Origin of the sequence: uncultured Dokdonia sp., from assembly GCF_947492535.1 — a bacterium.
GTDB lineage: Bacteria > Bacteroidota > Bacteroidia > Flavobacteriales > Flavobacteriaceae > Dokdonia.
The window spans coordinates 57,672-115,342 of sequence record NZ_CANLNH010000006.1 but is presented as its reverse complement, the minus strand read 5'-3'; the positions used below and the strand labels follow the sequence as shown (position 1 = coordinate 115,342).

The 57,671-nt window shown below is 32.9% G+C and carries 60 protein-coding genes, 1 other RNA gene and 1 pseudogene (2 of these 62 cut by a window edge); 24 read left to right on the top strand and 38 right to left on the bottom strand.

The window, feature by feature from the left end:
- The 20 genes from Q1A60_RS10010 to Q1A60_RS09915 form a co-directional block, all read right to left on the bottom strand.
- Positions 1-21, bottom strand: partial view of an oligosaccharide flippase family protein gene (locus Q1A60_RS10010; RefSeq protein WP_299764742.1) — the 5' end (the start) only. It extends 1,251 nt beyond the left edge of the window; 21 of the gene's 1,272 nt are visible here — the first part of the coding sequence; its start codon is at positions 19-21; the stop codon falls past the left edge of the window.
- The gene (locus Q1A60_RS10005; RefSeq protein ID WP_299764744.1) at positions 5-1,102 is read right to left on the bottom strand and encodes a hypothetical protein; all 1,098 of its coding nucleotides are present in this window, start codon (positions 1,100-1,102) and stop codon (positions 5-7) included. Before Q1A60_RS10005 ends, Q1A60_RS10010 begins: the two co-directional genes overlap by 17 nt.
- A complete protein-coding gene (locus Q1A60_RS10000; RefSeq protein ID WP_299764746.1) occupies positions 1,099-2,331 on the bottom strand; it encodes a hypothetical protein in 1,233 nt (410 codons plus the stop codon). The genes Q1A60_RS10005 and Q1A60_RS10000 overlap by 4 nt, the downstream gene beginning before the upstream one ends.
- A gap of 21 nt (positions 2,332-2,352) precedes the next feature.
- A complete protein-coding gene (locus Q1A60_RS09995) occupies positions 2,353-3,438 on the bottom strand; it encodes a nucleotidyltransferase family protein (protein WP_300007632.1) in 1,086 nt (361 codons plus the stop codon).
- Positions 3,439-3,534: 96 nt separating this feature from the next.
- The gene (locus Q1A60_RS09990; protein ID WP_299764750.1) at positions 3,535-4,155 is read right to left on the bottom strand and encodes an acetyltransferase; all 621 of its coding nucleotides are present in this window, start codon (positions 4,153-4,155) and stop codon (positions 3,535-3,537) included.
- Between the two features lie 4 nt (positions 4,156-4,159).
- On the bottom strand, positions 4,160-5,299 hold the full coding sequence (locus Q1A60_RS09985) for a LegC family aminotransferase (RefSeq protein WP_299764752.1): 1,140 nt from the start codon (positions 5,297-5,299) through the stop codon (positions 4,160-4,162).
- A gap of 3 nt (positions 5,300-5,302) precedes the next feature.
- Positions 5,303-6,493: a UDP-N-acetylglucosamine 4,6-dehydratase gene (locus Q1A60_RS09980; protein ID WP_300007630.1), complete on the bottom strand. Its 1,191-nt coding sequence runs from the start codon at positions 6,491-6,493 to the stop codon at positions 5,303-5,305.
- Positions 6,490-7,698 carry a UDP-N-acetyl-D-mannosamine dehydrogenase gene (gene wecC, locus Q1A60_RS09975; RefSeq protein WP_299764756.1) on the bottom strand — a complete coding sequence of 403 codons (1,209 nt, stop codon included), beginning with the start codon at positions 7,696-7,698 and terminating at the stop codon, positions 6,490-6,492. The genes Q1A60_RS09980 and wecC overlap by 4 nt, the downstream gene beginning before the upstream one ends.
- 4 nt (positions 7,699-7,702) lie before the next feature.
- Entirely contained in the window at positions 7,703-8,821 is a 1,119-nt protein-coding gene (gene wecB / locus Q1A60_RS09970) for a UDP-N-acetylglucosamine 2-epimerase (non-hydrolyzing) (protein WP_299764758.1), read from the bottom strand.
- Between the two features lie 170 nt (positions 8,822-8,991).
- Positions 8,992-10,113 (bottom strand): hypothetical protein, encoded by a 1,122-nt coding sequence (locus Q1A60_RS09965; protein ID WP_299764760.1) that lies wholly within the window; start codon positions 10,111-10,113, stop codon positions 8,992-8,994.
- Positions 10,106-11,311 carry a hypothetical protein gene (locus Q1A60_RS09960; protein ID WP_299764762.1) on the bottom strand — a complete coding sequence of 402 codons (1,206 nt, stop codon included), beginning with the start codon at positions 11,309-11,311 and terminating at the stop codon, positions 10,106-10,108. Before Q1A60_RS09960 ends, Q1A60_RS09965 begins: the two co-directional genes overlap by 8 nt.
- On the bottom strand, positions 11,311-11,838 hold the full coding sequence (locus Q1A60_RS09955) for an acyltransferase (protein ID WP_299764764.1): 528 nt from the start codon (positions 11,836-11,838) through the stop codon (positions 11,311-11,313). The genes Q1A60_RS09960 and Q1A60_RS09955 overlap by 1 nt, the downstream gene beginning before the upstream one ends.
- A 117-nt stretch (positions 11,839-11,955) precedes the next feature.
- Complete coding sequence (locus Q1A60_RS09950; RefSeq protein ID WP_299764766.1) at positions 11,956-12,876, bottom strand: hypothetical protein; 921 nt, start codon at positions 12,874-12,876, stop codon at positions 11,956-11,958.
- Between the two features lie 2 nt (positions 12,877-12,878).
- Positions 12,879-14,321 carry an MBOAT family O-acyltransferase gene (locus Q1A60_RS09945; RefSeq protein ID WP_299764769.1) on the bottom strand — a complete coding sequence of 481 codons (1,443 nt, stop codon included), beginning with the start codon at positions 14,319-14,321 and terminating at the stop codon, positions 12,879-12,881.
- Between the two features lie 11 nt (positions 14,322-14,332).
- Positions 14,333-15,193, bottom strand: a complete 861-nt coding sequence (rfbD, locus tag Q1A60_RS09940) for a dTDP-4-dehydrorhamnose reductase (protein ID WP_299764771.1) — start codon at positions 15,191-15,193, stop codon at positions 14,333-14,335.
- Positions 15,194-15,197: 4 nt separating this feature from the next.
- On the bottom strand, positions 15,198-15,749 hold the full coding sequence (gene rfbC, locus Q1A60_RS09935) for a dTDP-4-dehydrorhamnose 3,5-epimerase (protein WP_299764774.1): 552 nt from the start codon (positions 15,747-15,749) through the stop codon (positions 15,198-15,200).
- Complete coding sequence (gene rfbA / locus Q1A60_RS09930) at positions 15,750-16,604, bottom strand: glucose-1-phosphate thymidylyltransferase RfbA (RefSeq protein WP_299764776.1); 855 nt, start codon at positions 16,602-16,604, stop codon at positions 15,750-15,752.
- On the bottom strand, positions 16,601-17,647 hold the full coding sequence (gene rfbB / locus Q1A60_RS09925; RefSeq protein WP_299764982.1) for a dTDP-glucose 4,6-dehydratase: 1,047 nt from the start codon (positions 17,645-17,647) through the stop codon (positions 16,601-16,603). The genes rfbA and rfbB overlap by 4 nt, the downstream gene beginning before the upstream one ends.
- Positions 17,647-18,924: a nucleotide sugar dehydrogenase gene (locus Q1A60_RS09920; protein ID WP_299764778.1), complete on the bottom strand. Its 1,278-nt coding sequence runs from the start codon at positions 18,922-18,924 to the stop codon at positions 17,647-17,649. The genes rfbB and Q1A60_RS09920 overlap by 1 nt, the downstream gene beginning before the upstream one ends.
- Positions 18,925-18,929: 5 nt before the next feature.
- Complete coding sequence (locus Q1A60_RS09915) at positions 18,930-19,928, bottom strand: SDR family oxidoreductase (protein WP_299764780.1); 999 nt, start codon at positions 19,926-19,928, stop codon at positions 18,930-18,932.
- 184 nt (positions 19,929-20,112) lie between these two features.
- On the opposite strand from Q1A60_RS09915, the gene Q1A60_RS09910 reads away from it, so the two are divergent.
- Together Q1A60_RS09910 and Q1A60_RS09905 are read left to right on the top strand one after the other, a co-directional pair.
- On the top strand, positions 20,113-20,994 hold the full coding sequence (locus Q1A60_RS09910) for a hypothetical protein (protein ID WP_299764782.1): 882 nt from the start codon (positions 20,113-20,115) through the stop codon (positions 20,992-20,994).
- Positions 20,995-21,048: 54 nt separating this feature from the next.
- The gene (locus tag Q1A60_RS09905; protein ID WP_299764784.1) at positions 21,049-21,552 is read left to right on the top strand and encodes a hypothetical protein; all 504 of its coding nucleotides are present in this window, start codon (positions 21,049-21,051) and stop codon (positions 21,550-21,552) included.
- Here the strand turns inward: Q1A60_RS09905 and Q1A60_RS09900 are convergent, their stop codons facing one another.
- The 4 genes from Q1A60_RS09900 to Q1A60_RS09885 form a co-directional block, all read right to left on the bottom strand.
- Positions 21,553-22,107: a 1-acyl-sn-glycerol-3-phosphate acyltransferase gene (locus tag Q1A60_RS09900; RefSeq protein WP_299764786.1), complete on the bottom strand. Its 555-nt coding sequence runs from the start codon at positions 22,105-22,107 to the stop codon at positions 21,553-21,555.
- A gap of 6 nt (positions 22,108-22,113) precedes the next feature.
- Positions 22,114-22,857: a 3-deoxy-manno-octulosonate cytidylyltransferase gene (gene kdsB / locus Q1A60_RS09895; RefSeq protein ID WP_299764788.1), complete on the bottom strand. Its 744-nt coding sequence runs from the start codon at positions 22,855-22,857 to the stop codon at positions 22,114-22,116.
- 77 nt (positions 22,858-22,934) lie between these two features.
- Complete coding sequence (locus Q1A60_RS09890) at positions 22,935-23,495, bottom strand: DUF4126 domain-containing protein (protein ID WP_299764790.1); 561 nt, start codon at positions 23,493-23,495, stop codon at positions 22,935-22,937.
- Between the two features lie 39 nt (positions 23,496-23,534).
- Complete coding sequence (locus Q1A60_RS09885; protein ID WP_299764792.1) at positions 23,535-24,968, bottom strand: AAA family ATPase; 1,434 nt, start codon at positions 24,966-24,968, stop codon at positions 23,535-23,537.
- Positions 24,969-25,083: 115 nt separating this feature from the next.
- Here Q1A60_RS09885 and Q1A60_RS09880 point away from each other — a divergent pair, with 115 nt between their 5' ends.
- The 3 genes from Q1A60_RS09880 to Q1A60_RS09870 are packed head-to-tail and all read left to right on the top strand — an operon-like array spanning position 25,084 to position 27,081.
- Positions 25,084-25,737, top strand: coding sequence for a hypothetical protein (locus Q1A60_RS09880; RefSeq protein ID WP_299764794.1), 654 nt, complete (start codon positions 25,084-25,086; stop codon positions 25,735-25,737).
- A complete protein-coding gene (locus tag Q1A60_RS09875; protein ID WP_299764796.1) occupies positions 25,688-26,521 on the top strand; it encodes a DUF3822 family protein in 834 nt (277 codons plus the stop codon). Before Q1A60_RS09880 ends, Q1A60_RS09875 begins: the two co-directional genes overlap by 50 nt.
- Positions 26,518-27,081 (top strand): RsmD family RNA methyltransferase, encoded by a 564-nt coding sequence (locus Q1A60_RS09870; protein ID WP_299764798.1) that lies wholly within the window; start codon positions 26,518-26,520, stop codon positions 27,079-27,081. Before Q1A60_RS09875 ends, Q1A60_RS09870 begins: the two co-directional genes overlap by 4 nt.
- A 116-nt stretch (positions 27,082-27,197) precedes the next feature.
- Here Q1A60_RS09870 and Q1A60_RS09865 read toward each other — a convergent pair whose 3' ends face one another.
- Positions 27,198-27,452, bottom strand: coding sequence for a hypothetical protein (locus tag Q1A60_RS09865; RefSeq protein WP_299764800.1), 255 nt, complete (start codon positions 27,450-27,452; stop codon positions 27,198-27,200).
- Positions 27,453-27,740: 288 nt separating this feature from the next.
- Here Q1A60_RS09865 and Q1A60_RS09860 point away from each other — a divergent pair, with 288 nt between their 5' ends.
- The 3 genes from Q1A60_RS09860 (at position 27,741) to Q1A60_RS09850 (ending at position 29,984) form a co-directional block, all read left to right on the top strand.
- Positions 27,741-28,493 carry a DUF6794 domain-containing protein gene (locus Q1A60_RS09860; protein WP_299764802.1) on the top strand — a complete coding sequence of 251 codons (753 nt, stop codon included), beginning with the start codon at positions 27,741-27,743 and terminating at the stop codon, positions 28,491-28,493.
- 154 nt (positions 28,494-28,647) lie between these two features.
- Positions 28,648-29,208, top strand: coding sequence for a DUF6090 family protein (locus tag Q1A60_RS09855; RefSeq protein WP_299764804.1), 561 nt, complete (start codon positions 28,648-28,650; stop codon positions 29,206-29,208).
- A gap of 149 nt (positions 29,209-29,357) precedes the next feature.
- A complete protein-coding gene (locus tag Q1A60_RS09850; protein WP_299764806.1) occupies positions 29,358-29,984 on the top strand; it encodes a hypothetical protein in 627 nt (208 codons plus the stop codon).
- A 49-nt stretch (positions 29,985-30,033) separates the two neighbouring features.
- Here Q1A60_RS09850 and rnpB read toward each other — a convergent pair.
- The 5 genes and pseudogenes from rnpB to Q1A60_RS09825 all read right to left on the bottom strand — a co-directional run bounded on the left by rnpB (position 30,034) and on the right by Q1A60_RS09825 (position 33,014).
- Positions 30,034-30,342: RNase P RNA component class A (rnpB, locus tag Q1A60_RS09845), an RNA gene on the bottom strand.
- 79 nt (positions 30,343-30,421) lie between these two features.
- A pseudogene (locus tag Q1A60_RS09840) lies at positions 30,422-30,640 on the bottom strand (2TM domain-containing protein); the annotation flags it as partial.
- 80 nt (positions 30,641-30,720) lie between these two features.
- Positions 30,721-31,020 (bottom strand): 2TM domain-containing protein, encoded by a 300-nt coding sequence (locus Q1A60_RS09835; protein ID WP_299764808.1) that lies wholly within the window; start codon positions 31,018-31,020, stop codon positions 30,721-30,723.
- 19 nt (positions 31,021-31,039) lie between these two features.
- The gene (locus Q1A60_RS09830) at positions 31,040-32,368 is read right to left on the bottom strand and encodes a histidine kinase (protein WP_299764810.1); all 1,329 of its coding nucleotides are present in this window, start codon (positions 32,366-32,368) and stop codon (positions 31,040-31,042) included.
- Between the two features lie 13 nt (positions 32,369-32,381).
- Positions 32,382-33,014 (bottom strand): hypothetical protein, encoded by a 633-nt coding sequence (locus Q1A60_RS09825; RefSeq protein WP_299764812.1) that lies wholly within the window; start codon positions 33,012-33,014, stop codon positions 32,382-32,384.
- Between the two features lie 288 nt (positions 33,015-33,302).
- Here Q1A60_RS09825 and Q1A60_RS09820 point away from each other — a divergent pair, with 288 nt between their 5' ends.
- Entirely contained in the window at positions 33,303-34,292 is a 990-nt protein-coding gene (locus Q1A60_RS09820) for a VPGUxxT family thioredoxin-like (seleno)protein, type 2 (RefSeq protein WP_299764814.1), read from the top strand.
- A 141-nt stretch (positions 34,293-34,433) separates the two neighbouring features.
- Here Q1A60_RS09820 and Q1A60_RS09815 read toward each other — a convergent pair whose 3' ends face one another.
- The gene (locus Q1A60_RS09815; RefSeq protein WP_299764817.1) at positions 34,434-35,093 is read right to left on the bottom strand and encodes a DUF2306 domain-containing protein; all 660 of its coding nucleotides are present in this window, start codon (positions 35,091-35,093) and stop codon (positions 34,434-34,436) included.
- A 142-nt stretch (positions 35,094-35,235) separates the two neighbouring features.
- A complete protein-coding gene (locus Q1A60_RS09810) occupies positions 35,236-35,670 on the bottom strand; it encodes a DUF2141 domain-containing protein (protein ID WP_299764819.1) in 435 nt (144 codons plus the stop codon).
- Between the two features lie 180 nt (positions 35,671-35,850).
- Between Q1A60_RS09810 and Q1A60_RS09805 the strand changes: the two genes are divergently transcribed.
- The 5 genes from Q1A60_RS09805 to Q1A60_RS09785 all read left to right on the top strand — a co-directional run bounded on the left by Q1A60_RS09805 (position 35,851) and on the right by Q1A60_RS09785 (position 41,291).
- On the top strand, positions 35,851-36,234 hold the full coding sequence (locus Q1A60_RS09805; protein ID WP_299764821.1) for a hypothetical protein: 384 nt from the start codon (positions 35,851-35,853) through the stop codon (positions 36,232-36,234).
- Between the two features lie 71 nt (positions 36,235-36,305).
- Positions 36,306-36,482: a hypothetical protein gene (locus tag Q1A60_RS09800; protein WP_299764823.1), complete on the top strand. Its 177-nt coding sequence runs from the start codon at positions 36,306-36,308 to the stop codon at positions 36,480-36,482.
- Positions 36,483-36,932: 450 nt separating this feature from the next.
- A complete protein-coding gene (locus Q1A60_RS09795) occupies positions 36,933-38,594 on the top strand; it encodes a SulP family inorganic anion transporter (RefSeq protein ID WP_299764825.1) in 1,662 nt (553 codons plus the stop codon).
- A gap of 431 nt (positions 38,595-39,025) precedes the next feature.
- Positions 39,026-40,726: a T9SS type A sorting domain-containing protein gene (locus Q1A60_RS09790; RefSeq protein ID WP_299764827.1), complete on the top strand. Its 1,701-nt coding sequence runs from the start codon at positions 39,026-39,028 to the stop codon at positions 40,724-40,726.
- A 193-nt stretch (positions 40,727-40,919) separates the two neighbouring features.
- Positions 40,920-41,291 carry a DoxX family protein gene (locus Q1A60_RS09785; RefSeq protein WP_299764829.1) on the top strand — a complete coding sequence of 124 codons (372 nt, stop codon included), beginning with the start codon at positions 40,920-40,922 and terminating at the stop codon, positions 41,289-41,291.
- A 294-nt stretch (positions 41,292-41,585) separates the two neighbouring features.
- Here the strand turns inward: Q1A60_RS09785 and Q1A60_RS09780 are convergent, their stop codons facing one another.
- The 4 genes from Q1A60_RS09780 to Q1A60_RS09765 are packed head-to-tail and all read right to left on the bottom strand — an operon-like array spanning position 41,586 to position 43,634.
- Positions 41,586-42,137 (bottom strand): DUF4252 domain-containing protein, encoded by a 552-nt coding sequence (locus tag Q1A60_RS09780; RefSeq protein ID WP_299764831.1) that lies wholly within the window; start codon positions 42,135-42,137, stop codon positions 41,586-41,588.
- Between the two features lie 3 nt (positions 42,138-42,140).
- Entirely contained in the window at positions 42,141-42,677 is a 537-nt protein-coding gene (locus Q1A60_RS09775; protein WP_299764834.1) for a DUF4252 domain-containing protein, read from the bottom strand.
- 11 nt (positions 42,678-42,688) lie between these two features.
- Positions 42,689-43,138 carry a hypothetical protein gene (locus Q1A60_RS09770; protein ID WP_299764836.1) on the bottom strand — a complete coding sequence of 150 codons (450 nt, stop codon included), beginning with the start codon at positions 43,136-43,138 and terminating at the stop codon, positions 42,689-42,691.
- Entirely contained in the window at positions 43,125-43,634 is a 510-nt protein-coding gene (locus Q1A60_RS09765; protein ID WP_299764838.1) for a sigma-70 family RNA polymerase sigma factor, read from the bottom strand. Before Q1A60_RS09765 ends, Q1A60_RS09770 begins: the two co-directional genes overlap by 14 nt.
- Before the next feature lie 144 nt (positions 43,635-43,778).
- On the opposite strand from Q1A60_RS09765, the gene Q1A60_RS09760 reads away from it, so the two are divergent.
- The 9 genes from Q1A60_RS09760 to Q1A60_RS09720 all read left to right on the top strand — a co-directional run bounded on the left by Q1A60_RS09760 (position 43,779) and on the right by Q1A60_RS09720 (position 52,631).
- A complete protein-coding gene (locus Q1A60_RS09760) occupies positions 43,779-45,035 on the top strand; it encodes a hypothetical protein (RefSeq protein WP_299764840.1) in 1,257 nt (418 codons plus the stop codon).
- Positions 45,036-45,149: 114 nt separating this feature from the next.
- On the top strand, positions 45,150-45,470 hold the full coding sequence (locus tag Q1A60_RS09755) for a heavy metal-binding domain-containing protein (protein WP_299764842.1): 321 nt from the start codon (positions 45,150-45,152) through the stop codon (positions 45,468-45,470).
- A gap of 1 nt (position 45,471) precedes the next feature.
- On the top strand, positions 45,472-45,918 hold the full coding sequence (locus Q1A60_RS09750; protein WP_299764844.1) for a GNAT family N-acetyltransferase: 447 nt from the start codon (positions 45,472-45,474) through the stop codon (positions 45,916-45,918).
- A gap of 9 nt (positions 45,919-45,927) precedes the next feature.
- Positions 45,928-46,983: an NAD(P)/FAD-dependent oxidoreductase gene (locus Q1A60_RS09745; protein ID WP_299764846.1), complete on the top strand. Its 1,056-nt coding sequence runs from the start codon at positions 45,928-45,930 to the stop codon at positions 46,981-46,983.
- A gap of 79 nt (positions 46,984-47,062) precedes the next feature.
- Positions 47,063-49,030, top strand: a complete 1,968-nt coding sequence (locus Q1A60_RS09740; protein ID WP_299764848.1) for an endonuclease — start codon at positions 47,063-47,065, stop codon at positions 49,028-49,030.
- A gap of 165 nt (positions 49,031-49,195) precedes the next feature.
- Positions 49,196-50,896: a glycoside hydrolase family 9 protein gene (locus Q1A60_RS09735; RefSeq protein ID WP_299764850.1), complete on the top strand. Its 1,701-nt coding sequence runs from the start codon at positions 49,196-49,198 to the stop codon at positions 50,894-50,896.
- A gap of 4 nt (positions 50,897-50,900) precedes the next feature.
- Positions 50,901-51,530, top strand: coding sequence for a class I SAM-dependent methyltransferase (locus Q1A60_RS09730; protein WP_299764852.1), 630 nt, complete (start codon positions 50,901-50,903; stop codon positions 51,528-51,530).
- Positions 51,531-51,595: 65 nt separating this feature from the next.
- Positions 51,596-52,024 carry a hypothetical protein gene (locus Q1A60_RS09725; RefSeq protein ID WP_299764856.1) on the top strand — a complete coding sequence of 143 codons (429 nt, stop codon included), beginning with the start codon at positions 51,596-51,598 and terminating at the stop codon, positions 52,022-52,024.
- A 49-nt stretch (positions 52,025-52,073) separates the two neighbouring features.
- Positions 52,074-52,631, top strand: coding sequence for a hypothetical protein (locus Q1A60_RS09720; RefSeq protein WP_299764858.1), 558 nt, complete (start codon positions 52,074-52,076; stop codon positions 52,629-52,631).
- 266 nt (positions 52,632-52,897) lie between these two features.
- On the opposite strand, the gene Q1A60_RS09715 is transcribed toward Q1A60_RS09720, so the two are convergent.
- Complete coding sequence (locus Q1A60_RS09715; RefSeq protein WP_299764860.1) at positions 52,898-53,710, bottom strand: hypothetical protein; 813 nt, start codon at positions 53,708-53,710, stop codon at positions 52,898-52,900.
- Between the two features lie 148 nt (positions 53,711-53,858).
- Here Q1A60_RS09715 and Q1A60_RS09710 point away from each other — a divergent pair, with 148 nt between their 5' ends.
- Positions 53,859-54,401: a hypothetical protein gene (locus tag Q1A60_RS09710; protein WP_299764862.1), complete on the top strand. Its 543-nt coding sequence runs from the start codon at positions 53,859-53,861 to the stop codon at positions 54,399-54,401.
- Positions 54,402-54,405: 4 nt separating this feature from the next.
- Here the strand turns inward: Q1A60_RS09710 and Q1A60_RS09705 are convergent, their stop codons facing one another.
- Positions 54,406-57,671, bottom strand: the 3' portion of a protein-coding gene (locus Q1A60_RS09705) for a metallophosphoesterase (RefSeq protein WP_299764863.1). The gene runs 433 nt beyond the window's last position; 3,266 of the gene's 3,699 nt are visible here — the last part of the coding sequence; the start codon falls outside the window, past its right edge; it ends in the stop codon at positions 54,406-54,408.

The window sequence follows — 57,671 nt, the reverse complement described above, 5'->3', positions numbered from 1 at the left end:
AATATTATAAATCTTTTTCAAGTTTTTTTAAATTTGAATTAAAATTTGTTTCAAATCGATACTTTTCTAAAATGCTTTTCTTTATATCGCTTTTTTCCTTTATATCCGTACGCATTTTTCCTGTGATCATTCCTTCCATTCTAATAGCAATGTCCTTGGTTTTCAGAGGTGTTAATACTAATTTAAATCCAAAATAATGCTCAAGATAACGATAAGGTTCAATATCACTTATTATGATATCTTTTTCATTTATTAGCGGTTCAAAAACTGTATTTGATATTTGATCATATTCAGCGATTTGTAAGCCACAGTCCATTTTCCCCCATAAAAGATTGAACTCTTCTGTTGAATAAAACTTATCCTTTTTGAGTAATATTACATAAGAGCTCAAATCATATTTATCTATAAGATTTAATACATTTTTTTTAAATGCTATATCTACTACATTACCTTCCCAGAAATAAATTTTAAAATTTAACTTATTTTTTTCCTTAAGGATGTTGGCCGCCTCTATTACAAGGTCATGTCTACTAGATTTTGTAAAAGATTTTGGGTAGTAAAAATTATATGTATTATTGTCAATTTTATCGAGGATCTTTTTTAAATCACGATCAGGACTATCAATATCTAAAAAGTAATCATTGACCATTCCCAAAGCATTCACTTGTACTTTATTTTTAATTTTTCCTTTAAAAATATTAGCTGTACCAAACCAATTACAATTAATAATAGTGAAATTACTTACCATTATTTTTTTGAATATACCCATAAAACTTTTCTGCATTATTGATCTAGGTAAATCTTCACTCCAGATATGGAGTATTGCATGAGATTTCTTTTTCTTAAATAGTAAAATAAAATATAATAGATACATTAATCTACCCCCTCCCATTAACCATATTACATCATAAGATTTAATATGTTTCAGTAGATAATTAATCCTTTTTGGTGTAGAAAAAAAGTTTATCTTTTCATACTTCTCTATTAAGAAATCATTTGTATGATAATAAAAATCAAGACTGTGAGATATATCTGTTTCAAAATAATCCAAAAAAGGTTTTATATTATGTCCATACCCTGGACCTATCATTGCAATTTTCATAATAAGGATTGTGATTGGATGTCTTTAAGTTTATCAGTTTTATTATGATAGTCTATGATTAATAATAATGTAAATAAGACAAGATTTTGAACATAAAAAAAGAAAGAAGATGGTATTGCAAAAATATAACCTACAACTATAAGAGTGCATATAGTTAAACTAATAAAATCTCTTTTCTTATTAAGGAATAACGTTTTAATTAAATATCTTAATGTAAACAAAACAAAAAACATCAAAAAGATCAGGCCGTAAAACAAAAGTATAAATACAAATTCGTTATCTGTCTGATGAGCAATTTCTCCAAAAAATTCTTTTCCCCAACCTATCAATAAATAGCCAGGTTCTTTTGTAAGTGCAACATCCACTAATTCTCCCCAATTATCCACTCGTGCTGTAAAAGAACGATTACTGGTTCCCTCTGTAAACACTAAGCTTACTCTTTCTAAATTTGCGCTATTCTTTTTTGCATAATAACCACCTATGCCTATAAATAAAAACAATATGGCAACTAATGAAAATCCCTGTTTAATACTAGTTACTTTTTTGCTATAAAAATAAATAAGGAAAATAAAAGAAATTATCATACAAACAACACCTGTTCTAGAAAGTGAAGAAGCTATAATAAACATTGTCATTAAAATAAAAACAATATTTTTCTTTGTCATTTGATTTTTGTTAAATAAGTAATTCGATAGAAATAATACAAACATAAAAACTCCAAAAATAGCATGCTGTCCTGGACCAGGAGTCAGTCCTTTACTCCTATAAGAAGAATGCCAGTGCTGGGTAGCCCAATAGTTAGTCTTTACAAATTGGTAAATAGAAGAGCTAGATGTTTGTAGATAAAAGAACTCTAATAAAGACACAAAGAAATCAATGCTCACTATGATACTAAGAGGCATAAGTAAATCTTTGATTTTAAAATCTTTAAAAAATGGTAACATGAGAACCATATAAGTAGGAAGTAATAATCTTCCTAATTCTGTAAAATCTTTATAATTTGCAGGTACAATAGTAAAGAAACGAAACATTGTAAAGAATGAAACAAACATGAAACCAAATAGAAAAACTCTAGCTATAAAATTAGACTTAACAATTTTTAAATTAAAAAAAAATAAAATTGCATAAATTAAAATTGAAGAAAAGTAAACTCTATAATCATTTGCCTGAGGCAAAAGAAAAATAAGGAGTATAAACAACTGAACTTTTCTAATTTTTAAAGATTTCATTTTATAGAAATTATAATTCAATTAAAAGCTAAATCCCTCAAAACCAAGTTTCGTAGAAGTCTTGTTATACTCATCCCATTGACCTACATCCATCCAAGACCCTTCACTAATTGGAAAAACACCAACTTTTCTCTTTTCTTCTAGTAGTTTTTCTATAAGGTGAGTTATATGAAAAAATTTATTCTCAGGTATCTCGTTAATAAGATGTGGTTCTACTATATAAAATCCTGTGTTAATTTGAAAATTAAGCTCTGGTTTTTCTTGTAGTGCTTCTAAAACTCCATCACTAGAGGTCTCTAAAGTACCGTAAGCAATTGGATAATTTTTTATAGCAGAAACCATTGTCAATTCATTATTATTTTCTTTATGATATTTATATATAGCGTCATAATCATCATTAATTAAGATATCACAATTAGAAACAAAAAAAGGTGAATTAATTTTTCCTTTCAAAAGATGAAGACTCCCCGCTGTTCCTAATGGTTTTGTTTCTCTAAAAAGTTCTATCTCATATGATTTATCTTTTATGTCGTTAAAATAAAATTGTATCATATCTGCTTTATAGTTTACTGATACAAAAAAATTATTACAACCTACATTTTGAAAGCGATCAATTATATGTTCTATCATACTACTTTCTCCTAAAGGAATAAGAGGTTTAGGTATAACATGTGTTAAGGGTCTCATTCGAGTACCGTAACCGCCAGCCATAATAACAACTGGTAAGTTTAGATTAATATCTTCTGTAAGATTATTATTTATAAACAAATCTTCCCAAAAGTATACATCATCAAGATGGTTATTTACTCCTACTGCAGGAAGAATTTCCATCCTAAAAGATTTCATTAGTTTTTTAACTTCTTCTAAAGGTGTATTTAAACTCACCACCTTAGTATTAGTTCTTAAGACCTGAGAAACAGGAATATTTAAATCTTTTTTATTAAGAATTGCTCTTTGGATGTCACCTATACTAAGGATATTTAGAAAAAAGTCATCTTGAAATACCAAAAGTGACTTTCTATCGACATCATCCATATGCTTCATGGCATTAATCAAAGTAACTGAGCTATCAATACTAATAGATTTTATTCTTTTATCCTTCATCATTTAGGTTTAAATTACTTTAATAATAGCAACTAATGAATTATTATTTTCTTTATGGGATTACATTTAATTGAGTATTATCACCAATTATAGCTTCTCTTATAACTTCCTAGAAGGGTTACCTACAACCTTTGTATTACTTGGAACATCTTTTAACACAACAGTTCCAGAGCCTATTATTACATTATCTCCTATAATAACTCCTGGATTTATAACTGAATTAGCTCCTATAAAAGACTCATTACCAACAGTTACGGCACCCGTTAAGACAGCATTTGGAGCTATATGACTATAATCCCCTATAACTACTTCATGTTCAAGTACAGCACCTGTATTAATAATACACCCTTTTCCTATTGTAGAATACGCATTTACAATAGCACCAGGAGCAATATATGTAGAGTTACCAATTTCTATTCTTGATGATAAAATAGCTGAATTGTCGAATATTACTGTTTGAGATAATTGATTATCATCAAAGGTACTTATAATTTTTTTTCTTAAAATATTGTCACCTATTGTTGGAAAAACAAAAGCTGATGCTACAATAGATTTTAAATCTACATCTTTTTCATAACCTAAATATGGAATGCTAAAAAAATCAGAAGTAGGATTCTTAATCTTATCAAAATATCCTAAAACGTTAAATGATTCTTTTTTAAGCGTATCAAGAACGACATAAGAATGTCCTGAGTAACCAAAAATATAGATGTCCTTCATTATTTTATAATATCACTCCACTAGGGATATTAACAATTCTTTCTTCTAAAAACAAAGCATTCTCTTGTTTATCTCGTTGACAATTTTCATACATAGGTAGTTTAAACATAAGTTGCCAAATAGGCCTTGTCATAACTCCTTTTGAATTTGTGAATTTCAAAAACTCATCTCTTTCTTTTTTATTATCTAAAAGAACACTCATCAACCAATAATTCCATTTGGTATCTTCTGGTATTTCTACAATTTGTAGTCCAAAATCAACAAGGTTATTTTTATAAACGTCATATAAATTTCTTTTCTTAGTAAGAATTTCTTGAAATTTTTCCAGTTGGGCACAGACTAAAGCTGCATTTATGTTAGGCATTCTATAGTTATAACCTAGTTCATTATGAACGTATTCCCAAGGGTGAGGTTCTTTTGCTGTAGTAGTAAGATGTTTCGCTTTCTGAGATAATTCTATATCATTACTTACAATAGCACCACCACCTCCTGCTGTAATTATTTTATTCCCATTAAAACTAAATCCAGATACTAAGCCAAAACTACCAGATGATTTTCCCTTATAGGAGCTACCTAATGATTCTGCCGCATCTTCAACAACTGGAATATTATAAAGATTACAAATATTTACAATTTCATCTATTCTACACATAAAACCAAATGTATGCATAGGCATACAAGCCGCTATACGTTTTCCTGAAAATTTATTAAAAGTCCCTGTAGGTTTTACTTCGGCAAATTCTTCTAAAAATGATTTAAGAGCTACTGGTGAAAGCCCCATAGTGTCTCTATCTACATCTACAAAAACAGGAGCTGCACCTGCATAAACGATAGCATTTGTGGTTGCAACAAAGGTTAGTGCTTGTGTTATTACTTCATCACCTGCAGAAACTCCAGATAATCTTAAGCTTACATGCAAAGCAGAAGTTCCATTTACTACTGCTGTAGCTTTTTTAGTCTGTGTAAATTCAGCAAATTCTTCTTCGAAACGATTTACATATGGTCCAACAGAGGACACAAATGTGGAATCTATACAATCATTAAGATATATTTTTTCATTACCAATAAAGACTGGAGGATGAAGAGGTATAAAATCTTTACTTTTAAAATTTTCTTGTATAAAGTCAATAAATTTCTCATCCATAAACTACATCTTACTATCTAAAAACTTTCCTAAATCTTTATGTCCAAAATTTGGAATTAATTTATGAAACAAATTAACAATTTCTACTCTTGTCCACCTACCCTCTTCTTTCATATGATTAATTTTTTCATCAAAAAGATCAATCAAATGCTCATCATATATTGCTTCATTTTTTATAACTCCAAGCTTTGAAAAACGTTCTAAATCAAGAACCTCTTCATCTGTAAAAAATTCTTCGAAGCTTTTCTCTCCCGTAGTATCACTTTTAGAAAAATAACAAGGCCATTTTTTTTCTTCTGGAAGGCTAGACATTAAAGCACGAGCCTCATCTTCATTCTTACATAAAAAAGGCTCATATCCTAATTGAGTAAGATATTTCACCGCAATGTCTGCAAATGAAATTAAGTGTAAATTATCATCAAGCTTTGGAAAAAAGATATCTCTATTTTCTCCAAATATACAAGACATAAGACATAGTTCTCCTGATTCTTTAGGGACTACAAAATATCGTTTGACATCTAAAGGAGCTACTATTGGTTGTTTTTTCTTAATCCGTTGATCAAAACCATGAAGTAATGATCCATCAGAAAAAGCTACGTTTGCAAATCTTGCTGTAGATATCTTTATATCATTACTATACTTCATCAAATACATTTCCATAATACGCTTAGAACCACCCATCATATTAACTGGATTTGCGGCCTTATCTGTAGAAACGCAAAAGTATTTTTTTACATTTTTAGCAATGGATTGTTTAAGAGTCTTCTCTGTATTAAAAATGTTTACATTAATCATCCGCATTAATGTAAAAGGATCTTTCTCACTTCTCACATGTTTTAATGCAGAAAGATTTAAGACATAATCATAGTTCCCATCTTGATTTATAAATGTATCATATTCTCTTGATCCAATGTCTAAAGAAAATGTCTGAAAATCGCCTTCAATATATCCTAAAGAACTACGAATATCTCTAACTAACTCTACAAGGTTATTTTCACTTATATCTACAACATGTATTTTTTTAGGATTGCGCTTAAAAATTTCTTTAGTAACTGCTTGTCCTATTGTCCCTGCGCCTCCAAGAACTAAAAATGAACTTTTACTTACTATTTCTTTTAGAATTTGTTGATGATTTTGAATGTCTTCAACAAACAATTCTTCTTTTCTGCCAATTAAATTAAGTATATCCATCATTTTATAACTCCAGCAAAATCTAAAATAATTTTATTAGAATCCTTTGGTAAGGATTTAAATTCATCATGCGCTACTAAATATACAACGATATCTGCTTTCGCGAAAGCATTATTATGATCTGTTAGCTTAAATACTTTATGTTCTTTAATATTTGGTTCTACGATATAAAACTCTTCATCATTTGCATCTTGTAAAACTTTTTGAGCAATATATTTTGCAGGGGACTCTCTTAAATCATCAATATTAGGCTTAAAAGCTAAGCCCATGATTGCTATTTTAGGTTTTCTTCCATGATCTAATTGGAATTGTAATTTGGCATTTTTCACTTGTTCTGCACACCAGAAAGATTTGTAATTATTGATCTCTCTTGCTTTACCAATAATTTGAGACTCCATAGGAAAATCTGCTACAATAAAATAAGGATCTACGGCAATACAATGTCCTCCTACACCACAACCTGGTTGTAATATATTAACACGAGGGTGCTTGTTTGCAAGATTAATAAGATCCCAAACATTAATATCTGCTTTTGCGCAAATAAGAGATAACTCATTTGCAAACGCAATTTGCACATCTCTAGAAGAGTTTTCTACTAGTTTACACATCTCTGCAGTTCTAGCATTTGTAGGATGTAATTCCCCTTTTACATAGCTACTATAAAAAGCAATTGCTTTTTCTGTACTAGCAGCATTCACACCTCCAATAACACGATCATTATGTACAAGCTCATACATTACATTACCTGGTAAAACACGCTCTGGGCAATAGGCAATAAATAATGAATCTTTTAACTCTGGACGTTCTGTATAGATCAAATCCATCATTTTCTCTGTAGTTCCTACAGGCGAAGTAGATTCTATGATATACAAATCTCCTTTTTTCAATAAAGGTAATATCCCTCTAGTAGCTGCTTCTACAAATGATATATCAGGTTCATTCTTATCTTTAAAAGGAGTTGGAACTACAATTAAATAATTATTAGCTTCAACTGCTTTTACGTCTGCTTTAAGAAATCCTCCTTTTACAGCTTTTGCTACAGCCTCATCTAATTCTGGTTCAACAATGTGTATCTCACCTCTATTTATTGTTTCTACAACATTTGGATTGATATCTACCCCATGAACGTTTACTCCATTTGAAGCGATTAAAGCTGCTGTTGGAAGACCTATATATCCTAGGCCAATCATTACTACTTCTGGTTGCATGTAATTATTTTTGATTTTTAATAAATTCTACGACACGTTCACAAGCCTTACCATCTCCATACGGATTATGTAATTTACTCATTTTAGTAAAGCGATCTGGATTATTAAGTAAATCTAAAGTTTCTGAAACAATTAAATCTTTATCTGTTCCGACTAAAATTACCGTTCCAGCATCTACTGCTTCTGGTCGTTCTGTAGTATCTCTCATAACAAGTACCGGTTTTCCTAAACTAGGAGCCTCCTCTTGTACACCACCACTATCTGTAATGATGAGTTTTGATCTGTTCATTAGCCATATGAAATCTTGGTAAGCCAAGGGATCTATAAGCATGATATTATTTACGTTTGCAAGAATGCGCTTTACAGGCTCTTGCACTTTAGGATTAAGATGTACAGGATAAATAATAAGATGATTAGGCTTTTGAATAGCAATCTCTTTTAAAGCTTCACAAATTCTAACAAATCCATCGCCATGGTTTTCTCTACGGTGCCCCGTAACTAGAAGCACTTCTTTATCTCCTATTTTTACATCAAGATCTTTAATAAGATCACTAGGATCATTATTAACTTTATTAACGCTTTCTAACAATGCATCAATTACCGTGTTCCCAGTAACTACGATTTGATGTGATGGTATATTTTCTTTAAGTAAATTACCTTCAGAAGTAACAGTTGGAGCAAAGTGAAAATCTGCTATACGTCCAGTTACTTGTCTGTTTATTTCTTCAGGAAATGGAGACCATTTATCATTTGTACGAAGCCCAGCCTCTATGTGACATACTTTAGATTGATTATAGAAACCTGCAATACTCGTAGCCATTGTTGTCGAAGTATCCCCATGCACAAATACATAATCTGGATCAAAAGATTCCAGAACTGGTTTCATTCCAGTAATAATATCTGCTGTAAGTGAATAAAGGTTTTGACCTGGTTTCATTAGATTAAGATCAAAATCAGGAACGATATCAAAAAAATCTAAAACTTGATCCAGCATTTCTCTATGCTGTGCTGTTACACATACTTTAGTATTAAATATTGCTGGATTTTTTTGAAATGCCTTTACAAGTGGCGCCATTTTTATGGCTTCAGGGCGTGTGCCAAAAACTATTAGAACTTTTTTCAAATCTATTAAAATTGGTTATTTACAAGCTAAAATAAGGGGGTGCAAATATATAGCTTTTCAATTTTAAAAACTAATTTTTAAAAACGAGTGTAAACGCAACTTTACCACACACACAAAACCCTATAAACCAAATGCTTAAATTAAAATCACCACAATTAAGTTACAGAAATTTAATTTGTATTAAATATTTTTTTAATGCTAATATCAAAATATGGAATATCTTCTCCATTTCTTAAAGCTTTTTTCTTAATAGAAGCGAGTATATCTTTATTTACAGACAACATTTTAACCTCTTCTAAAAGCCCTTCAACATCATCATATGCTAGTCCAATAGCAACTTCCTGATCTATGAGTTTTTGAGCACTCATAATCTCTTTATTGACAATAATACCTATCCCTGTTTTTAAAGCATCTCCCCATTTATTAGAGGCTGCATATCTATTAATCTCAGAAATAGGGTCATAATAAGTAAACACAAAATCTGATGCATAATACGAAGCTAATGCCTCTTCATTAGATACTTCTCCCAGATATTGTACATTTTCCTTATTTGAGAGCACAATAGCCTCTTCGCAGTCTAACTTACCTGACATAATAAAACCTACATCATATTCTTTTAAAGAATCACATAATTCTAAAACAATAGCAATACCCCTACTTTTTGAAAGCCAACCATTAATATTAATTGTTAATGAGAACTTCTTCCATTCCTTATTATCATATATATATTTAGCTTCCTTTAACACTTTTTCACTTGGGACATTTTCAACTAAGAAGAATTTTTTAGAGTTGAAGTTATAACGTTCAAAAGAGGGTATGATATGTTTATAAACAAGCTTCGAAGTGAAAAACTCTAATGTTTTGACGATGAATCGAAGCATCTTATTTTTGATCAACATAGAAAAACGATCTGCGTCATCAAAACATAATGTATAGCCTTTAATCACACTAGGCAACAGTAAAGGAAATGCACTCTCAAACCCTAAAGCCCACACTACATCATTTTTTTTTATTTTAAATCCATAAAAAAAAACATTAATCATCCATAATGCATATAAATAACTTCTACCGCTACCGTAGCCACCTCCTTTTAGAAGGATTTTTTTTTTAATTGGGAAATCTAGTCTATGTTCTATACATTCTCCAGAAAGACGCTCCCATGCAATATGCGTAATTTGAGGACATTTGGTTTCAAATAAAAAGAGTGCTAATTTATAAAGCCTTGTTCTTAAGGATAAAGAAGATAGCGGTGCAACAATTATAACATTTGATTTTAATGTAGTATCAGACAACTGCTTTCTTATTTAGAATACGTTTTATATATATATTTGAAACAACAAATCTTGATATCCAGTTTATCAATGATAAAACTGAAATAATTTGCGCTGTAAATATACCTGAAAATAAAAACAATGCAACTACAATAGAAATCAAATATAAGGCAGTAAATATTCCGAAATATCTAGCAACTCCTAATAATTCAGATTTATTGGCATATAAACCTACATAAACAGAATTTGTAACGTAAATACCTCTAATAAAACTTACGCCAGATAAAGTTAAAATCAAGGAAAAATCAAAATCAAGTATATCTATATCTAGGTAATATTTAAGAAATAAAACCCCTACTACAGAAGATATCAACGTATTAAAAATAGAAAAAAGGAGCACTCTGTTAAATAACAACTTATAACTTTTATAAGATTTTGAATTTGATTCTCTAATAATTTTTGGACCTAAATAAAAACCTAAAAAGCCATTTAAACTTAATGCAATCGGAGTAATAACAGCAAAATATTTAAACAAATGTGCAGAAGCAACTTCATCTCCGTAGAGATTAATTAAAAATTGTTCTCCATAAATTGCTAACAATAAAGTAATAGAAGTGATTAAAAATGCTCTAGACAGCCCCTCTGCTTCATTAACCGAGATATTATTAGTAAGGTTTTTATTATTTTTTGAGATATATCCTTTAAAAAAAAAGATGAAAACTATTGTTAGACTAAAGGCAATAATAAAGCATAAAAATATATCATGAACGAAGTTACTCAGTAATAAAAGTAGAATAAAAAATTTCCAAAAGTTTTTTGAAAATTGAGATTTCCATAAATTATTATTTGCTCTAGACGCTGCTGTATTATAATTCATAAGTCCATACAGTACAATACCTAAGAAAATTAAAAAAGCATTTCCCCAAGAATAATCTTTTACAAAAAAGATTATCAATGTACTACACAACGAGACAACTAAAGCTCTTGTAAAAAATCTCTTAAAGTGAATTTTAATTAATTTAGGATCTCTTAATAAAACTTGATCATATCCTAAAAGTGTGAATGAACCAATTAAAATAATAGTAGACTTATAAAATGACCAATTTGCAACACTAGAAATATTGTACTTTTTTATGATTACAATTTCAATTATGAGAAATGACAGTAAACCAATACCATATATGCCAAATGAAACTAATAAATCTATCTTCTTTTTCATTAATCTAGAATCCTTCGATTTATCGTTTTTTGAGCTGGATTCCCAGTATATACACCATACGGTTCTGTATTTTTTGTAAGTATTGCACCTGCTCCAATGATCGATCCTTCAGCTATATGAGTCACAGAAGGTAATATAATTGAACCCGCACCTATCCATACATAATCATCAACTTCTAGTGATGAAAAAATAATAGGGTTCAGTTTCCAGTTTTTATGGCCGTCATGAATTTGATGATTATGGGTAAAAATCTTAACACCTTCAGAAATAGCAATTTTATCGCCCATTATAATACCTCCTGAATAATCAATATATGTATCTGCTCCTATATTTACTTCTCCTTTACAAAGAAAATGAGCATCTTTATTTGAATGTGCCACCGAAATGATTACTTTTTCACCGACATATAGTTCTGGAGAACGATAATATGTTTGATATAAAAACCACTTAACCCTCCTAAAACCTCTTACATTAAATAATGGAGAGTTTCTAACTAATAGAATTAATAATTTGATGATTTTCCTCAAGTTTATAAGCTATTTTCAGGTGTTGAATATAATCATATTATCTTTTAAAGATATAGTCTTTAAATAGATAATAGTGTAAGAATATACTTCTAAATTTTAATATTTGTAGCATGTTGGTTATTGTGATAATTTCAATTCTTCTATAAGCTTATTATTAAAAATCTTTGCTCCTTTTTGATTAAGGTGATGTCTATCATAGAAATAAGTAGTGTCAAGAGATATTATTTTATTAAAATCATGATATCCTCCATAGATATTCATTAAAGATTCAAAATCTAACTGTTTAGAAATGCTAGTATATAAAGGTTTAGTAATTGGTACATACACTAAATGATACGTAATACCTTTGTCTTTTAATAGCGTAATTATGTCATCAAACGCTTTTAGCTGTATTTTTTTAAATTCAAAATCTGTGATAATGTACTGATTCCCTCGATAGATAGTATCATTACTTTCTACATAACCACCTGGAATATATACTTTATTACCGAATGTACTCTCTTCTTTATATGTCGATTTTTTCTTAAAAATATCTTCAAGACTAGAATATATCAATGCATTACTCACATTTACATCTTTCAGTTTTAAGGTCAAAGTTGCCGATTGCAGATCTACAAAATCATTAGAAATTATATCCACAGTAGATTCTATTCCTTCAATTGCAAAGATAAAAGGTGATACCTGTAATACAACTTCTTTAGGGTTTACTTTGTCTAAATAACGGTTTAATAAAAACTTAGTTTGTAAAGGTGTTTGTGCACTCGTACCTAAATTAAACGAATGAATCCCTTTTTCTTTATATATACGAGTATCAAAACCGCGATATGCATGAGAACTCCCTAAAAACAAAACATCAACATTAGAAACTGTCTTAACTTCATTAAGCCGAGTACATGTATATCCGCCTATATTCCTAGTAGATTTTAAATTAGGTTTTAAAAAAGAAGGCATTATTTCACCAAAAACAAAAATTCCAATACAGTAAAAAACTATAGCAAAAGGAATAAATAATAGTATGTCTTTAATAAACCTTTTCATAATTAAAACTGAAAATATATAAATGGTATTTCATCCGTATTTGTATACATCCCAATAAAGAATAATAATAACGCGTAAAAAGACCATCGCATAATTTTGTGCTTTTTATATAGTATATATTTAATAGCATATGGTGCTTCTCTTCCTTTCCATTCTATCATTAGTAGTAAGGTTATAAAAAACAAAACTACACTAAGACTTCTTATATCTGCAAAGTTAGGCACACTAAATAGAGATTTTGAAAATAAATGAGTTATATATTCAAAAGCACTATTTAAGTTTTTTGCTCTAAAAAATATCCACCCAATAGAAACTACAGAAAAAGTAGTTATAATCTTAAAAATACACACAACCTTATCAATAATAGTTACGCTTTTTTTCACTTGACCTTTGCTTGCAAAAAAATAGGTTATTAAATACATAACAGCATGATACCCCCCCCAAATAATGAAAGTCCAAGATGCTCCATGCCAAAAACCACTAATAACAAAAACTATAAGTATACTACGAATAAACCCTATCGTAGAACTTCTTCTTCCTCCTAATGGAATATATACATAATCTCTAAACCATGTAGAAAGCGAGATATGCCATCGCCGCCAAAACTCTATGATAGATCTCGAAAAATAGGGCGTGGCAAAATTTTGTTTAAGATTAAAACCAAATAGTCTAGCTACTCCAATAGCTATATCGGAATACCCAGAAAAATCTGCATAAATCTGAAACGAAAAAAATAAAACTCCTAAAACTAGTGAACTACTAGTATAGTCTGTAGTATTTGAGAAAGCAAGGTCAGCATATCGAGCACAATTATCTGCTATCACCATTTTCTTAAAGAAACCCCAAAGAATTTGTTTTAAACCATCAACACCCTCATCGTAAACAAAATTACGTTTTCTTTTAAACTGCGGGAGTAAATGCTTCGCCCTTTCTATCGGTCCTGCGACCAGTTGTGGAAAGAAACATACAAATGCTGCGAAAGCAAAAAAATCTGTTGTAGGTGAAATCTTCTTCTTATACACATCTACACTATAAGATATTGTTTGAAACGTATAAAAACTGATACCAACAGGCACTATAATCTGTAAACTTGTAGCAGAAAATTCTTTTCCAAAAAGAGAGAATGCATTCACAAAATTATCAAGAAAGAAATTATAGTATTTAAAAAAACCTAAAATCCCAATATTGGTAAGAATACTCACCCATAATAAGGCCTTACGCTTTTTCTGTAAGTCCTGTTTTTCAAGAGCTATTCCAATAAAAAAATCAACTAAAGTACTTGTCGCTATAAGAAACAAAAAACGCCAGTCCCACCAACCATAAAAGAAATAGCTAGCAACTATAATAAATATGTTTTGAAGCTTTATAGATTTATATACGACTCCCCAATAGATTAAAAATACTATAGGCAAAAACAGTACAAAATCTATAGAGTTAAATAGCATATGTTTTTAAATCATTTTTTTAGTGCCTCTTCCCAAAAAGGGCAATAAACTTCAAATGTTTTTTTAATTTTTGTACAATCCAAGATACTATACTTTGGCCGTTTTGCAGCTGTAGGATATTCTTTAGAACTAACAGGCATCACTTTTACATCTAATTTTGAGTACTTAAATATTGCTTTCGCGAAAGCGTACCAAGTCGTAATTCCTGTATTACTGTAATGATATACTCCCTTAGATACATCATCTAATTGAGGTATTAGTCGAAGAATTGCTCTAGCTAAATCATTTGCAAATGTTGGAATACCATGCTGATCATTAACCACAGAAATGTTACTTCGTTCAATACCTAATCGCAACATCGTTTTATAAAAATTGTGTCCATAATCACTATAAAGCCAAGATGTTCGTACAATAGCGTAGGTAAGATTTTCTATACCCTGAATAGCAATTTCTCCTGCCAATTTTGATTTCCCATAGACAGTTTGGGGATTTGGGGTACTTGTTTCTGTATACGGAATACTTGAATTTCCATCAAAAACATAATCTGTAGAAATATGAATCAATGTAATCTTATGATTAGCACATAATGTGGCTAATGAATGTACAGCCTTTTCATTAAGTAAATATGCTTCTTCCTCATTTGTTTCTGCCGCATCTACAGCTGTATATGCAGCTGTATTTATTATAATATCAGGCTGATAGGTTTGTATCGCTTCTTTAATAGCATTTTCAGAAGTGATATCTACCATCATTTTTGAGGCAAATATGTAATCGTATTCGGTAAAATCAAGAGATACTGCTTTTAAAGCATTTCCTAACTGACCATTTGCTCCAGTAATCAGAATTTTTTTATGTGATGTTTGAAGACGCATTGCCTTACAACTGAGATTTTAAGGTTTCGAAACTTGGAAGTTTTTGGTCTTTTTCCGATAAAATTAATGCTGTTTCATCAAGTTGCCAATCAATTCCTAAGCTAGGGTCATTATACTTAAGCCCTCTCTCACTTTCTTTATGATAATAGTTATCGCATTTATAAAAAAAAGTAACATGATCACTTAATACTAAAAAACCGTGCGCAAATCCTCTAGGAATAAAAAGTTGTGTTTTATTTTCTGCAGAAAGGATAATAGAAAATGAATGTCCAAACGTAGGCTCTTCCTTGCGTAAGTCTACAACAACGTCTAGTACTTTTCCGCTTAACACACGTACGAGTTTTGCTTGCGCCTTTTCACCAATTTGAAAATGTAATCCTCTTAAAACACCATAGGTAGATTGTGACTGGTTATCTTGTATAAAATGTGGAGACAGCCCAGTTTTAGCCTCAAAAACCTTTGCGTTATAGGACTCATAAAAATAACCTCGCTTATCTTCAAAGATAGATGGTTTACAAATCATCAAATCTTTAAAAGAAGTCTTTTTTACTTCCATTTATAACGTATTAATATAATTTGCATAATTCCCTTTACCATATCGTTTTGCACTCTCTTTTAAGGTGTCATAGGTAATCCAAGACATTTTATAAGCAATCTCCTCAAGACAACTGATCATCGTACTTTGATTACGCTGTAATACTCTTATAAATTCTGTAGCATCATCAAGCGCATCTACCGTTCCTGTGTCAAACCAAGACATCCCTCGACTCATAACAACTACATCTAATTTACCTTTAGAAAGGTAAGCCTGATTTATTGCTGTGATTTCTTTTTCTCCCCTAGCCGATGGTTGAATCGATTTTGCTATTTCGACTACATTATTATCGTAAAAGTAAAGTCCAGGCACTGCATAGTTAGATTTGGGAGAACTCGGTTTTTCTACAATACTTGTTGCTTTGTTATTTTCATCAAAAGTAACCACACCAAATCGTTCAGGATCACGCACAGGATACGCAAATATTGCACCTCCATCTACCTCAACCTTACTTTGTAATAATTTACTAAGCCCATTTCCATAAAAAATATTGTCGCCTAAAACAAGAGCTACCTTGTCTGTACCTATAAACTTTTCTCCGATAATAAAGGCTTCGGCGAGTCCATTGGGCTTAGCTTGTACTTCGTATTGAAACTCACAGCCTAAAGCAGATCCATCTCCTAAAAGCTTCCTAAAAGAATCTTGATCTTCGGGTGTAGTAATGATCAATATTTCACGTATTCCAGCGAGCATCAATACTGAAATAGGATAATAAATCATAGGTTTATCATATACGGGGAGTAATTGTTTACTTACCGCAATAGTGAGAGGATATAAACGAGTACCTGCGCCTCCTGCTAAAACAATTCCTTTCATGATTGATACATTTTTGTATAATAGTCTTGATAATCACCCGATGTAACTTGTTCTAGCCACGTCTTATTGTTTAAATACCAATCTATAGTTGCTTTTAATCCTTCTTCAAAAGTAACAGAAGGTTTCCAACCTAATTCTTTATTAATTTTTGAAGCGTCTATTGCATAGCGTTTGTCATGGCCAGGACGATCTTTAACATATGTAATGAGGGATGCTGAAGTGCCACGCTTTCGCGAAAGCGTATCATCCATCATGTCACATAATAAGTGTACTAGATCTATATTTTTCCACTCATTAAAACCACCTATATTGTACGTCTCTCCTACTTTGCCTTTATGCAAAATCGTATCAATTGCAATGGCATGATCTAGTACATATAACCAATCTCGCGTATAATTGCCATCACCATATACAGGTAATGGTTTCATCTCTAAAATATTATTAATAAATAATGGAATCAATTTTTCCGGAAAATGATTGGGTCCATAATTATTAGAACAATTGGATATAATAAAAGGGAAATTATACGTTTCGCCATATGCTCTTACAAAATGATCAGAACTTGCTTTTGAAGCAGCATACGGAGAGTTAGGGCTATAGGAAGTCTCTTCTGTAAAGAGTCCATCTGCTCCTAAAGATCCATACACTTCGTCCGTACTAATATGATAGAATAAATTATTTTCTGTATCTTCTTTCCAAATAGATGTACAGGCATTGAGCAGATTCATTGTCCCTATAACATTTGTTCTCACAAAAGCTAAAGGGTCTTTGATAGAGCGATCTACATGGGATTCTGCGGCAAGATGTACTACTTTATCAAATCTATAGGTTTCAAAAAGCGTTTGAATATGACTTGCATCAGTAATATCTGCTTTAAGGAAGGTATAATTTGGAGCTTGATCTATATCAGTTAAGTTTTCTAAATTTCCCGCATACGTTAAGGCATCTAAATTATAGATATGGTATTCTGGATAGGTCATTACGAGCCTTCTTACTACATGCGATCCAATAAAACCAGCACCTCCCGTAACTAATATCTTCATCATAACTTCCCGTTTACCGATTCTAATACTCCTTTTACATCATAGATGATAGCATTCTCTTTTTTAAATGAGGTAATATCTATTTCAGAAAACTTTTTATGTGCTACTGCATGAACAATGGCGTCAAACTTAGTAGTAGGTATTGTAGTAATAGCTTCTAGACCATACTCATGTTTTACTTCTTGAGGATTCACCCATGGATCATATACCGTTACGTGTACTCCATATTCCTTCAGATCTCTAATAACATCTACTACCTTCGTATTACGAACATCTGGGCAGTTTTCTTTAAAGGTGATTCCGAGTACTAGCACTTGAGCACCATTTACTTTAATATCATTTTGAAGCATTAACTTCACCACTTCAGACGCGACATAAGCACCCATGCTATCATTCAACCTTCTTCCAGCTAAAATAATTTCTGGATGATACCCTAATTCTTGTGCTTTTTGAGCCAGATAATAAGGATCTACGCCTATACAATGCCCGCCTACTAATCCTGGTTTAAAAGGCAAGAAGTTCCATTTTGTTCCTGCTGCAGCTAAGACATCTTGTGTATCTACGCCCATGAGATTAAATATTTTTGCCAACTCATTGACAAAAGCAATATTAATATCACGTTGAGAGTTTTCAATTACTTTTGCCGCTTCTGCGACCTTGATTGTTGGCGCTAAATGAGTTCCAGCAGTAATAACCGAAGCATATAGCGCATCTACTTTCTTTCCTATTTCTGGAGTACTGCCAGAAGTTACTTTCAATATTTTATCGACTGTATGTAACTTATCACCTGGATTAATACGTTCTGGAGAGTATCCTACATAAAAATCTTGATTAAATGTTAATCCGCTTACTTTTTCTAGTACAGGAACACACTCTTCTTCTGTAACACCAGGATATACAGTACTTTCATAGATGACAATATCTCCTTTTTTAAGTACGGATCCTATAGCTTCACTACTTTTATATAAAGGTGTTAGTACAGGCCTGTTATTCTTATCTATAGGGGTTGGAACTGTAATAATATAATAATTACAGTCTTCTAAATCTTTTAATGAACTCGTACAATAAAGACCATTACCCACTCCATCAGCATCTTTCAAAACCGATTTGAGTTCTTCTTGAGAAACTTCTAATGTTTTATCAACTCCTTGATTCAACTCCTGTATACGTTCTTCTTTTATATCAAATCCTACTACGTCATACGAAGTAGCAAATAGACGCGCCAAAGGTAATCCTACATATCCTAGCCCAATAATTGCTATTTTTATATCTGTCATATATGTTATTTTAAATGTTCCCAATACCAACTCATTGCTTCGTCTATTCCTTTGGCTAAGTCGTATTTTGGATCATACCCTACAAGAGAAACTGCTTTATGTATAGAAGCTAAAGAATGAGGTACATCACCTACTCTTTCTGGACCATACGTTATAGAAACATCATGTATGGCAGTATCGTATTGAGTTAATGTATTTTTTAATAATTCAGTTAATTCTTTAAGTGTGGTTCGTTCTCCATAGGCAACATTATAAACAGTATTCAAAGCTTCTGAATTTGTAGTAAGCATTGATTTTACATTCATTTCAATAACATTATCTATATATGTAAAATCTCTTGAAAAGGAACCGTCTCCGTTTATAACTGGAGATTCATGATCTATAAATTGTTTTATAAACTTAGGGATTACAGCGGCATATGCCCCATTTGGATCTTGTCTTCTCCCAAAAACATTGAAATAACGAAGTCCAATAGTATCTAAACCATACACTTTATAAAATACGTCTGCATATAATTCATTTACATATTTTGTAATCGCATAAGGAGATAATGGCTTCCCAATAATAGCTTCTTCTTTTGGTAGTATTTTAGAATCACCATACGTAGATGAACTTGCTGCATACACAAAGCGTTTTACTTTTTCATCTCTGGCCGCCGTAAGCATATTTAAAAACCCTCCTACATTCACATCATTTGTGGTGATCGGATCATTTATAGATCTAGGAACAGAACCTAATGCAGCTTGATGTAAAACATAATCCATAGAAGCTACAGCTCGTTTACAATCGTCAAGATTACGAATATCCCCCGTAAATAAGGTGAAGTTAGGATGATCAATAATTGTACTCAAATTCTTTTTATGACCCGTAGTAAAATTATCTAAACAGTGTACTACAGCTCCATGTTGTAATAGGTATTCACATAAGTTAGAGCCTATAAAACCTGCACCTCCAGTAACAAGAATTCTTGCGTTTTTTAATTTTCCTAAATCAATATGGGTCATATATATAATATTCAAGCAGTGCAAATATAAGACTTCTTAGCATGTACAAAGCATCATAAACGACAGTCTATAATACGTATTTTAAAATTTAAAATTGTCATTTAAAGTAAGGTTTTATCATAAACATATTCTAATACTCGATACATTATTTACCTTTACTATACATTACTTTTGAAATATACCTATGAAATTATTTTCCACTTTAGTTCTTCTAGTACTTACAGCAATACAATGCCAGCCTCAAGACTATGGAAAATTAGAGTATTGTATGACCTTACCTGATCTATTGGAAGAAAACTCAGGGATTTCAATAGCTCAAAACACATCATATCTATATGCTATTAATGATTCAGGAGGTGCAGCAACTATATTTTCTATACATCCTGATCATAAACAAATAGAGCAAGATATCACCATTTCTAATGCTCAAAATGTTGATTGGGAAGATCTTGCCAGTTTTGAAAACAATGTATTTATTGGTGATTTTGGGAATAATGAAAATGACCGAAAAGATCAAACCATATATTGGGTAGAAAACATAGATCAAATACAACCGGGTTCTTATACCGCTTTCGCGAAAACCACCACATTTACCTTTGAAGATCAAAAAAAATACCCGCCAAAAAAGAAGAATCACAACTTTGACGTCGAAGCCTTTTTTGTATACCAATCTCATTTTTATTTATTTACTAGAAATCGTATACCTCGTATGGAGTTTGATGGCACTACCAAAGTGTATAAGGTACCTATGAAAGAAGGCGCACAAACCGCTATACTCATTGACAAATTCAAAACATGTTCAGATCGCGATGATTGTCAGATCACAAGTGCTGCTATACATCATCAAACAGGTAAAATAGCATTATTAAGTTATAATAAAGTCTGGGTATTAGAAAATTATACAGGCGATCATTTCTTTTCTGGAGATATTCATAAAATTAAGTTAGACTACACCTCTCAAAAAGAAAGTATTACATTTAAAGATGCCACCACAGTTTATATATCTGAAGAAAGTTCTTCAAAAAAACAAGGAAATATATACACACTTAACTTAAAAAAATTCTAAAAGCACTGTTAGTATTAATTTTTAATGCCGACTCAATGTTCTAAATCAATCATTATGAAGACATATCTTTCTATTATAGTGCTTTTATTTTCCAGCTTTGTAGCACAAGCACAAATGACTAATGAAATATTAGAAGAAATTCTTACCGAAGAAGTAGATAGTATAGGAGGTTTTACTGGAAGATGGCAGATGAAGTTAAAAGATTTGCCAATGATTGTTCTTACTGACGAAACAAACGATCGTATGCGTATCATCGCTCCTATTATAGAAGCATCAAGACTTGACGAAGAGCTATTATTGGATTGTATGACGGCAAATTTTCACTCAGCACTCGATGTCAAGTATGCCATTTCTGATGGAGTCTTATGGTCTGTATATATTCATCCTTTAAGTCCGCTAAATGAAGCTCAAGTACGAGATGCTGTACAACAAGTATTTTTAGCTGCTGCTACTTTTGGATCGAGTTTTTCAAGTACACCTTTACTATTTGGAGGAGGAAATCAATCCCAACAAAATGTCCCTGCAAAAAAGGATTCTCTTATTTTTAAGAAGACTTGATTATTTATTAGGTGTAAAACTATATTCAGGAACTTTCCCGATAGCACCTTCAAAAAACTCATGAATCATAGCCATATCCTGTTCTAAGCTACCAGAAGGATATAAAGGTTTTGAAATGCGATGTTCTTTTTTGTCAAAATCAAAAGCAACCATAATGATAGGTACATTTGCTTCCATTGCGATATAATAAAAGCCAGTTTTAAGCTTATCTACTTTCTTACGAGTTCCTTCTGGAGCTAGTGTAAGTCTAAATTCATCCTTCTCTTCAAAGACGTGTGCGATAGATTTCACTTTATCTTGACCAGAGGTCCTATCTATAGGCGCACCTCCCATAGCTCTAAAGAAATACCCAAATGGCCATTTAAACAACTCTTTCTTCCCTACAAAACCAATTTTAACACCTAAAGTAGCTCGTAATAAAACTCCCATATAGAAGTCATGCCAACTTGTATGAGGCACCGCAATAACAATACATTTTTTTACAGTGTCTTCAGAAAAATCACCAATGGCTTTCCATCCAAGCACTTTTTTATAAATCCATTTTGATAATCCCATAAGTTCTTACTTGACGATATGTTGACGTGCTTTTTCTAAATCTTCTGGAGTATCAATCCCTATAGCTGTATTATGAGATCGTACCATTTTTATTTTCTTTCCGTATTCTAAAAAGCGAATACACTCTATTTTTTCAGCAGCTTCTAAAGCTCGCATTTTTAACAGTGAAAAATCTATAATCGCTTGTTTTCTAAATGCATATATGCCTTTATGTTTATAAACCGTTAAAGGGACTTCAGGGTCTCTTACATATGGTAAAGGTGATCTTGAAAAATACAATGCATAATCCATAGCATCTACAATAACCTTTACATTATTAGGATTTTGAATTTCTTCTTCGGTTTCTAATGGTGTCATCACACTAGCCAAATCAATTTGCGAAGCATCATCTCCATAAAAAACCTGTAATACAGGAGCTAGATCTTCTCTCGTTGTAAATGGTTCGTCACCTTGTACATTGACGACAATATCACAATCTATAGCAGCAACAGCTTCTGCTATACGATCGCTTCCACATTCATGATCATCACGACTCATTAGTGCCTTCCCTCCTGCTTCGATTACCGCATCATAAATCACAGAGCTATCTGTTACTACATAAACAGCATCAAAAAGTTGGGTGGCCACCGTACTTTCGTAGGTACGTATAATAACAGGCTTCCCTGCTAAATCTTTCATCATTTTCCCAGGAAAACGTGACGCTGCGTACCTCGCCGGAATCATGGCTATAATTTTTAAAGGTATACTCATTAAGTTGTATACGCTTTCGCGAAAGCGTAAAATTTAATATTAAATACAAGTGCAAACATAAGTAAATTCATTTCCAATCAAGAACGCCTTAATTTTTTAATCCATCGCCATGCACTACCTACAATAACCAAGACAATGAGTAAAGCTATAAAGGGAGAAAATACACTTGCCACAGAAATTGTTGTTGCAGCACCCGTTTCTACAGAAGCTACCACAGGATTTGCAATACCTCCAGTAGTTGCTGTAGATGTGAGCCTTGTAACACCTGTAGTTCCTGAAATTGCAGCAGCTGCGCCGCCTCCAGCTATAATAGCTAATGCCCAAGTAAATGCAGGGTTTAGATCTCCCATAGTAGCAACCATTAAGAGTGTTCCGGCTATTCCTGCCATAGGCACAGAAATGGTATCTAACACATTATCTAACCAAGGAATAAAATAGGCAAAGGTTTCAACAATAGCTGCAATACCTAATAACCACAAAGCTCCAGTACTTCCTACCCATTGCCAGTTTTCATCTACAGGAAACCATCCATAATGTGCAGATAAACTCATGATGAGTAGTGGAATAAAAATTCTAAAACCTGCAGCGGCGGCCAGTGAAAACCCTAATACAATGCTTATAATTAATTCAAAATTCATAGCTATAAATATATTACGTGTAAGATACAGTTTTTGTCATTATTCCTCCACAAACATATCTTGTTTAAAACCAATAAGATACACTACTGATTTAGCTCTTGTGACTGCGGTGTATAGCCAACGTAAATAATCCCTACTCATCCCATCAGGAAGATACGGCTGTTCTATAAAAACGCGTTCCCATTGTCCTCCTTGTGATTTATGACACGTAATGGCATAAGAAAACTTTACCTGAAGTGCGTTAAAAAACTTATTGTTTTTGATTTTAAGGAATCGTTTATACTTAGATGTTTCATCGGCATAGTCTTTTTGTACTTCTTGATATAGCTTATTTGATTCCTCATAAGGCAAAGAAGGAGTTTCCATAGCGAGTACATCAAGCATAACTACAGTATCAAAAGGAGACATATTAGGATAATCAATCATTTGCACTTTTACTTCAGCAAATCTGAAGCCGTATAATTCTTTTATGGCATAAATCTCTAATATCTTAACAATATCACCATTAGCAATAAAACCAGCATCACTTTTTGCATCTACCCAGAAGTAATTATTTTTTACAACCATAAGATGATCACCAGAAGAGATTTCTTCTTCTTGAAAAAGAATACGAGTTCGTATTTGTTGATTATAGAGATTGGCTCTTTTATTGGATCGTACAATCATAGCTGTTTCTTCATTACCCACCTGATCATACGAATCCTGAATAGCTTCCATGATATCATGACCATCTATAAGTCTAATGATATCTTTAAAGCCATATATATCAAATTTAAAATCTTTAAAAAAACCATCGGCTAAATGTTCCCGTATGGTGGTAGCATTTGAGAGAATACCACTATTTTCTGCCTGACGCATAACTTCATCAAGTTGCAAGCTTTCTATCTCTTTATTGTATTGCAAAGACAATACATTTCTATCTAATGCGGGAGAAATATCTAATTTTACAGGAGGCAACTGTGCATCATCACCTATTAAAATGAGTTTACATTTATGTCCGCTATACACATATTGCATCATATCATCCAGCAACGACCCATTTTCAAATAATTTAGATTCGCTCGCTCTATCAGATATCATAGAAGCTTCATCTACGATAAAAACACAATTACGATGTTTATTAGGTTGTAATGTAAAAGAAACACCCCCGCCTTTGTCTTTTTTAGGGAAATAAATTTTTCTGTGTATCGTAAATGCTTGTCGTTGGCTATAATTACTAATGACTTTGGCAGCCCTGCCCGTAGGCGCCATCAGCACTGAAGACAACTGTGCTTTCCATAAATTTTTAACTAACGTCCCAATAATAGTTGTTTTACCCGTTCCTGCATATCCTTTTAATAAAAAAACGGTATCATATTTGTTGTCTAAAAGGAAGTTTGAAAGTTTTTGTAAGAGGATATCTTGCTTTACTGTAGCGGTATACGGAAAGTCTGATTGCAATAATTTATAAAACGACGAAGGGTCTGTAGACATAAAAGAATATTAGCTGGGTTAAATATAACGAAGGAAAATATCTTAATATGTTTTTACGAATAAAAAAAAATTGTAGATTTGCGAGTATACGTAAACTAATATAAAAACTCTACGAATGAAAATTGTTTTACAAATTGTACTTTGGGTAATCATAGGTGTGTTATCATATTTACTTTTTAATGCCATCTATGGAGAAGTGAAATTTAATGAGATTAAAGAAAAAAGGTACAAGATGGCTATTGAAAACTTACGTGACTTGCGTATTTCTCAATTAGCACATAAAACAGTTACTGGAAAATATGAAGCCGACTTTGATAAATTAGTTCGTTTTATTGATACCGCTGAATTTACATTAACGCAACGTAGAGATTCTATTGTACGTGATGAAGAGCAAAGTAAAGCTTTTGGTGTAGACGTTAATAAAGAAATAACGATCATAGATACATTAGGGACTAAATCTGTAAAAGACTCTTTATTTGGAAGCTCTGACCGTTACAAAACAATGATCAATGTTCCTATTAAAGATGCAAATGCTAAATTTGAAATGAAAACAGGAACTATTACTAAAAGTAATATTGAATTCCCTGTATTTGAAATAAAAGTATTGAAAGAGACCTTACTATTTGATCAACCAAGAGATTTCTTAACAAAAGAAAAGCAAGTTGTTTCTGTAGATGGAGTAAATGGAGATGCCCTTACAGTAGGTTCTCTTATAAAAATTGATACAAACGGAAACTGGCCGAAGAGTTACGGTGCAAATGACGAATAATAATCAATCACATACCATATCAAAGAAATTGTCCATCCAAGTATGCTTAGATGGACTTTCTTTTTTTACTCAAAATATTGCCTCCAAAGAAGTTATAACGTATAAAGCAATTACATTTGAGCAAAAAGTAGATCCTGCTTCTTTATTACAAGAAGTGACTACTATCTTTAATACACATCCTGAATTAAAAGAGTCGTATACAAAAGTAGAAGTTATCTATAGTAATCAATTGTTTACGCTTGTCCCTAAAGCTGTTTTCGATCCTGAAAAACTAACGGATTATCTAAAGTTTAATACTAAAATCTTAGCGACAGATTTTATCGCTTATGACAGTATAGAAACACAAGATATCATTACGGTATATATCCCATATACCAATATCAATAATTTCTTTTTTGACATCTTTGGTGCTTTTGAATATTATCATGGAATGTCACTTTTTATTAAAGAAATAGTAGAGAAAGAAGTTCAGCAAGAAACATCTAGAGTTCATATTCACATTCATAAAAATAGTTTTGATCTAGTTGTTACGCATAAAAAGAAGTTACAACTCGCAAATACATTTGACTTTTATTCAAAAGAAGATTTTATGTATTACACCCTATTTACATTAGAACAACTTGAGCTAAACCCTGATACTACTGAAGTATTTCTTACAGGAGCCATTCAAAAAGAGGATCCTTTATTTGAATTAGCATATACCTACATTCGTAATGTAGAGATCAAAGAAACCCCAACCAGTAGTATTCCTACAACAGACTATATTTTAAGCACACTTTTATGACACGTATCATTTCTGGAAAATATAAAGGTCGCCGTATACAAGCGCCTAAAAAATTACCTGTACGTCCTACGACTGATATGGCAAAAGAAGCCCTGTTTAATATTATTCGTAGTCAGTTTCATATCAGTTCTTTAAACATATTAGATCTTTTTACTGGTACTGGAAATATAAGTTATGAGTTTGCTTCTAGAGGTTCTCAACATATTGTCTCTGTAGATGCTAATTACAATTGTGTTCGATTTATAAATAAAACAGCTGAAGAGTTTGAATTTGATTCCATACAGACCATTAAAAGTGATGTATTTAAATACTTAGAACGCGCTTCAGGGAATTATGATATTATTTTTGCTGATCCCCCATATGATATTGCTATAGAACAATTTGAAAAAATTGCACACCTTGTATTTGAAAATCAATTATTAGATCAAGATGGTACTTTGATTATAGAACATAGTAAACATACCAAAATGGATCATGTAGCAAACTATGTAGAGACAAGACACTATGGCGGTAATGCATTTAGCTTCTTTGTATGGCCAGAAAGTGATGAAGAAGAATAGCTCTTTTCTTTTTTTCGCTTAAAGCGAAAAGATATATATCAACATTAAAAAACAAAAAAGCAGTATGCTATACATACTGCCCTTTCCCCCAACTTTAGTGTACTAAAAAGTATCGTTTAACTTTCTTCTTCTCCTACAGCCTCTGTTTGTGTTGTAACAGATCCTGTTGTTGAATTCCCATAAACGGGTGTTTCATTGCGCAGAATATCGATTACACGTGCAAAATTTTCTGCATTCATATACGGCGTTTCTTCTCTTTTCCCTTGAAACGTAGTAAAATAAAACTTCCCTAAATCGATTTTTGGATCCCAAAGCGCTTGGTAGCTGTTTAGCTTCGTCCACCCGGTGGTTCCTTGTGCATAATGTGGCATAATTCTTATTTGTTTTAGTGAGATAAAATTGTTTTTGTTACAATTCTGATGCAAATCTAAGACGAGAATCATTTTTTACAACAGGGTAAATGCCCCTTTTTTAAAAGGATAAAAGAACTATAAAATCTAAGTCTAAATTAAAAGTAACTCTATATATCTGATAATGTATTACTTATTTTACAAATAGTTACCTTTTATCAACCAATTGACTAAATGAAATAAGAGGTTCACTCATTATAGATTCTAACTTAGAATAAATGAATGTAGTTTTAAATAAACTACCGAATTATGAATAAATTAATTTTTGTTGTATTCCTGATTTTACCGACTTTTCTATTAAGTCAAAATAACTGCGAAAAATATATTAAAAAGTATATTCCAATAGACTTAAATGATGCAATTTCCTATTTTGAATGTAAATCAACAAAAGATGAAATAACAGCTTTTAAAAATAAAACGGAAAAAGATGCTACTTCCAGTTTGCATTTCGAAGCTGGAATGTCAATTCGCAATAATTGGAAACTTTGGGCTGGAACATCTGAAATATCAAAATATTTTAGAAATTTGGGAATTCATCACCCAGATGATATGTCAGGTATAATATTCACTTCTCTCCACAGGAAATTAAATCATGCTGATATAGATCTAGAAAATCAAATCAAATTTTATCAAGAATATTGGGCTGAATCAAAGAGAAAAGAAAAGGAAAGAAAGAAAGACGAATTCAATAAATTTAAAATTGGAGATAAAGTTGAGTTTTCTTACAAATATGATTATGTATCAAAACGTCAAAAGAAAAGATGGTGGGATGATAAGTGTATTGCTACAGCCGTAATTGAAGAATTGAATGCTGATAAATTTGAATTAAAAATAAGACTTTTAGAAAGTTGCGATCGAAAAGGGATAATAGTCCTAAAATATGATGTTTGGGAAGAAATTAATGGAGAATATGAAAAGACTATTGAAGATAAAATTGAAATAATGAAAAAAGGAGAAACACGTTGGAGTTCATATTATTTGTGGGATATAATGGAGAAATAACGATGTATAACATTGTATGCAAAAAATAGTGAGAGTCATCATTAATAATATAGTTCAGATATTCTTGCTAAGTATCTAAATTTTTAAATTGATATATTAAAGGGAAAATATTTATCTTAAGAAACAAATTAAGTTAAATACGTAATCATACCAAATGAAAACATTAAGTCTATTAATCAGAGAAGTTATTACTGTAATAATTGGAATTTTGATTGCTTTGTTTATCAATAATTGGAATGAAGATAGAAAGGATAAAAAGTACTTGGATCAAATTTTTTCCTCTATAGAAAAAGAATTAGAAGAAAGCATCATAGATATAAATAGAGTAATTCCTAAACAACTTGCATCTATAGATACTATACAAGCTTACTTAAATAATGAAGATGTCTCTATATACGATGTAATTATAAAGGCTAATGGTGTTCATTCTCCAAGTATAAAAACGAATTCTTGGAATGCTATTGCTAATTCTAAAATTGAATTAATTGAATATGAAAAACTATCTACATTAGCTGATATACAAGAAAGAAAGGAAAATCTACGTTGGAGAATTGAAAAGCAAATGGATTTTATGTTTCAAAACATGGAAAAGACCGATACAGGTAAAAAGGAAATTCTCATAATGACAATTTCAGATATCATTGGTGCAGAAAAAAGATTATTAGCTACCATCGAAGGGATATTAAATAACAAAGCTGAACTCAGTAATAATTAAGAAAGTATTAGTCTTTATTTGCACAGTAACCAACTATAAAATATGACATTTATAAAGGCAAAATATTTATATTGAGATAAATAACAGATAGAAACGAAAATACCTCTCTCCTATTTTAGGTTTTTATATTGAAAATTGACAAAAACATTATGAGAAAAATAATTACATTAATAGTACTGATTTTTTTATCAATTAGTAGCTACTCTCAATCCGATAAAGAATTGGTATTAAAATCGTTTGAAAATTATAAAAATGCAATCCTTACTGATAAAGGAATTATAGCAGCTGATTTTGTTGACAGTCGAACTATGAATTATTATTCTACTATTTTGGATAAAGTCAAAACAGCTGACTCTTTAGAAATAGATGCTATGGGGCTAATAGATAAGCTTACTGTATTAACCATGCGACATAGAGTACCTAAAAAGAATTTACTGAATTTCAATGGCGAAGATTTATTCATTTACGCAATTGATAATGGAATGGTTGGGAAAAGTAGTGTTGTAAATGCTGAATTAGGAGATGTGATTACAAATGAAGATTTTTCAAAAGCAGAGTTTGTAGTTAATGAACAAAAAACACCTTTCTTCTTTCACTTTTATCATGAGGATGACGTATGGAAAATTGATATAACACATCTATTCTCATTAGGTACAATGGCTTTTAAACAGATGATTGAGGATAGCGGAGAAAGTGAAAACGATTATATAGTCACCATTCTCGAACTTTTAACTGGAGAGAAACCAACAGAAAATATATGGAAACCAATGCTTTAAAAATAATTTATAACATCTATATATTACGAGGTTTGTCTAGTGATTAAATTAAAAAAGCAGGTCTATAAGCCGGATTCTGTATTACACAAATGTAACCCTTATCATTTATCTGGGATGATTATTACTAAGCACCTCTATCTGCCTACCCTCCCGCAACGCGCGAGTAACACTTAACTGCGGGTATACTTGACATTGCACCGCATAGAGTTTACCTGGTTGCACTACAGCATTACCTGTACATTCTTTCTGTTGCACTTGTCCTATCACGCCTAGGCGTGACGACGGCCGTTAGCCGCTATGCTACTCTATGGTGTCCGGACTTTCCTATCACAAAGTGATCGATAAGGCGACCTGCTCGTGCAAAGGTACAATATAAATTGAGGTAGAATATGCCTTTTTAAAAGGGATTTATTGAGAAAATAAAGCTTTGATTCTTACTAATCTTCATCCATTTCCATAAACTCTCTAAGTTTTCGTTCTTCCCATTTCAAAAAAGGTTTAAAACGACCTAAGGCGACAAAACCATGGATCAAAACACCAATACCCCAAGGAATAAATCCAAGAAGATTCAACCAATGATTATCTGAAAAACAAAAGAAACAAAATGTGAAATTTAAAAAAGGGCCTACTATAGCTAAAAGAATCACCAAAAGATACGTGACTAAATGCTAATAAAAGCCTTGTATGCGTTTTACAGCATCTTTAGCTCGTAAGTATCTTAAATCGTTTTCGCCTTTCATATGTCTTTATTTGTATCTTCCTTATCTATATATTCCTTAATCTTACGTTCTTCCCAATCTCGTCCAAACAATGCTGTTTTACTAAAGAGTTTATATGCTTTGAATATGAGCCCTATACCCCAACCAAATGCGGCCCATAAAAACCACATATAACGCCAATTATTAAAGTAATAATTTACTCCAGCTAATACAGCCATAAACAAGAAGTAACTCATCACCTCGCCATAAAACTTCTTTAAGTCAGCGACGCGTTGTTTTGCCCTTTCGTATTTATCTCGTTTTTCTTCTGGTGTCATCACTAGTATCTATAATTCTTTAAAAATCTTCATCATTCATGAGTTCATCAATCTTTTTAGCTTCCCAAGCTTTATTAAAGATAGGGTTCCAGCCAAAAGTCTCTGCAGCATGTCCTATCACACCCCATCCCCATCCTCCTATAGGGAATATAGCCCAAGGGAATGATCCTGAACGTATATTTAAAAATATAAAAACAGGTACCATAATCAAGTAAATCGCAAAATGAATATAAAACCCTTTTAACTTCTCTACCTTCTCCTTAGCGCGATTATAGCGCTTATCTTCAATATATTCCTTCTGTTTGGGTACAAATGCTTTTTGCTCTATAAGCATCGGAATCGCAATTTCAAACGTAACCCGATCATCTTTAATGCGAACTTCTGAGTCTGTTAGTAAATGATAACGTTGTTTAATATTATGTAACCCTACACCACTACTCTTTTTGACAACCTGTTTCGCTTGAATGTTATTTTTAACCACGAGTCTATTTCCATCCTCATAAATCTGAATATGTAACTTCTTGCTTGGTGTTACCATATTATGCTTTACCGCATTTTCTAGTAGTAATTGTAAGGATAATGGCACTACTTTCAATTCTGAATTTGAAACATGATCTGGAATATCTACAATAATACTATCTTCAAAACGCATTTTGATTAAATTCATGTACGTACGTGCAAAGGCAAGTTCTTCATCTACAGGAACCAATTCTTTATTTTTTTGTTCCAAAACATAGCGATATACTTTAGAAAGTGAGGTTGTAAACTTCTGTGCCTGTTTTGGATTTTCTTCTATAAGACTAGCCAATACATTCAAACTATTAAATAAAAAATGTGGATCTAATTGATTTTTAAGTGCGTCAAATTTCGCGGAAGCGGTTTTAGCAATAATCTTAGACTGTTTAACCTTGGTGTCTTGCGTATTTTTCCAATAGTAGAAGATGTAAAAGAGCCCTGTAGAAACAAATGCAATGATGGATGAAAGATAATAATCACGCAAACGTTCATTCTCTAAAAATGTATCTATAGGTTCACCTGCACGAATTACTTGTAAAAAAATGCGTAATAAAAATACGGTAATAAAAGTAGCCATTACACCACTTAATAAACCAATGATGACATTACGTGTTTTCCAGAACTCTGCTCCATAGCGATCTAAAAATGCTCTAAAAACATACATGTTTACTAAATAGAGTGATACAGAATATAATTGATTAATGATAAAAAAATCTAGTGCACCACCTCCATACCATGGGTTTCCTATCAGATACATGATAACTGCATGTACTATGAATATGACAATTCCTAGTCCAAATGCTTTACCAAACTCTCTTAGTATCTCTTTCATGTGTTTTATATTCTTATTTAGTACAAGCCGCATACGCTTCTTCTGCACGCTCTAAACCATAACTTGGATGGAACTCTGTTGCTGGTTTAAAGGTAGCAAAAAGATCTATGGCACGTTTTATTTCGTTACAATAAGGCGTGGTATCACTTCCAAAATAACGTGCTGCACCTATATCCCACTCTGCTTTATTAAAAATAAATATAGGATTTTCTGGTTCTGCCTTTTGTGCTTTTGTATATAACTCAGACACTTTTCCAGAATATTTCATTCCATACTTAGCACCATCATAGGCTACCCAAACAGTATATACTTGTGCTTGCATCTGTTTTGCATATGGGTTCTCTTTATCAATAGTAAGCATATTATTAATATGCTCTTGTGCTTTATCTAAATTAACTTTTAATGTTGCTTCCTTACGATCTTCCCAAGTACTCCAGCATTTTAACACATATAGTTGTGCGATATAGTAATCAGGAAGCCATTGTTCTTTTTCTGCAGCAGCTATACGTGCAAAAAGATTAGATGCTTCATCCAGTTTATTGGCGTCCCAAAGTTCAAAAGCTTTACGCATTCCGTTTTCATAAGGAGTTTGTGCAGTGCCTAATGTTGTAATAAAAAGAAGGGCAAAAGTGATTATAGTTTTCATCTGTATTGTTTTTTGATGCTGTAAAAATGTGGATTTATACGCTTTCGCGAAAGCAAAAACAACCCAACTGTCATTTTTAGCGACCGAATTGTTGTATTAAAATGAATCAGGACCTAAATGAATCAAGAATCAAGACTATAACATAGATTCCTGAATCTTAAAACGAAGCGATCCTGAATTCTTTTCGCTTTCGCGAAAAGAAAATTGACATGTTAAAAAGTGCTAAAAAACAATGAATCTGTAAGCAAGATTGTTAAAAAAAGACTTAATCTCCAAAAAAGAATTGTTATGAAAAAGAATCACCATGCACTCATCGGAATTTTAGTCATTTGTTTTTCATTTCTATCAAGTACTGCTCAAGAACGTACAAACCCTTTACAACAAGACCAAGAATTAGGAAAAGTGAGTTGGTATCGTGATTATGATGTCGCAACGTCGCTGTCAGAAAAAGAGAACAAACCTGTATTGATCCTTTTTCAAGAAGTACCGGGTTGTGCAACGTGTCGTAATTATGGTGATGATGTACTGAGCAATCCATTACTGGTAGAAGCGATAGAAGATTTATTTATTCCATTGGTGATTCATAATAATAAAGGAGGAAAAGATCGAGTGATTTTAAATCAGTTTAATGAACCCAGCTGGAATAATCCTGTAGTTCGTATTGTAGATGCAAACGGCGGTGGTCTTGCTCCTAGAGTTGCTGGAAATTACTCAGCTAAAGGGTTGTATACAGCCATGCGAACAGCTTTAGCTAAAACCTATGCAGAGATTCCTGAGTATATGGATTTATTAGGAAAAGAGTTAAGCGCTGTACATAGTACGAAAGAGAAATATTACTCCATGTATTGTTTCTGGACAGGCGAAAAGCAATTAGGTGCTCCTGAAGGTGTACTCAATACGGAAGCTGGTTTTATGAAAGGTCGCGAAGTGGTAAAAGTTACCTATGATGATCGTAAAGTCGATGTAAAAGAATTAGATACGTATGCAAAACGTAATAACTTCACTCCTATTTCACAAGATAATTCCTACCGTCCGGCGAGTAATGATGAAGATTATTATTTACGACATACACCTTATAAATATTTGCCATTAAGTAATTTACAGAAAACAAAAATCAATAGTGCTTTAGGCAAACGTAAAGATGCAACGGTCTATTTGAGTCCGCGACAAAAGAAATGGTTACAAGAAACTATAGCTAACAAAGCAAAACGTGAAGTTTTATTTGATAAATCATTTGCGACTGCTTGGGAACGAAAACTTGCATTAAGTCAGGGATAAAGAATTCAAATCTAACTAATTGAATATTGGTTAACGAAATAAAAAATATAAAAATTTGGAAAAAACACTAAGAGTAATTTATAAATGCATTAACACCTAAAGTAACCTACTCAATTTAGTGTTAAGAGACAATCATTTGGATCATGATTGTCTCTTTTTTACTTTCATTTTACGTTGCCAGTATATGATAAAAATAGTTCCGAATACTGTAGGCAACAGCCAATTCAATAATGAAGGTAGTACCGCATTGGTTACTAGAAAAGCAGTAAATGCTGCTATATAACCTCCTGATATTTTACTAATATGCAATCGTACTGCTTTCTTTTTAAGTGTTGAAATATTCCTAAATGCTTTTAAATCATTAAATCCATTTAAAAATGCAATGATTCCAAAAACAATTAAAACGACACCTAGCCTGCTGATTGTAATAGCGATATAACTTCCAAAGAATACCATGAGTATAGCTATACCGATCATCGTTTTAGCTATTATACTATCTGGACGTAATTGGCTTTTATCTTTTATTCTTGTATACTTTAATGCTCGATATCCAGAAATAACTAAATACAAACTAAAGAGTCCTACTACAAATAAGAAAGGGTTGTAATGACCTGGAATAACTGAAGCCCCTATTCCTGAACCTCCAGCAACTAACATCGCATAATAAAAGATCTTTCCAGATTTCTTATGGAGCTTTCCTCCTTTTTTAGTAGCAACCGAAATTGTTCCTGCAACCAAACCTATCATTCCTGACACAGCATGTATAAAGATAAATACAGTAAAAAATTGTGATAGTGTCATATAATGATGGGGTATTTATTAAAAGTTGACGTTGAGTAATAAAAAATTAATTTGTACTACAAGTGTATCCTAAGAAACTGGCTCTTAGAAAGAAGTCTATATTCTATTCTCTATGTTATTAAAGCGAAACGATCTTAAAAAATTACATGTTAATTTCTAGAATAGCCATTTTGCCTTTGAGTTCAAATTTAGCGTCTTTCCATTTTGGAGCGCTCATAAACCCTTTGGCATTATTAGAACACCCTGTGTCTTCCTTAGGGATTCCCATAAAATTAGTATCTAGTTTTTGATTACTATTCTCATCGTGAAATACAGTAACAGCATACGTTCCTTCTGGAATATCTTTTAATCTTACAATGACCTTCCCATCTTTTATCTCACTTCTAGTGCCTTTATAGAGTTTACTTAGAAAAGTATCTTCACTACTATATAATCCAATATAAAGCATTCCTTCATCATTATCTATATCTGTAATCGTTACATGAATATCTTGTAATGTAGCAGAAGCATCCTGTTGTGCAAACATAGCAGTAGTTCCTAAAATAAGGGCAATTATAAATTTCACAATGGTAGTCATAACGGTTTGTTTTTAATTGATGATTCAAAAATCTCATAAATACCTCTCTTTTTAAAAGAGAATCTACTGAATTGTCGAAATGATAGGGTGAGTTGTTTTTTTGATAAAGTAAAAAAATAGAATTGTTTGGTTTTAAACCAAGAAACATAGCATTTTGTTTAATAAACGTATCTTTACATTATGTATACGCAACATAACCTTAAACACAAATTGTTATCGCTATGGTTTCTCATAGGGATCTCACTTACGTTTGGGTATGAAACACAGACGCAGAGGGTATCTGTCCCTGATGTTGAGTTAGTTGAGGCGTATACTAAAGTGACGTCGCAATCTACCGTATCGTATACACAAGTAACTAAAGCGTATATAGCTTCTTTTTACAAGTCTTCGTATACTACATTTTCTTTTGTACAGTTCGTACATGCACAACATACAACGATACAACATACACTTGCTATACAAGAAGAAAAGATCTTACATACAAAACATTCGTTTATAAAGAAACGTTTACCACAACGCACTTCCCTATCTGATGATACAGATAACAATCATTCCTTGTCTTAACCTAAAGACACTTTAGATTCCTTATTTATTGTATCATCCCACGCTATTATAGCGTGACATTCTAATTATTTATGAAATTTAAACGATATCTGCGTCTTATGATGCTTATCCTTGTGATTGCCATGGCAGCTGCTTTACCAGTACCCATGAAATTTGCATATAAAGACAATCTTCCAACAGATCTACAGGAACAGGTAGATCCCAAAGAGGAAGATGACGAAGAAGACGAGCAAGAATATATTATGTAAAAAATGACTCAGGATTGCTGCACTGCAAGACATAAGACACAAAACTTGTCTTAATCTATAACTTGTTGACTTCGATATAATTTTATATGAAAATGTATTCAGTCAACTCATATGTATGTCTGAGCTTGTCGAAGACTACTTATAAAACAAACGAATCATACGAGCACTTCGACAAGCTCAGTGTGACAATCTATATAAAAATAGAGTATTACTCTAAATTAGAGTAATACTCTATTTTTATGATACCCTAGTTTCTTAAGAAATGGCTATGTGATATGAACAAAGTACTTTTCAAAGTCTATTTTCTTCATTCTTTTTCCCAATATACGCTTTCGCGAAAGCGTATATACACACATAAAACACATACCCGAAAACGCTATCGTAAAAACAAATCTATGCATTAGGGCTTGGCACGAGAATACTATATCTTTGCAGGCTTAAAATTGGAAGATGATACAACGCATATTTAAAAATTTCACATTTAATCCTAAAGATGATATTCTCTCTGGACTTACGGTAGCTCTTGCATTAGTTCCAGAAGCAGTTGCTTTTGCTTTTGTTGCAGATATTCCGCCACTGGTAGGTCTTTATGGTGCGTTTATGATGGGAATTATTACAGCTCTTTTTGGAGGACGTCCAGGAATGATTTCTGGTGCTACTGGTGCTATGGCTGTTGTAATGGTGCATATGATTCAAAAAGGAAATGAAGTAGGTGATGCACTGGCTACGCCTATTGAAAACCTTGGATTGCAGTGGTTATTTATTACCCTTCTCTTTGTAGGTGCCATTCAGATTACAGCTGGAATTTTCAAATTAGGAAAGTTTGTGCGTTTAATTCCGCATCCTGTGATGATGGGATTTGTAAATGGACTTGCTATCGTTATCTTTTTATCTCAATTAAAATTATTTCCAAGTTTAGGCACAGAAAACATCTCATTTACAGGAGATACTGGAGCTTGGTTTTCTGCATTATTTTCGAATGGGGCTTTTTGGATCATGCTAGGTTTTGTAGGATTTACCATGGCAATTATGTATTTCTTACCTAAAATCACTAAAAAAGTACCCGCAGCCCTTGTTGCCATTGTAACAGTAGCTGCTATTGTTATTTTAGGAAACTTAGATATGGATACGGTAGGATCTTTTATTCGCGAAGGTACAAAGGACGGTAGCGGATTAGAAGGTGGATTACCAACCTTCCAATTCCAAATATTTGATTCCGTAGTGTTAGATAGTATTTTAGCTAATAAATGGCTTATCCTATCAACCGCATTTATATTAGCTGCTGTAGGATTGATAGAGTCGCTTATGACTTTAAACCTAATAGATGATATGACAGAAACTCGTGGTAGTGGTAATCGTGAGTGCGTTGCACAAGGAAGTGCTAATATCTTAAACGGTCTCTTTGGAGGAATGGGTGGTTGTGCCATGATTGGGCAATCTATCATTAATGTAAACTCTGGAGGGCGTGGTCGTCTATCGGGAGCTGTAGCGGCTGTGGCATTATTATGTTTTATTTTATTTGGAGCACCGCTTATTGAGCAAATTCCTATTGCTGCATTGGTAGGGGTAATGTTTATGGTTGTAATAGGAACCTTTGCTTGGTCAAGTTTTAGAATCTTAAATAAAATACCCTTAGCAGATGCTTTTGTACTCATTGCTGTATCTGCAATTACAGTGTGGCAAGATTTAGCTGTTGCTGTAATAGCTGGGGTGATCATGAGTGCGCTAGTATTTGCATGGAAAAATGCTACGATGATTCGTGCGCGTAAACGTATTAAAGAAGACGGTACCAAAGTATATGAAATATGGGGACCGCTATTCTTCGGATCTATTCAAAACTTTAATTCTAAGTTTGATGTAAAAAATGATCCTGATGTTGTAGAAATTGATTTTATAGAATCACGTGTAAATGATCATTCTGGTATAGAAGCCTTACGTGGTATTGCAAATAAATACCTTGATGCTGGAAAACAGGTGAAATTAACACACCTTAGTCCTGAATGTAAAGCATTGCTTTTAAAAGCAAATCCTAAGTTTGATCAAGTAATAGAAACCGCAGTAGATGATCCTCGTTATCATGTGGTAACCGATTTACTAGATACAGAAGTATAGTTTTCATCTATTTCTGAAAAAAGTCCCAAATAACATGTTATTTGGGACTTTTTTTATGGTGTCATATCGTATAGTAGTTACCTACTCAAATTAAATACATCCATGATTTAACAAATACGTAAAATCCACATCTATTAAAAAGATTTTTCTTACGATTTAATTTATGGAGATGACTATCAAGTAGTTATTCTAAGTATTCAGTAAAAGAAAATAAAAATTACGTCATGTACTATTCTGACTGGATTTAGAAATATTGACATGCGTAAAATCTTACAGAAAAATAAAGTAATTGCCATAGTATCATCACAAATCACTAAAAACATAGCTGTTACAATTAGGGGCAAATGCCCCTAATTGTAACTAAAAGTGTTAATGAAAGATTTTTTTATGTAGATTTGCATAATAATATCTCACTAAAACAATTATTAATTATGAAAATTTTTACTCTAAAGAGTGCATTACTATGCGCACTTTTAACAACTTTTGTAGGTTTCTCTCAAGGAACAGGGACTTCAGAAAATTCAAACAACGTACCAATAGGAATTCAGAACAAGCATGGTGTTGAAAATACCTTGGGTGCAGATGTACCATCTGTATTGGTAGCTGCTGCTCCAGGTAATGACGATTGGATCGATGATGTAGAAGCAAAATTAGACGGAACTGGTCTTGTTGCCGCCGATACATTTTTAACTGGGGCTGGAACTCCTACACTTGCAGAGCTTCTAGCGTATGATGCGGTATTAGTCTTTACAGATGCTGGAGTTGCAGATCCTATGGGGTTTGGCGATATCTTAGGGCAGTATATTGATAGTGGCGGCGCTGTTGTAGATGCTACATTTACACCTAATGTTTCGATTACAGGTGGATTTACAGCGTATGAGTTATATTCAAACTCAGGTCAATCTAACGGAGCTAACTTAGGTATAGGTACTATTAATGATCCTGGTCATCCTATTTTAGAGGGTGTTTCTAGCTTTGATGGAGGAACAGCTTCTTTCCATAATACTGCAGGAACGATTGCTACTGATGCTGTTGTTATTGCAGAATACACAACAACAGATCCTTTTATTATTATCCAAGAAAATGTAGGCCCAGCAAATACAAGACGTACCTTCCTTAATTTCTATCCACCATCTATTGATGCGCGTGATGATTTTTGGGATACAACATCAGATGGCGCTTTAATTATGGCAAATGCATTACGTTGGACTTCTTTCTTCAGTGATGGACCATCTGTGCTTATCGTTGGTGCACCTGGAAATCCAGATTGGATTTTTGACGTAAGAAGCAAATTAGAAGAAACTGGCACATTAAATGCTGACACATTCCAAAGTGGTAGCGGTACGCCTACCCTTACACAACTTCAAAATTATGATGCTGTCTTCTTATTTACAGATGCGGGTGCAGCAGATCCTGCAGCATTAGGAGATGTCCTTGAAGATTACATAAATTCTGGAAAACCTGTTGTAGATGCAACGTTTACACCTAATGTGTCTGTTACTGGTGGATTTACACAGTATGAATTATATTCTAACTCTGGACAGTCTGGTGGAGCTAACCTTGGCATTGGTACTATTTTAGAACCTAGCGACCCTATTCTTACAGATGTAAATACATTTGATGGAGGAACTGCTTCTTTCCATAATACAGGAGGAACTATTGCAGCGGGAGCTACTGTAATTGCAGAATATACAGATGGTTCACCTTTATTAATAAGGGATAGTAATGTAGGTCCTGCAAATACAAGACGTGTATTTATTAACTTCTATCCACCATCTATCGATGCGCGTGATGATTTTTGGGATACAACGTCTGATGGTGGTTTAATTATGCGTAATTCATTATTATGGGCGATTAATGGAGTTGTACTTGGTACAGATGATAATGAATTAGGAATTGATATCTCTGTATATCCTAATCCTGCTCAAAATGAGTTAAACATCGCTAATACATCAGGTGTCTCTATAGAGAGAACACAAATTATTGACATGGTAGGTAGAATCATTACAACGATTGAACCTAGTGATGCTGTCAATAGAACTATTGATATTTCAAACTTAACTACAGGTATTTACTTCTTACGTTTAGAGAGTGCAGATGCTAGTAGTGTGATCAAATTTATCAAGAAATAAACTTGATCTAGTTTCTAATATATTTATGATTATAATAGTAAACCTCGCCTTTGGCGGGGTTTATTATTTCATAGCATTTCGTTCAAGAATGTAACCCTTACAATGAAAACGAAGATCAAGATGTTTTTATTTAGATACCTAGGTAGATACCTACTTTTTGTTAACTTTATCTCATCAACCAAAACTTTAAGACATGTCAAAGAATACAGATTTAGGCTTATTAATACTACGTGTAGGTGTTTCAGGATTAATGCTTACGCATGGTCTACCGAAATTATTAAACTTACTTCAAGGTAACTTTGAATTTGCAGATCCAATTGGATTAGGAAGTACGATCTCTCTTATTTTAATTGTCATCGCAGAAGTAATCTGCCCTGTACTTATTCTTGTAGGTATTAAAACACGTATAGCAACCATACCTCCTATTATTGCAATGGCTGTTGCTGCTTTTATGGTACATGGAGCAGATCCAATAGGTACAAAAGAAAAGGCATTACTTTATTTAATCGCCTTTGTAGCCATTGGCCTTATGGGAGCTGGTAAATTATCTTTAGATAAAAAATAACTAGGTTTATAACATCATATATACCGATCTATAAACCCCGCTTAGTTGCGGGGTTTATTATTTTCATTCATGATATACTTGAGAAGATCTACTTCTTTTCTAATAACTTGTTGTATACGCTTTCGCGAAATCGAACTTGTGAGATTCACGACCAAAGGGAGAGTGAAACGATAAAGCATATACAGGAATCATTTATACATAGAAATAGGAGCATTAAAAAAACCTCGTCGCCAAACGAGGTTTTTAGTGTTTACATTTTAAAATATACAGATACCTAGTATCTATGGATAGTGTTTATTGCTGCTGATTGAATACATCCATTACACCTTCAAATTGAGAAACATCAATATCTCCAGCTTCAATCGTTTTGGCAAGGTTTGCCATATCAGCAATATTCATATCATCACCTAATAAACGAGCTAATACAAATCCTTTAGAATCTTCTGATGCAAATAAGATTACCTCATCTATCGCATCTTCTTCTCCTCTAAAATAAAGTTTCATATTTCCCATCTCTGAATTAACTTTCATTAATTCTTCATAATCGTCACTAGCCAGTATGGTTGAGACTTTAGTTACTTCACTATCAAAAGTAGCGCTTGTTCCATCTTTTAATGGATACGCCATGATATTAATCTTACGTACACTTTTAAGCACTTTCTTTTGTTCTTCATCTAACGCTTTTGTATCCTGACTTATTAAGCTTGTAGGTACATCTACAGAAATAAAGTTTGTATTATTTTGATTTGCTACATAATATTCTTGTAAGGTTTCACCATCTTTACAACTTGTAAGAGTGATACCAGCAAAGAAAATGATGGCAATTATTTTTACTATTCCTTTCATAATTTATCCTTTTTTAGCTTTATCAACATCTTTAAGTGCTTCGCTTCCTTTAAAGTTTAGCTCTTGTGCGAGTTTTGAAATTTGTTTTAAATCTATGTTTCCTGTTACTTGGAAAAATACAGTACGATCTTCTCCATCTATATCTCCATTAAGGAACATTACAAATTCTTTTACGTAATCATCACTACTACCTGGTTTGTAATAAAACTTTACATTCTTCCCATCATCAGTAGCTCTTAATAATTCTTCAAGATTAGAAGAAGAAATATAACTTGCCATTGTACTATTCATTTGAGAAGCCAAGTTTTCTTTTGTGGTTGTAAACATTTTTACATTTTCCAGATTGTTTACTAACTCTATATAAGATTGCATTTCTGGATCTGATGAGTTAAGGTCTACTTTACTCAATAATTTGAACATTTTTTGATTCATCACCATGGATGATACCCCTTTCATAGATTCAAATTTATCAAACTGATTTTGTGCAACCATCGTCATAGATGATACTAACAATACTACGGCTATAATTATTTTTTTCATTTTTGTTTATTTTATTGTTTAAAAAAATTGCTGGTTGTTTTATTATATTCATTTACTGCTCCCAGCTGTGCAGTACTTTCACTAAACATTTTACCCATTAACCCTAATGCTTGTTTTGTTTTTAGGATTCCTTCCTCTTGTGGTAAGGTCCCTACATACGTATTAGTTTCAATAGGAGGTTGATTATTCATTTGAGTTATAATACCTATAACTAATAGTGCAGCTGCGGCTACTCCAGAAATCCAACGAAGCATAGGCTTCTTCTGTTTTGGTAAGTGTATAGGTTGATCATATGTTTCTTTCGATGCAAAGGCAAAGGCTGTAAATAGATCTCTATAACTTTCTAAATGAGGTGCTACATCGTCACTTGTAAAATACGTGCGCAATTGCTTTTCTTGTGCAAGTGTCGTCGCTCCCTCAAAATAGGCTTCCAGTAACTGCTCAACTTTATTGGATTCCATAGTTTTGTTTTTTAATTAATGCTTCTCTTATGGTTTTTCTAGCACGTGATAATGCAACACGTACCGCTGTTTCATTCATTTCTAACATAGCTGCAATTTCTGAATTATCAAATTGCTCTACATCTCTTAATTGCAGTATTAACTGCTGTTGTTCGGGTAATTTTTTCATTAATTTATATACCCATTCTACTTCGTTAGAAGCCTCGATTTGTCTTCCTGTATTACGAGAATGATCTTCATAATTACTGTGAACTATTCTAAGGTTATTATTTCGTTTTGCCTTTAATGAGTCGTAACAGTAATTTTTTGTCATGGTCATCGCAAATGCTTCGACGCTTCTATATTGTTTCATTTGGGATCTACGTGTCCACAAACGCAACAAAATTTCTTGTGTTGCATCTTTTGCTTCATCTTCAGAGATAAGTAATCGTTTGGCCACACGATATATTTTATCTTTAAAAGGATTTACAAGATGTATGAACGCTGTTTGATCCATATTAATTTCGGTTAGTTATAAGGGAGACGACTCGCAATATATTTTGTTACAACAATATTTTATTTTTTTATAAAAAAGTTAATTTTTTTAAATTAAAAGTTAGAACAAGTATTTTACGATACAAATTAACGCTTCATCAATAATATGTTTATCAAAAATCGTTTTCTATTTCGTTTTATAGTAAGTTTCTTTACGTTACTCATTATTCCTTTTCCTGTAAGTTACATTCCTTTTTTAGGTTTTATCAATACATGGTTTTCAAATATGTACCAAGCATTCATACCTTGGTTTGCAAAAAATATCTTACATCTAGATAAAGAAATTACGGTTTTTGAAAATGGTAGTGGTGATACTACTTATAATTATGTATTACTTCTAGTTATTGTAATTGTATCGTTCCTTATCACTATTATATGGACAGTATTAGACAAGAAGAAACATAATTTAATTCGATTAAATTACTGGTTTATTACATTACTTCGCTATTTCTTAGGATACAATATGATGTCATATGGATGGCAAAAAGTAATTCCTATGCAATTTTCAGAGCCTGGTTTTTTTAGGCTATTACAGCCTTTAGGGGAAATGTCTCCTATGGGACTTGCTTGGACATTTATTGGGTTTTCTCCAGAATATACTATTTTTTCAGGGGTTATGGAAGTCACCGGAGGGATACTAGTACTTTACTATCGTACTCGTTATTTAGGTGCATTAATCCTCACAGGGGTTATGGCTAATGTAATGGCGCTTAATTATTTTTATGATGTTCCTGTAAAATTATTTTCTACAGAATTATGGCTAATGGCTATTATTATTGTTTCTCCAAAAATTAAGCAACTCATTCATACCCTTTTGGATTTAAAACCTACGACTCCTCAACTATCTTTTATACCATTTCTAAAATCAAAACGTAAAAAGCTTTCAGTAATTGGCACATGGATCGTTATGTTGTTTATAGTTATTTATCCTTTAATAGAAACGATGAGGTATATAGATGAATATGGCCCTAATGCTCCAAAACCGCCATTATATGGACTTTATGAAGTAACAAGTTTTAAAGCAAACGGTAAGGAAATTGTTCCAACTCTAAAAGATACAGTAGCATGGCGTTATGTAGATATAGAATGGAAAGACCATACGTTGTTTTACAGAACCGATATGAGCCGTTTTGGGTATTCTACCCAAATAGACACTTTAACTCAAAAAATTACATGGGCTAGCTATAAAGACACTACAAAAGTATATACTATGAAATATACCCGTACAGATTCTACTATGCGTTTTCAAGGCATACATAAAAATGATACTATTGATTGTATGACAAAAATCTTAACAAAAGACGATTTCAGACTTACTAGTAGAGGGTATAACTGGATACAAGAATATCCGTTTAACAGATAAATAACCTATTAAATTATTAAAGTAGGTTTTATACGCTTTCGCGAAAGCGTATATAGGATGATTTCATGTAACAACTTGCTTCATTCTAATACTAACTAGCAAAACAACATATATATGATATTAACGACCACCAATAGTATAGACGGAAAACAAATCACAAACTACTTAGGGATTATTATAGGAACAACCTATACTTCTAATACTTCATCATCCAAGGGAATGTCTTTTAAAGATATGTTTAATAGTACCAAGTACTATGAAAATTATGAGAAAGGACTAGAAGCAGCAAAAGAAAGTGCTTTCGAAAAACTAAAAGCACAAGCTACAGAAAAACAAGCGAATGCCATTGTTGGGATTACTGTAGATATTGAAATGATGAGTACCACAGGAGTTACGATGATCTCTGTCATAGGAACTGCAGTAAGAGTACACTAATATGGTATGTAAAAGAGTTACATCTACACATCCTGATTTTATAACATTAGTTAGCTACCTAGATGCAGAACTGGCACAAAGAGATGGTGATGAGCATGCTTTTTATCATCAATTCAATAGTATTGACACATTACAACATTGTGTTGTTTTATACCATGAGTCGGAAGCTGTCGGCTGTGGCGCTATAAAAACTTATGATGCTACTACTGTAGAAGTCAAACGGATGTATGTTATGCCATCTCAAAGAGGCAAAGGGCTAGCAACACAGCTACTACTTCAGCTAGAAATTTGGGCAAAAGAGCTTGATTATACAAAATGTGTACTTGAAACAGGCATCCGACAACCAGAAGCTATTGCGTTATATAAAAAGAATGGGTACGTTCAAATTTCTAATTATGGACAATATATAGGTATAGAAAACAGTGTATGTTTTGAAAAGCTTTTATAGTTTTGATCTATGAAAAAGAATGTATTAATTATAGGTGCGGGATTAACAGGGCTATTGCTTGCTTATCGACTTAAAAAACAAGGAATTCCAGTTATACTACTAGAAGCTAGAAATCGCATAGGCGGCCGAATATACACACATCTTTCTGCTCAAGAAACTCCTATTGAAATGGGAGCTACATGGCTAGGACAGCAACATACAGCTTTAGTACGTTTACTTCAAGAGTTAGATATTCCTATATATGCTCAATATACAGAAGGGTCTGCATGGTATGAACCTATCCCTATGCAAGCACCTCAGGAAGTACAATTACCACCTAACGAAAGTCCTAGTTACAGAATACAAGGTGGGAGCAGTGCATTGATTCATAAACTAGCAAAAGCCCTAGAAAGAGAAGAAATTCATCTGAATACGATAGTAACAAACATAGAAGTTTCTGATGCTTCTATAGAAGTAAAAACGAAAGACAAAACGTATACCGCCTCAAAAGTAATAAGTACCTTACCTCCTAACCTATTAGCTACATCCATACAATTTTCACCTGAACTCCCTGAAGAGATTACAACGATTGCAAAGAAAACACATACGTGGATGGGAGAATCTATTAAGTTTGGGGTTTCCTACCTCACACCATTCTGGAGAGAAAACAACTGGTCAGGCACTTTATTTAGTAACGTAGGCCCTATTACAGAAATGTATGACCACGCTACTATAGAAAGTGAGAAATATGCATTAAAAGGCTTCTTAAACAGTAATCTATCAAATAGCACAAAAGAGGAACGTAAAGAAAAAGTATTGTCGCAACTCACGCGTACATTTGGTAAAAGAGCATTAGAATACATATCATATGAAGAAACAGTATGGCAAAAACAGCTATTTACGTATACTCCTTATGAAAACTATGTGTTACCCCATCAAAACAATGGACAAGCTATATATCAAGAAGTTTTATACAATAACAGATTTTATATAGCGGGATCAGAAACAGCTTCCTATTATGGTGGATATATGGAAGGAGCGGTTCAAAGTGCCCAACAGTGTTTTGAACATATCATACGCAATTAGTTAGTAACAAAAGCTTTTTGTTGACAAAACGTAACCTTTTGTTCATCTAGAAACACGGTATTCCGCGTACCTTTGTAGTATGCGCACTTATCAACTTATCTTAAGTGCTTGTTTAGTTATATGCTCATATACTACTCAAGCACAAATCGTTATTAACGAATTAGATTCTGACACTCCTAGTACAGATACCATGGAGTTTATAGAACTAAAATCAGATACCCCACAAATGCCACTAGATGGTTTTGTACTGGTTCTTTTTAATGGATCAACAAGCGGAAATGACTCTAGTTATTTTGCTTTAGATCTTGATGGCTTTACAACAGACGTCAACGGAATATTCTTGATGTCAAATAATGATGTCTCTCCTGTTGGCGATTTTATATTATTTGATAGTACCATTCAGAATGGTGCAGATGCAGTTGCTATTTACCAAGGAAATGCTTCTGAATTTCCTGATGGTACACTTGCTACAACAACAAATCTTATAGATGCATTAGCACACGACACGAATGATCCTGATGATACGGTACTATTAGGATTACTAGGGCTAACAGAACAGATCAATGAAGGAGAAAATGGCAATCAAACCACAGAATCCATACAACGTGATAATGACGGGACATATTTTGTAGGGCCACCTACGCCTGGCGTATTAAATGATGGCACCGGAGAATTTATAAATGGGATTGGATTTACAGTTCCTAATGACCAATATACAGAGGGTGATAGTTTTGATATTGTCTTTACTACAGAAGAGAATGTTACAGAAACACTTGAGTTTGAAATATCCCTTTCTAATGGAACCTTTGACACATCTGATTTTACAGGAGCGACTATGATCACCATTCCTAACGGATCAAATACAGCAACCACTACCATTCAATTGATAGACGATAGTGATGATGAAGGCGATGAAGTATTACAAATTACTTTTGGTGAACTTCCAGATATATTCACACGATTAAATGATAATATGCAGATCCGGGTTATTGACAATGATTTCACAGTAGCTGCTTGGGGAACACCTTTAAATCCAACATTTGATCAAGTAGAAAGTACCCAACCCGAAGGATACTATGATAGCATTGATGGTTTGGCTGGCGACGAACTTATCCAAGCAATTCAGGATATTATTGCAGATCCGGATGTTGTAAGAGCACAAACCTATACAGATGTTATTGATATTTTAAACGAAGCAGACCAAAGCCCCTTAAATAGCAATCAAGTTTGGTTATTATATACTGAACAACAACGTCCAAAATTGGATTTTCAAACATCTGGAGGAAGTAATGTGGGTCTTTGGAACAGAGAGCATACCTACCCAAGATCTCGTGGTGGGTTTAATGATATAGACTTAGATGAAATTGCTGATGGTATCGATATCTTCTTTACCACCGAAGCAGACTCATTACGTCATGCCAATAGTGATGCACACGGCTTACGCGCAACAGACGGCCCTGAAAATAGTGCCCGTGGTAATTCAGATTATGGCGAATACAACGGTCCTGAAAATACACAAGGAAGCTGGCAAGGAGATGTCGCTAGAGGCATATTTTTCTTAACCATACGCTACAATGGCTTGGAAGTTGTTTCTGGAAATCCAGACAATAGTACTGTGGGTGAATTAGGAGATCTAGATATCTTATTAGATTGGTATCGCAATGACCCTGCTGATGATTATGAACTCAACCGAAATAATGTCGTTTATACATGGCAATTCAATCGGAATCCATTTATAGATTTACCAGATCTTGCTGAATATATATGGGGAGATAATATAGGAGAAGTTTATAACTTACCCTTAAGTACCGAATCCTTTACGTCTCAAAACATTCGTATGTATCCTAATCCTGTAAATGATGTATTGACTATAGAAACACCAAATAGTTCAGGAAACGCTACTATCTATACGGTTTTAGGCCAAGAAGTACTCACAACTCCTATTCAAGATACAACACGTATTCCTCTTGTATTATCATCAGGTATTTATCTTGTAAAAGTGACCACTCAAAAAGGAATCGAAACATTGCGTTTGGTGGTGGAATAGAAATATGGCTTTATACGCTTTCGCGAAATTGAGCCTGTGAGATTCACGACCATAGGTAGAGCGAAGCGTTAAAGCGTATACCACATCATAACCAAAGCGAAAACGTTATCGGTTAAAAATTAGTTAGAAATATCTATAAAACAAAGCATTCTGTATCTTTATAGAATGCGAAACTATCTACTATTACTAACCACACTCATCCTGGTAAGCTCTTGCAAAGAGGCATTACCTAAATACACAACAAACAGTGCCAATGCATTCCGAATCAATCAAGTAGGATATTATCCAGAAGCGCTTAAAAAGGCAATTATAACCGATACGACACAAGCAACTACCTTCTATCTTATTGATCAACAAACTCGTGAATCTATATTTGAAGGGCCTTTATCAGAAACATATACATGGGATCTTGCAGGGGAAACGGTACGTATCGCAGATTTTTCTGACTTTACAACACCTGGTAGTTATAGTGTCTATATAGAAAACATAGGCTACTCCTACCCTTTTGAAATTAAGAAAAAAGTATTAACTGATGTTTTTACAGCTAGTGTAAAATCATTGTATTATCAACGTGCGAGTACTGCTTTGGACGAAAAATATGCAGGCGTTTGGGCGCGCAATGCAGGGCATCTTGATACTGAAGTGACATTTCATCCTTCTTCTGGACGTACAGGCACTATAGCATCTCCAAAAGGTTGGTATGATGCTGGAGATTTTGGAAAGTATGTCATTAATGGTGCTTTTCCATTAGGCCAAATGATGACATTGTATGAGCAATACCCAAATGTACTGCCTGACATGAGTCTTAACATACCTGAAAGTGGTAATAAGATACCAGATATCCTTGACGAATTTAAATACGAACTTGATTGGTTACTCACTATGCAGGATGATGATGGGGGTGTGTTTTTCAAATTAACGACAAAACGTTTTACAGATATGACGCTTCCTGAAGAAGGAAAAGCAGAGCGATTTATTATTGGCAAAGGTACCGCGCCAAGTCTTGATTTAGCAGGCGTAGCGGCAAAAGGATATCGACTTTATAAAGACATCGATACTGAGTTTGCTGATAGGTGTCTCGCTTCTGCGAAAATGGCCTGGGAATGGGCAAAAAATAATTCTGATATTGCCTTTAAAAACCCAGAAGATATTTTAACCGGAGAATACGGCGATGCCAACTTTTCGGAAGAATGGTATTGGGCTGCAGCTGAGTTATATCTAAGTACTGGAGAGCAGGAATATGAAAATTACTTAAGAGAGCATGCTATTCGTCTCAATGTATACAAAGGAGGAAGTTGGAATAATTATATGAAATTTATTGCTGCTTTTGCGCTTATCGATCAAGCAAAGAATACAGGATTTGTTAATTATCTAAAAGAAAATATTATCCAAGCTGCAGATACACTGGTAGCAACAACTAAGTCAAATGATTACTTTCAACCCATTACAGTATTTAATTGGGGATCGAATAGTGATGTATTAAATGCTGCAATGATTATTGCACAAGCTTATCGTATTACTAAAAAGCCAGAATACCTAACTACAGTTCTAGAAATCACAGATTATGTATTTGGTAAAAATGCTACCGGATATAGTTTTATTACAGGCCATGGAGATAAGACCCCTATTAATATTCACCACAGGCAAAGTGCTGGAGATGGTATAGAAGCCCCTGTTCCTGGTTTTATTTCTGGAGGTCCTAATATGTCAAAGCAAGATCGTAATGATGTTACCTATCCAGAAAACACCTTTCCTATGAATTCATGGGTAGACCAAACACCAAGTTATGCCAGTAATGAGATTTGCTTAAATTGGAATTCGGCGGCAATCTATGTGTTAGGGTTTTTAGAGCAGGAAAGTAAATAATGTAATGGACCCGTATCAAGAGACCCCTAAAACATGGAATACCATTGCAAAACGGTATGAAGAAGTCTTTATGAATCTTGATATTTATAATGCATCTTATGATCGCTTTTGTGAACTCATCAATAACGACAATGCTTCCATTCTTGAAATAGGCTGTGGACCTGGGAATATCACTAAATATCTTCTACTACAACATCCTAATTATAAAATACGAGCAACAGATGTTTCATCAAATATGATTGCTTTAGCTCAAAAAAATAACCCTACTGGTACATTTCAAGAAATAGACGCTAGAGATATTGCTAGCATAAAGAAGTCTTTTCACGGGATTATGTGTGGTTTCATTATCCCCTACTTATCAAAAGATGATATCATACATTTTATTAAAAACACCTATACATTACTCAATAGAAATGGTATTCTTTATTTGAGTTTTGTTTCTGGTGATTATAGAGATTCAGGATTTATAACAGGCAGTACTGGTGACCGTACGTATTTCTATTACCATACTACTCAAGAGATTAAGAAACTTCTTTTATCACAAGGTTTTACAATCAAAGAACACCTTATGATTCCTTATAAAAAAACAAAAGATGTGTTTGAAACTCATACTCTACTTATAGCTCGGAAGTAGTATTTAACATTTTTTTGGCTTAGTTCTTGGTGAAGGATATGCATCATCAGTATAACCATCTTTTTATGAAGTCAATTTTTACACTATTATTAGTTACGAGTACTATTGCAGCATCTATTCAAACAACAACATATGCAGGAGAATACTCAAATAAAAACAAAACTGAAAGTGGAGAAGTTTATGAATGGCATCTCTCATTAAATACAGACGGTACATTTTTATATCATTTCTACAGAAATCTTAACTGTAATCTATGTGTAGAAGAACATTTTTATGGAAAAGGAACTTGGAAAGGCACTAAGAAAGTAATTTCATTCTACGCAAAAGAAACAGATATAGATATAAATCATACGATCAATTTTAATAATACGAAGGCGCGTATTCATAAGAAATCTCATAAAAATAAATCAACGAATACTCATAGACAGTTCATTCGTTTTTCTGAATCAAAAGTTCCTACTGTCAAGGGGTTACAATTATTTAAGACACATTAATTATTTAATGTATTTTAGTATGCATATAATCTAACCCTATATATTAGATATGAGAATTTTTATTTTGCTTGGTTTGTTAGTAATGACTTCCTTTTCATACGCACAAAAAGAAGGACAAACTTTCTGTGAATCATATGTCGAGGATAGTTATTTTCCTTTAAGTATAGCAGTCAAAAAGATTTTATGGCAAAATACCTACTACTCTGAAAAGAATGTTGGAACTAAAATTAAAAAGGGGAAAGAGTATATTGAATATGCACAAAATTGGAAATCGGGTAACACCGAGTATTTATACTTAAGAGAAGAAAATGGTATTGTATACCAATATGAAGAATGTTGTGAAACTGAAACAGTTCGTTTTGACCCTTCATTCAAAGAAGGACATACTTGGAAAACAGCTGATAATTTATCTTCCTATACGATCGAAACACGTAATGGAAATCTTGACACACCATTTTGTAATTATAAAAATCTTGTTGTCATATCTTTCAAAGCTGATGCTTTTGCCTGTAAATTCTACTATAAAAAAGGCTATGGATATATCGGAGCTACGATGGAAGAAACCCTTATTTCTTGCGCAACTCCTACGTTTAAAATAAAATCATAACTACTATTTCATATCCATTTTAGTTTTTTAACGCAGCCCTATGTATCTTTTTAGGGATTGTTATAAAAGATTAAATAAATAACAAGTCTTAGACCTGACAAAAGAAATCTATTCTAGTGTCAAGGTATTAAGCATGATTTCACTAGACACTGAAATGAGTTAAGCAGACAGCATGATTAGTCTACCTACAAGCAAAGATAGATTCAATTTACACTCTTGAGAATGTCTTACAGGTTTATCAACATTGAGTTTCTTCAATTAGAATATCATTCCGTTTTAGCTTCTTTGGTTTTAAAAGGCTTTGAAAGACTACTACGCCCTAAAATATATCCTGAAATCCCGCCAAGTAGCGCAGAAATTTCTTTTCCACCAAGAACCTCTGTAATTCCAAATAAGATAATAGCAATAATGATAGAAAATATCGTAATGAATTGTAGTCCTGCATCGCCAGTAAAAATAGATTTACGTATTTGATCATCCCTATTTGCTATAATAAAGAAGCCTACAATCACAATACCCACTAAAAAGGCAAATGACCAACTAATTTGTTTTTTGAAATTTTGTCCTACATACGATGTATTGTTAAGTTCAGTAACTTTTGCTCCGACACTTGATAACTCATCTGTCTTTTTAAGAACATGTTGCACTTTATTTTCTATAATACGTCTAAAGCCTTCAGAAACACTCATAGATTCCACATCTAAAGAACTTACATCAACATCAGAACTAAGTATGGGTAAAATAATTTGCGTTTTAATATCATGAAGTCTTTTGACTTGTAATTCATGATCTACAGCAAACATGGTCGTATCTAAATTAGTTTTCTTTAGCTCTTCGTAATTTTTTACTAATTTTTCTAAGTTTTCAGATCGTTCTAATTCTGTAAAAAGACTACTAATTTCATACATCATCCCATACATATTTGAAATGAGTTCCAAACGTTCTACTTCCAACTCATGTAGATTGTTTGGAAGTATCACTTTATCTTCAGATTGAGGAGAAGACTGGTCTACTTGACCAAATGAATTATAAGCACTAAAGAATAATAGAAAAAACAATACGAATTGGATCGTTTTCATAGAAAGTATGGATTAGAGGTTAGAAAATCAATCTAAACACTATCCATCACAATAAAACAGGTATTTATACCTGTTTTTTAAATATAATGATTTCAAAACAATACACGGATTTATGTAACATTTTTCAACTACAGTATACCAATATTATATGAAGTTTTATATTGATATATTTAAAAATATCGCCTCTGAAGAAAATGGGAAATTTTACTTCTCTGATGAAGGTCTTGCAATCGGATGGGGTGTGAGAAGTCCACAAATGACGTTTCAATTAGAAATACCCTATAAAGATTATATTATATACATATCTAATAAAACAGGTACTCAATATATAGGAAGATGTATTTGCAAGTTACCTTTAGCAATAAAAGCCCCAGACTTTACTATAGAAACTAAAAGTCATTTCTCAACACTTTTTTCATTCAATAAAAACAATCGATTTAAAATCATATCTAAGCATAAAAAACTAAGTGTATTTCTTAAAGATAATGATACTTTAAAGCAGTTAAATAAGATTGCAAAAGACAGTATTTTTGAACCAACAATTTCTGGCACAAATTCCGAAACTGAATATATACTTACCACAAAATATCATTTAGAATTTGATAATTGGACACATGTATTAAAACCGTTAATTAAATTAAATAAAGAACTTATAAATATACTAACTACTAGGGATTATAGCTTAGTATAAAATATTACAAGCGCAATCCAAATCCAAAGTTAATACGGAGTCCATCATCAGAATTAAAGGCTCCAAATTGGCCTGAAATCATATCGACGGCATTGACCCAAAAACCTCCTCCTATAGAGGTGTGCCACGTATCGCTTATTTCTCCATCAAGCCATACTCGACCTAGATCTCCTCCTCCAAAAACACCAATTTGTATAGGGAGTAATCCCGTTTTAAATTGATTAAAACTATATCTTAAATCAGCACTTCCAGCTAAAGCAGACTCTCCTGTAAAGCGTTCATTTCTAAAACCACGTAATCCATTTCGGGCTCCCAGTGTTGCGCCCTGATAAAATTCAAAGGAATCGCCAATATTAAATTGCCCTTGTACCTTTGTTTTAAGCACCAGTTTTTTATTTCGCGAAAGCGAATTATAAAATCCTAACGTAGGAGAGATATATCCATAAATACGATCCGTATCTTCAAGATTCACTTTAGAACCTACTTTTAATAAGAACTCCATTCCCTTGGAAGGATTTGCAGGATTATTTGCACTTAAAAACTGATAAGAAGCTTCTGCCCCAGCAAAATATTGAGCATCAAAAATTGCGGCATCTTGATCAAAAACTTGTGTAATAAAACGTCCATCTGTATCTTCTATTTCAATACGTTCTGCTTTTGCAATAAATCCAATTCTGCTCCCGTAATTATTATCTTTTACAACTCCAATATGCACTTCATTAATACTTGTTTTAACACGGTTAAAATCAAGATCTAAATCATCATCAAAGTTTTCAGTTTCATTTCCAAGCCCAAAAAAGTTCAATGCAAAATTTTCACTCGTAAATCGAGCACCAATCTTAAGGTTCCACTCCCCTATTGAGTTTGCAAACTCTCCATCATAGCTTAAGTCAAATCCACTTGTTGCAAAGAAATATCCAGCTTTAAAAATATGTTTTCTATGATAAGGGTCATTTTTAAATCCGCTTACAGTATACGTATTTTGCAAGCCTATACTAATACCATCATCCGGGTTAAAACCTACAGAAGGAAGAATACTATTTACATGAGTTATTGTTTTATTAAAATCATACGTATTATTGGTATAAATATTTGACCTTTTGAAGTTTGCTCCTCCACGTTTAATAACTGTATTCGGTTTTGTTTTATGATCATACACTTTAAGACGTCTACCATCATCTATGGTATAACTATCATTGTTTTGCCCTCCGATAATACGCATGAAAATTGGTTTTTTCCCTTTTCCACTTACGTGAAATGTATCGTCATCATCAAGACCATATACCCATATTTCTTTAGTCTCTTTAGAGGTTATTAATCGATCTATAAAAGGAGGCATCACTTCTCCCTTTTTTATACGTGATACTTGAATACGTGTACCATTATTTTCTCTTGTAATTTCAAAGTGATCATCCTTATCAGTCCCTTTGATAATAACCAGCTTAGAAAGCTGATTAAAATATTCATTTGTAATATCTACAAGATTCCCTCTGCGTAACTTAAGAGACTTTTTTACTTCTTCAAGGACTTCATCTTGGACTTCTACTGGAAATTTTGTAAAAGCGTTATCTATTGCCTCATCGGTAAGGTTTTCTTGAATAAAAGTAGCTTGTGCAATCCAATCTTTTTTGGTTGAATTAGGAAGTAATGCATGATCTAACTTACTTCCTGCGATGTTCATCCATTCAATATTTTTAAGTTCTGGTCCATATGTTTGAAATTGTCTTGCTGGCGGTATTAAAGCTTTTGCTAACGAAAGCAAGGTGCCATCATAATTAGAGAATACTTGATCTCTGTCCCTTGGAATAGGTTTATACACTTTCTTGTTTTCAGAATCAAAACGTGCCCAACGCCATTGATCTGCATGACGATCCCAGTCTCCAATAAGCATATCAAAAAGACGTGCTCTAATATAGGAAGCCTCGTCTACTTTATACTCTTCATCATCTCGTAAGTTTTCTAACAAATCTGACGTACTCTCTATTTTATCTGGTTTACCAAAAGAAGCAACATCTAGAAAACCATCATCTGGACGCTCTTCAATAACATATAATTCATCACCATAGGTCTGATTATACTTTCCTAATGTTGGATGCTTAGGCATCCATACCAATTGCGGATTGGTATGATATACATCAATAGCATCGGCAAGTGTCCCTACTGCAAGTGTTGCATAGGGATGACTAGACGTGTAAAAATCAAGAATCACATCTTCTGTAAACGTATCTCTAAATTCTTCCTGAACAAAATTATCTTTAAATACAACAGACTGTAAGAACTGTACTGCACTTTTTTTAACAGCGCGTAAGGCAAAATTTCTTCCATCTTTATCTACTAATCGCAATGATCTTGTTTGGTGCCCCCCACCTTTTCTATCTATGGTGATCCCCCCTTTTAAGGTATCTAAGGTAAGCACAGGTACTCGTACTGATGTTCCATACACATTTCTATAATGATTTCCCCAAAGTTTTACATATCCGTCACTTTTATCAACATCCTCTTGCGTATAGATGGCTGCTTCTTTATAAGGCTCAAAAGTTGTAGGAAGGTCACTAGTATCATATTCAACATCTTTATCAAATAATTTTGTTTGAAAAAGCAATTCTGGATTTCCTTCGATAGCTGAATAATAACGAACTTCTGAAGCCCTATCATCATATACATCTAGAACAGCAAATCCTTGACCTCCGTAAGCAAATAATCCATCATTACGAAGACGCGCTGCAGATTTTTTTGCTCCCGATCCACTTACTATTTGTTTAATTCCATCATGTTCTATATACTGTAAACTGTGCTCATGACCAGAAACAAAGATTACTTTATTGGTATCATAAGAGAGTGTAGCAAGCCTATCCATAAGTTCTGTATATCGCTTATTAACTCTGTCCTGTATGGAAACACCTCCCTGACCACGTACTTGCGTTACTAAACTTGCAATACCAGGCAACGGTATTTTTGCTTGAAAAGGAAATAAATGCTTTTCGATAGCAAATGTCCCTCCATGTATCCCATTGGTATACATAGGATGGTGCATTGCTACAAGAATCGTTTTTTCATTATTTTTTTTGAATTCACTTTCAATTTCTAGAAAAAAATCAGCACGTGTTCGTATTTCGCATTCATCATTCATCGTCGGATTTCTATCCCAATTTTCTATGTACCATTGTGAATCAATAATAATTAGTTCTATTTCTTCTGAAATAGAAATAGATTCTATAGGACACCCGTTTTCTGGTTGAAAAGCTTCATTATCATCAAGTGCCTCTTCTA

Coding starts and splice junctions, on each gene's coding strand:
- Q1A60_RS09850 (WP_299764806.1), top strand. CDS start 29,358: ATGAGAAAAATAATTACATTAATAGTACTGATTTTTTTATCAATTAGT.
- Q1A60_RS09890 (WP_299764790.1), bottom strand. CDS start 23,495: ATGAATTTTGAATTAATTATAAGCATTGTATTAGGGTTTTCACTGGCC.
- Q1A60_RS09770 (WP_299764836.1), bottom strand. CDS start 43,138: ATGGAATCCAATAAAGTTGAGCAGTTACTGGAAGCCTATTTTGAGGGA.
- rfbA (WP_299764776.1), bottom strand. CDS start 16,604: ATGAAAGGAATTGTTTTAGCAGGAGGCGCAGGTACTCGTTTATATCCT.
- Q1A60_RS09805 (WP_299764821.1), top strand. CDS start 35,851: ATGTATACGCAACATAACCTTAAACACAAATTGTTATCGCTATGGTTT.
- Q1A60_RS09760 (WP_299764840.1), top strand. CDS start 43,779: ATGTTTATCAAAAATCGTTTTCTATTTCGTTTTATAGTAAGTTTCTTT.
- Q1A60_RS09820 (WP_299764814.1), top strand. CDS start 33,303: ATGAAAAAGAATCACCATGCACTCATCGGAATTTTAGTCATTTGTTTT.
- Q1A60_RS09750 (WP_299764844.1), top strand. CDS start 45,472: ATGGTATGTAAAAGAGTTACATCTACACATCCTGATTTTATAACATTA.
- Q1A60_RS09800 (WP_299764823.1), top strand. CDS start 36,306: ATGAAATTTAAACGATATCTGCGTCTTATGATGCTTATCCTTGTGATT.
- Q1A60_RS09815 (WP_299764817.1), bottom strand. CDS start 35,093: ATGACACTATCACAATTTTTTACTGTATTTATCTTTATACATGCTGTG.
- rfbD (WP_299764771.1), bottom strand. CDS start 15,193: ATGCGTCTTCAAACATCACATAAAAAAATTCTGATTACTGGAGCAAAT.
- Q1A60_RS09910 (WP_299764782.1), top strand. CDS start 20,113: ATGAAATTATTTTCCACTTTAGTTCTTCTAGTACTTACAGCAATACAA.
- Q1A60_RS10005 (WP_299764744.1), bottom strand. CDS start 1,102: ATGAAAATTGCAATGATAGGTCCAGGGTATGGACATAATATAAAACCT.
- Q1A60_RS09755 (WP_299764842.1), top strand. CDS start 45,150: ATGATATTAACGACCACCAATAGTATAGACGGAAAACAAATCACAAAC.
- Q1A60_RS09745 (WP_299764846.1), top strand. CDS start 45,928: ATGAAAAAGAATGTATTAATTATAGGTGCGGGATTAACAGGGCTATTG.
- Q1A60_RS09720 (WP_299764858.1), top strand. CDS start 52,074: ATGAGAATTTTTATTTTGCTTGGTTTGTTAGTAATGACTTCCTTTTCA.
- Q1A60_RS09810 (WP_299764819.1), bottom strand. CDS start 35,670: ATGACTACCATTGTGAAATTTATAATTGCCCTTATTTTAGGAACTACT.
- kdsB (WP_299764788.1), bottom strand. CDS start 22,857: ATGAGTATACCTTTAAAAATTATAGCCATGATTCCGGCGAGGTACGCA.
- Q1A60_RS09985 (WP_299764752.1), bottom strand. CDS start 5,299: ATGGATGAGAAATTTATTGACTTTATACAAGAAAATTTTAAAAGTAAA.
- Q1A60_RS09990 (WP_299764750.1), bottom strand. CDS start 4,155: ATGAAGGACATCTATATTTTTGGTTACTCAGGACATTCTTATGTCGTT.
- Q1A60_RS09900 (WP_299764786.1), bottom strand. CDS start 22,107: ATGGGATTATCAAAATGGATTTATAAAAAAGTGCTTGGATGGAAAGCC.
- Q1A60_RS09835 (WP_299764808.1), bottom strand. CDS start 31,020: ATGACACCAGAAGAAAAACGAGATAAATACGAAAGGGCAAAACAACGC.
- Q1A60_RS09915 (WP_299764780.1), bottom strand. CDS start 19,928: ATGACCCATATTGATTTAGGAAAATTAAAAAACGCAAGAATTCTTGTT.
- Q1A60_RS09905 (WP_299764784.1), top strand. CDS start 21,049: ATGAAGACATATCTTTCTATTATAGTGCTTTTATTTTCCAGCTTTGTA.
- Q1A60_RS09860 (WP_299764802.1), top strand. CDS start 27,741: ATGAATAAATTAATTTTTGTTGTATTCCTGATTTTACCGACTTTTCTA.
- Q1A60_RS09855 (WP_299764804.1), top strand. CDS start 28,648: ATGAAAACATTAAGTCTATTAATCAGAGAAGTTATTACTGTAATAATT.
- Q1A60_RS09740 (WP_299764848.1), top strand. CDS start 47,063: ATGCGCACTTATCAACTTATCTTAAGTGCTTGTTTAGTTATATGCTCA.
- Q1A60_RS09795 (WP_299764825.1), top strand. CDS start 36,933: ATGATACAACGCATATTTAAAAATTTCACATTTAATCCTAAAGATGAT.
- Q1A60_RS09790 (WP_299764827.1), top strand. CDS start 39,026: ATGAAAATTTTTACTCTAAAGAGTGCATTACTATGCGCACTTTTAACA.
- Q1A60_RS09885 (WP_299764792.1), bottom strand. CDS start 24,968: ATGTCTACAGACCCTTCGTCGTTTTATAAATTATTGCAATCAGACTTT.
- Q1A60_RS09830 (WP_299764810.1), bottom strand. CDS start 32,368: ATGAAAGAGATACTAAGAGAGTTTGGTAAAGCATTTGGACTAGGAATT.
- Q1A60_RS09870 (WP_299764798.1), top strand. CDS start 26,518: ATGACACGTATCATTTCTGGAAAATATAAAGGTCGCCGTATACAAGCG.
- Q1A60_RS09960 (WP_299764762.1), bottom strand. CDS start 11,311: ATGAAAAAGAAGATAGATTTATTAGTTTCATTTGGCATATATGGTATT.
- Q1A60_RS09715 (WP_299764860.1), bottom strand. CDS start 53,710: ATGAAAACGATCCAATTCGTATTGTTTTTTCTATTATTCTTTAGTGCT.
- Q1A60_RS09945 (WP_299764769.1), bottom strand. CDS start 14,321: ATGCTATTTAACTCTATAGATTTTGTACTGTTTTTGCCTATAGTATTT.
- Q1A60_RS10000 (WP_299764746.1), bottom strand. CDS start 2,331: ATGAAATCTTTAAAAATTAGAAAAGTTCAGTTGTTTATACTCCTTATT.
- Q1A60_RS09825 (WP_299764812.1), bottom strand. CDS start 33,014: ATGAAAACTATAATCACTTTTGCCCTTCTTTTTATTACAACATTAGGC.
- Q1A60_RS09710 (WP_299764862.1), top strand. CDS start 53,859: ATGAAGTTTTATATTGATATATTTAAAAATATCGCCTCTGAAGAAAAT.
- rfbC (WP_299764774.1), bottom strand. CDS start 15,749: ATGGAAGTAAAAAAGACTTCTTTTAAAGATTTGATGATTTGTAAACCA.
- Q1A60_RS09725 (WP_299764856.1), top strand. CDS start 51,596: ATGAAGTCAATTTTTACACTATTATTAGTTACGAGTACTATTGCAGCA.
- Q1A60_RS09785 (WP_299764829.1), top strand. CDS start 40,920: ATGTCAAAGAATACAGATTTAGGCTTATTAATACTACGTGTAGGTGTT.
- Q1A60_RS09920 (WP_299764778.1), bottom strand. CDS start 18,924: ATGACAGATATAAAAATAGCAATTATTGGGCTAGGATATGTAGGATTA.
- Q1A60_RS09995 (WP_300007632.1), bottom strand. CDS start 3,438: ATGATGAAGGATAAAAGAATAAAATCTATTAGTATTGATAGCTCAGTT.
- Q1A60_RS09775 (WP_299764834.1), bottom strand. CDS start 42,677: ATGAAAAAAATAATTATAGCCGTAGTATTGTTAGTATCATCTATGACG.
- Q1A60_RS09980 (WP_300007630.1), bottom strand. CDS start 6,493: ATGATGGATATACTTAATTTAATTGGCAGAAAAGAAGAATTGTTTGTT.
- wecC (WP_299764756.1), bottom strand. CDS start 7,698: ATGCAACCAGAAGTAGTAATGATTGGCCTAGGATATATAGGTCTTCCA.
- Q1A60_RS09865 (WP_299764800.1), bottom strand. CDS start 27,452: ATGCCACATTATGCACAAGGAACCACCGGGTGGACGAAGCTAAACAGC.
- Q1A60_RS09765 (WP_299764838.1), bottom strand. CDS start 43,634: ATGGATCAAACAGCGTTCATACATCTTGTAAATCCTTTTAAAGATAAA.
- Q1A60_RS09730 (WP_299764852.1), top strand. CDS start 50,901: ATGGACCCGTATCAAGAGACCCCTAAAACATGGAATACCATTGCAAAA.
- Q1A60_RS09735 (WP_299764850.1), top strand. CDS start 49,196: ATGCGAAACTATCTACTATTACTAACCACACTCATCCTGGTAAGCTCT.
- rfbB (WP_299764982.1), bottom strand. CDS start 17,647: ATGAAGATATTAGTTACGGGAGGTGCTGGTTTTATTGGATCGCATGTA.
- Q1A60_RS09780 (WP_299764831.1), bottom strand. CDS start 42,137: ATGAAAGGAATAGTAAAAATAATTGCCATCATTTTCTTTGCTGGTATC.
- Q1A60_RS09950 (WP_299764766.1), bottom strand. CDS start 12,876: ATGAAAAGGTTTATTAAAGACATACTATTATTTATTCCTTTTGCTATA.
- Q1A60_RS09880 (WP_299764794.1), top strand. CDS start 25,084: ATGAAAATTGTTTTACAAATTGTACTTTGGGTAATCATAGGTGTGTTA.